Below are 57,153 nucleotides of genomic sequence, written 5' to 3'. Positions count from 1 at the left end.
TCATTAAATTTAATCCCGTTAATACTGCCTAAAGTCAGTTGTATGGGTTCTTGTAATTCAAAAGCACCAAGATCAACAACAGCATTTCCATCACCATTACCATCAATAATTCGATCTACGCCTCGTTGATCGGTGGTGAAATCAGAGAAAAATACTAATCCAGGTTGATTATTCCCGGCATCAATTGCCGGATTGACTAGATTTGGAACTAAGGCATGGGTCAGGGTTGAGCCGCCATTATTTTTCAGTTCCACATCTAATACTTGTATAATATCTGTAATGGTTTTATCTTGCTCAAATCCTGTACTACCATTAGGATTACCAATTAAGTTAAGGCCGTAACTATCAAAAGAACCAGAGACATCAGGAGAAATGCCGGTGATAGATTGCGGCGAGTTACCAGCAATAATACTATTCTCAATAATTCCTAAAGATCCATTACTAAGGATTATTCCTCCACCTGTCTCTGCTCTATTAAAAGCTATTGTACTATTTAGCACCAAAAAATTAAGTCCATTTAGAGGTCCTTGATAGTTAGAATTAGCAAAAAAAATTCCACCACCATTTGAGGTGGCTTTGTTATTTGAAATCGTACTATTTTGTGCAAAAAAACTACCGTTATCAACAAGGACTCCACCACCATCTAAGACAGCTTCGTTATTAGAAATCGTACTATTTTGTACAGTAAAACTGCCTATACTAACACTGATTCCACCACCATCGAAGACAGCTTTGTTATTAGAAATCGTACTATTTTGTACAGTAAAACTGCCTTTATTAACACTGATTCCACCTCCCACAAGAGCTATATTTTCTGCAACAATGCAGTCCAAAAGATAAACATTGCCACCATTTATTGTAATACCACCACCCAAAGAGGTTTCAAATCCCTCATATCCATTAGCAACTGTGATCCCTATTAAATTTACAGGAGCTTGATTAAGGAGTTGACTAATTTCCAATACACGGGAGGCATTATTTCCACTAATCGTTAAATTAGTTGCCCCCGTTCCTTCAAGGGTTAAAGCATCTGTAATCGTTAGTGGCCCATTCTTTAAAGTAATCGTTTGTGGAGTGTCAAAAACTGCTGGATCAAAAATAATGGTGTCAGACTCAGTACCCGTACCCGTATCTCCGAGATCTGTAATTGTATTGTTGTTCGCTGCTTCAATCGCTTCACGGAGGGTAACAATGCCATCACCAGGTTCGGTAACATCATCAACACTATTGACTCGAATTGTTGCCAATACGCTGTTATAATCTTTTTGTACCTCCTCAGAAAATACTAAAGTTAAAGCAATAGGATTTCCCCTCTGTATTTCTAAGTCCCAATCTCCTCCTAATTTATTGCTGCCAGTGGGATTAGCTGAAGCAGCAATGCCAGCTTTTGTCAGTTGATGAAGTTTTTGAATAAATTCCTCTCCACCGTCCCCCATTGCAACGTTACAGCCATATAAAAGAAGGGTTAAGGGTTGATGATCAGGAGTTATTGTAGACCAAGTTTGGAGTTGGGAAGCATAATCATCTAGGGTATCTAAACAAAGTTCTGAATTACCTAAATATAAGCATCCAGGGGAACCATGAGAAACAATATGAAGACTGGAAACTGGATGTTGAAGTAAAGCTTCTGTAATTTGTTCAACACCATCCCGCTTAGAATCTAAAATCAAAACCGTTGCGTTTGGCAGAACTGCTTTTGCTAAGGTTTGGTAATCTTCAACTTTGGGGTCAATCACCACTAGCATTTCAGGGGATAATAGTCCCTGTTGCTGTGTAGATCCTAGCACCATATCTGTTTGTTCTGAAGTAATGTTATTACTGGGAAGTAAGGTTAAGCTTTTCATTTTTTTATGAGGATAAAATGGTTGGAGTCCAACGATAAGCTATCGAATCTTTTTTAATTAAAATTCGATAATTTAGACAACATGATTGTAATGCTTTTATAATAACTAAGCAAGTATTACTAAGTATAATTATCAATTTGTAATTATGATTTATAAATCTAAATATTATTTTTCAATTAAAAAGTCTGGTAAACCAGACTAGATTATATTAATAGGGAATAGGGAACAGAAGGATTTTACAATTGAAATAGGATTTCTATAGCACTAGAAGAGACTTTCACATCCAGGCTGATCAATCAGCACTCCGGTTGGACAATCTCTGAGTTGTGATTCTACCCGATTAAATATTTTGTACACATCTTCAATCACATCTGCCTCAGCTTTATTTGCCCGTCCTTTGGCAATTACCGAAGGATTGACGGGTGGCGGATTAAAAGCTAATCTAATCCGTTTAGCTTCCAGTTGACTAATCAAATAAACCGATTCAATTCCACAACTACTATTAAGATTTAACTCTGGATCAATACAGTAATTATTCCCATTTCTTCTTCCAGCAGCATGAATTCCAATTAATTCTCCATTTTGATTAAACACTGGACTCCCACTCATCCCTGGTTTAGTCCAGTTATCATACATAATGTTATACCCACCATTTGAAAAGGGAGTATCATCAACTTTAACTAACTGACCGGGACTAAAAACACGCTTAATCCTAATAAGTCCGTCTTCTGGTTTAGGCCAACCGGATAGATAAACTGGCTCATTAACTTGAATCTGTTCAGAATTACCCATGACAGCAATTGGATAATCCTTATTAGCAGTGAATTTAACTAAGGCTAAGTCAAAGCCTGCAATGGGTAAATCCCTGGACTGATAGTTGCCAAATCGAATAATATTATCCCCAACATCCAAAACTTCATGAAATTTTTCATCCCAGGTCACGACTCCCCAAAGACCTTCGGGATTAGGTCGTTTAACAACGTGAGTATTGGTAACTGCATAATAAGTATTTCCATTGCGGGCAACAATCACACCCGAACCAGGATTAAAGACTTCTTGCCTTCCATCACTTGTGTTTAAAGCTTGCCCAATTAAAACTGTAGTTTGAGAAGACATTGCATCAATATCATCGGGCGTAATTGCTTGAGAAGGGTAACTGAATAAAATTAAGCTGAACGCTGTAATTACCCCTAAAAACAACGACAAGATTTTAGAGCCTCGACGGGAGATAATCATAATTGTTAACATCATCAACTCTAATTGTGTAAAAACTCCTGAGTTCTAAAATAATGTTTCTGAAACCGGAGGAGTTTGGGGTTTCTGATACAGCGAAATGGGAATCGCCCAACTTAAGGCTTCCATTTGCTGAAATAAATCCTCTGAAGGGACTGTTCCATCCTCAAATTTAAACACATCAATTCCTTGAAACGGATATTTGAGGCGACCATTAATGCCGATTAACCGACCGTATTGATTGAAAACAGGCCCTCCACTCATGCCATTTTCAACTTCATTGGTGTAACCGAGTTGGTATCCTTTGGGAAGCGATCGCGCCAACAACATTCCTACCTTTCCCACTGTTAAATGGTAAGCTTTATTTCCCCAATCCTTTGTACTTAAGGGTGAATTTGGGTTGGGCCAATACCAATTCGGAAATCCAGCGGCATAAACTAATTCGCCAGTTGCAAGTGGCTGTAAGTCTATGGTAGCCACTTGATAGGATTGGTTACTCGTAAACTGAATTAAAGCTAAATCTAAGTTTGAAAACTGAACAGACCGCAGCCATTCAGCATGATAGGATTGACCGTCTGAGGTAAGAACTGTGTATTGGTTGTAATAGCTATTTTCCACAACATGATAGCAAGTCAAGACGGTATAGGTTTGTCCTTGGCGATCAATAATTACGCCCGATCCTAAACCGGGTTCTGTTAGAATTCTAACGGTAACTTGTCTAGCAATTTCTGGAACTGATACCGCCACGGGCGGTAAACGGGAAGTTAGTATTTCCGAGGATTGAACCTTGGCGGTACTTGTGATTAAACTCCGAGGCTGAGTTAGAAAGGGAATTCTTCTACCCCATAACAATTCCCCGAATACAGGATTAATAGCGAATAGTTGCAACCCAATTAAGGTAGATAGTAACTCCATTGTGAAGCCAATCAATATTAATTTTAAAAGAGTAGGGGGATGCCTCCATAGGACAACCCCTCAACAAGAGCTTACCTCGTTAATTTTTAGAGAGTGATTACAACAAGAGATCAGAAAGGTGTATCATCTGGAGCAGCTTGAGGTACAGGCTGAGGTGCAGACCCAGATGGCTGAGGTGCATAAGTAGGCTCAGAAGCTCCTAATTCCTGATCTAAATCACTAATATCAACTTGTACTCCTTCACCACTATCTTCCACAATACTACTTGATCCTGATACTCCAAAATTTGTTAACTCTTGCAGAATTTGTCCAACGCGAGGTCGATTTTCGGGTTTGAGAGTAAACAACATATTGCCGGAGTTGCAATCAGATTGACCTGCCCTTAGAATACAAACCACCAATAGACCGTTGACAGTTCCAGAATTAAAAAGCATTCCATTAAAACTTCCTCCATTCGCAGCGACGGCACTGTTCAGTTTAGGGGAAACCATTTGGCATCGGGTTTGAGGAGTATATTGATCTCCAAAATAACCTGTAGTCCATGTAATAACGGGTGCTTGTCGGCCATTTTTTTCCGCAACCGTTACTGTACCTACACAACGAACAGTTGTCATCGCTGGTGGCTGTACAGGTGGCGGTTGTGGAGGGCGCGGTGGTTGAGGTGCTTGGGTTCCAGGGTTCGTTCTGACGGGGGGCATTCGACCAGCTTGGGCTTCACTGGTTAACGTCACCATACCTGCTACAGCTATTGCTAAACATGATAAGGAAATGAGCCATTGGGATTTCATGAGATTTTTTCTCCTAATTAATATGGGTAAAAGATTGAACAAAAGCATCCTAATTATCAAGTTGTTACGATTAATTAATCCCCACCTGTTTTAACTAATCCGCAACTCTTTTAGAGTTTTTTTAACAACCAGTCAGAACCGCCCGTCGTCAGTTGGTTGTGGATTAGTTACTGGTGTCGGCGTATAGTCGGGTGAAGGATTACTAGGAGGTGGGGGAGCATCCAGAGGAACAATCTCGCCACTTGCCTGATCATAGGCATAGTTCCCAGCCTGTACTTCTGAAGTCGGTACAATACAGTAAACTTTGTTTGCTTCAAAAGCAATCTTCACTAAAGCTGTCCCCGCGTTACAATCGACGCGAGTTGCTCCCCAACTATTGATCATTGCAATATAGGGATCAGCAGGTTGTTTAGCGGCTAGCTGATTTATGCTTTCATCATAAACCCACTCTCCTGAGTCCCAACCCCTTGTACATCTTTTTTCACCTCTAATGTCAATAACTGCAACAACATCAGGGGTACTGCAAGCCGTTGAGGTTAAGTTTAGTTTTTTCATCACCTCGTCGGCATAGGGCAACTTTTCTTGGGGTATCACCACAGTATTATTACGTTTAATAACAAGGGTGATATAGTAATTTCCAGGCTTATCATTATAAGAAACTACACTAACTTTCCACGTCCCCCCACTACTAGCAGAATTTTTACCAAAAACCTCCTGTTGACCTCCAGCTAAGTCCAGATCAATAGGGCCAATAGGTGATTGATTGGGTGGATACACCACTAAAATAATATCAACTGTAGAGCCTTCTTCTCTTATCGCTGTGATTTGAATATTATCAGCTGCTACAGCCTCAAAGGTGTACTGTACTCCAGGATGATAACCTTTACCAGGAACAGCAACAGGATTTGATGAAGAATCGATTCTACCAGAAAGAGTCTTTGAGGACTCTAGCACTTGCTGTGCCATAACTCTGCCGATCAAACCTGCCGTTGTCGCACCTATCATGGCAACGGCTAGAACAATTCCTTGAAACAACTTAATGTACTTCATTGTCCATTAACCTTCCCTCAGTCTCAGATGAATCTAAAGCAAAAGTTAAAATTAATTAGCTTCTATAAATCCATCGAATCATTTATTTCTATAATAAAAGATAGCTAATTGGTTGTCATGCTATGTTAAGTAATTGTTACAAAACGTAAATTTTGGAAACAAGGAATCAGAAGTTGTATTTTTAGATATAAAGTCTTCTCATAAAAAAGTAATTTTGGGAAGCCCATGAAAAAATAAAACGGCTAAAAAATCAAAAAATGTTGTAGGATTCCGAAAAGTTGAAATAATTTCTGAAATATGATCCTATTCAAAACCCATTGGTTCCAAAAGACTTTATTCATCCTCTTAGCCCTGGTTCTAAGCGCCTGTAGTACCGCTCAATCCCAAATTCCATCTCGGTTGGTGGTAGCCACGCCCAGCGGCCCAGCCACCTTTAATCCGCCCTTGAGTCAATCGGCCTATACCGTCTTTGGTTATTTGTATGACCCGTTAATTCAAGACGACCCTGTAACCGGAGAATTAATTCCTAAATCCGGTTTAGCCGAAGGGTGGGAAATTTCTGATGATAAACAAAAAATTATTATTACTTTAAAAGACGGGTTGAAGTGGTCAGATGGAAAACCCTTAACCGTCGATGATATTATTTTTACCTATAACGATATTTATTTAAACGATAAAATTCCCAGCAGTTTTAAAGATATTTTACGAGTGGGAAAAAGTCGCAGCTTTCCGACGGTCAAAAAATTAGATAATCGCCGGGTGGAGTTTGCCGTTGCTGAACCCTTTGCACCTTTTTTACAATATGTAGCCGGATTAAGTATTTTACCAGCCCACATTTTAAAAGATTCAATTACCGAAACAGATAGTGAGGGAAACCCCAAATTTTTAACTACTTGGGGAACCGATACCAACCCTCAAGATATTGTTGGTAATGGTCAATATCGGATCAAAAGTTATACTCCTTATCAACGGGTAATTTTAGAAAGAAATCCCTATTATTGGCGCAAAGATAAACAGGGAAATTCCCAACCCTATATTGAAGAAATTGTCTGGCAAATTATTGAAAGTACCGATACTCAATTATTGGATTTTCGTTCCGGTTCCCTAGATACTTTAACGGTACAAACGGAAACATTTCCCTTATTAAAACCCGAAGAAAAACGAGGGAAATATACTATTTATAATTCTGGCCCCGATATGGGAACCGTGTTTATGTCATTAAATCTAAATCGCGGAAAAAATGCCCAAGGAAAACCCTTTGTTGATCCGATAAAGTCTAAATGGTTTAATAATAAAGCCTTCCGACAGGCGGTTTATTATGCCATTAATCGTGAGGCGATGAAAAATAATTTTTATTTGGGATTAGGAGAACTCCAACATTCTCCCATTCCAGTCCAAAGCCCCTTTTATTTATCCCCAGAAGAAGGATTAAAAACCTACACATATAATCCCGAAAAGGCTAGACAAATACTAATTGATGCGGGATTTAAGTATAATGATCAAGGACAATTACTCGATAGTGACGGTAATATTGTTCGCTTTACCCTCTTAACCAGTGCCGGGAAAAAAATTCGGGAACAAATGGTAACTCAAATTAACCAAGATCTGGGTAAAATTGGGATTCAAGTTGATTTATTATTTCTCAGCTTTAATACCTTAGTCGAACGTCTTTCCAGTTCTCGGAATTGGGATGCCTATTTAGGGGGATTCAGTGGAGGAGGAATTGAACCTCACGGGGGTTATAATATTTGGTCAGTGCAGGGAAGATTACACACCTTTAATCAGGGGCCCCAACCCGGAGAAACCGGGATTACCGATTGGCAAGTTTCCGATTGGGAAAAACAAGTGGATGATTTATTTGTGAAAGCTTCCCAGGAATTTGATCCGAAAAAACGCAAAGAACTTTATGGAAAAGCTCAAAAAATTATTTCCGAAGAACTGCCCCTATTATATATGGTAAATCCCCTCGCCTTTGAAGCCATCCGAGATCGGGTTGAAGGCGTTGAATACACCCCATTAGGGGGAGGATTTTGGAATTTGTATGAACTCAAAATTGCTGAATAATCGGTTTAAATTCTGATGAATCCTGAAGCATTACAACAGTTACTTGAATCCGTTGCATCCGGTGAAATTACCCCGACTGATGCCTTAGATAAAATCAAATACTTTGATTTTGAACCCGTCGGAGATTTTGCCCGCATTGACCATCATCGCAAATTAAGAACCGGATTTCCCGAAGTGATTTGGGGATTAAATAAAACCCCGGAACAAATTATTAAGATTATCGAGGTAATGCGTCAGCAAAATCCGGTAGTGATGGCAACTCGAATTGAACCCCATGTTTATCAACAATTGCAAGCCCAAATCCCCGATTTAAGATATTACGAAATCGCTAAAATTTGTGCTATTCACCCGGATGAAATTCCCCGATCTAATTCTACAGGAATAATTACGATTTTAACCGCCGGAACCGCCGATTTACCTGTGGCGGAAGAAGCTGCAATCACCGCTACCTTATCTGGTTTTGAGGTAAAACGGTTATCAGATGTAGGAGTTGCCGGAATTCATCGCTTACTAAGTAATTGGCCCGTGATTGCCGATGCGGATGTGTTAATTGTGGTGGCTGGAATGGAAGGAGCCTTACCGACTGTAGTTGGAGGATTAGCCGATTGTCCGGTAATTGCGGTTCCCACCAGCGTCGGTTATGGAGCCAATTTTAACGGGTTAGCCCCCCTATTAACCATGTTGAATTCCTGCGCCACCGGGGTAGGAGTGGTGAATATTGATAATGGGTTTGGGGCGGCAATTTTAGCCTGTCAAATTTTAAGATTAGGAGAACGCTTAAAACGCAAAATTGAGCATTAAGCAAGGGTTCCCTATTAAGTAGTTACACAAAATAAATTACCTAGTTGAGAGAGGGAACACCGGAACAGCCCCCCCTAGCCCCCCGTGCACGGCAGGGCTGTTTCAAAGTCGGGTGGAAAAGAGTAAAGAAAGAGCGATCGCTACCTGATAAAATCAAGAGCGACCGCTAGTTTTTTACAAAAATAAAGATGCTAACAACTCTAATAGAAAAACTGAAAAAAGTCAAGGATTACCGGAAAGCCCAAGGAATAAGGCATCCGATTTGGGTAGTATTATTAATAGTCATTTTGGGGCTAATGTCGAGAAATTTAGGGTACAGAGAAATCGAAAATTTTGCTAAAATCAATCAAAAAGAACTCAGTCAAGTTTTAAAAATTCAGCTAGAAAAACCGCCATCATACTCAACAATAAGAAGAGTAATAGAAGGAGTAGATTGGTCAAATTTAATCGAGATATTTAATGAGATGTGTATTAAACCTGAAAAAGTTGGAGAACAAAAAAGTTTCGGTTTATCAAGTGAATAGCAACTTTCACAAAGGCTGGAAACATCTGAAAATTGTGATTCAGATAGAAAGAAGTGGCAACAGAGGGAAAAAACCCTACAAAGAAAAAGTATATTATATCAGTAGTGCAGTCAACGAGGCGAAAACCTTAGCTCAAATTATTAAAGGACATTGGGGGATTGAGAATCAATGCCATTGGGTAAAAGATGTAATTTTTCAAGAAGATAAAAGCCGAATCCGTAACTTTCAAGCGGCTACCAACTTCTCAACTCTAAAAACTCTGGTGATCAATCTTTTCAGAAGTTGGGGTTTTGTATCAATAACAGAAGGACAACGGTGGTTAACTGATCACTGGCACAAAATTTTTATTATCTCGGAACTGTTTCCCCTGAAATCCTCAAGATAATCGAGTAAATCAGCGGCAAAAATCCAAATAAAATAGATATAAATCCTCTATGGTAAAGATATAGAGAAGTTTTTTTTGCTTAAAAATCAGAAAGATGATACCTTGAGCAATATTCCTGATAATTCAGTTAGAATTACTCGGTTTTTTCGCCGAATGAGGCAAAAATTGGGGAGTTAAATTGAGTCCCCAATTTTGGAAAATGAAACAGCCCTGCCAACAGCCCCCCCAAACCCCCCGTGCACCCGGTGTTCCCTGCTATAAAACCTCAAAAAATTAAAATCATGGCTTCCCAAAATCAAGTTAAACAATATTTGGCCCACTGGTTGCAGTTAGGCAAAAAAGTATTCATTCGCAACGGCGCAGACTACCGCCTACCGCAACCGGTGGTTCAAGGAGAAAGGTATAGCCAACAGTTTGAGGAATGCTGGAACGAAATTCTATCCCCCGAGTCTGGAGAATGCTATTTAGATGGAACCGAGCAAACCATTGAAGACCTACTTTCCTCCCAATGGGAAATCGAATCCTGTGGGCGGTGTTCCCTGATGGTTCCGGTGAAAGTTGCCGGAATGCCCCCCAATTGTTGTCCCTGTTTTGATTTACCCACCTGGCCAAATCTGGAAGTCCCCCTACCCCGTCTTCCCGTGAGTACCCGTCTCCATTTATTGAATATGTGCAACCGACTTGCACCCAACCGAGAAACAGAAAATCTGGATTGAAGTAGAGACGTGCCATGGCGCGTCTCTCTACACTGATAGGAATGTTGTTACAATAGTTAATATAAATTCGAAACTCAGCCCCGGCTTGATTTAAATTCACCCCATGACTATTACCCAACTCGAACCGAACGGATCATTTTCCCCTGCCACCATTGATGTTTCCTCCAAGTCCATGGACGAACATCATCCCCGGCCAGAGGGAACCATCCACAAGGAATCGGATCAACCTACTCTGCGCTACGATCCCGTTGCCATTGCCGACTATTACCGTTCTCGATTGTTCCAAGTCTGGGGACGCCTATTTAGAATTATTTGGAAATTCGGTTCCTTCGCCCTAGGATTATGGTTTGATGGCAAACGGGGAAAAAAAGTTAAAACCGAGAGAAAACGGGCAATTCAACTGCGAACTATATTAACCGAATTCGGCCCAGCCTTTATTAAAGTTGGACAGGCCCTCTCCACCCGGCCCGACGTTATGCCTACTTTATATTTAGACGAACTAACCAAATTACAAGATCAACTTCCCCCGTTCTCCAATGAAGTTGCCTATCAATTTATTGAAGAAGAATTAGGCGATCACCCCGATAATATCTATGCAGAATTAAGTGCCGATCCCCTAGCTGCGGCTTCCTTGGGACAGGTTTATAAAGGCAAATTAAAAACCGGAGAAACCGTTGCAGTCAAAGTTCAACGTCCAGGTTTATCCGAAAGTATTGCCCTGGATATTTATATTTTACGAACCCTAGCCCAGTTTGCAAAGAAAAGATTCAAATTTATCCGCAGTGATTTAGTCGCCATCATGGATGAATTTGGGGAAAGAATTTATGAAGAAATGGACTACAACCACGAAGGCAGAAATGCCGAACGATTTAAACAACTTTACGGTAATATTCCCGATATTTATGTGCCTAGAATTTATTGGGGTTATACCGGGCGACGGGTTTTAACCATGGAGTGGATTAACGGAACTAAATTAACCAATTTAGAAGAAGTTACTGCCCGAGGAATTGATGCCCGTTACTTAATTGAAGTGGGGGTACAATGTTCTTTAAGGCAATTATTGGAACATGGGTTTTTCCATGCCGATCCCCATCCAGGTAATTTATTAGCCAGTCCTGAAGGAAAATTAGTCTATCTCGATTTTGGCATGATGAGCGAGGTCAAACCCTATCAAAGATATGGGTTATTAGAGGCTATTGTGCATTTAGTTAATCGGGATTTTGAAGGATTAGCGAAAGATTATGTGAAGTTAGAATTTTTAAAGCCTGAAACCGATTTAACCCCAATTATTCCGGCTTTAGCAGAAGTGTTTAGTAATGCTTTGGGGGCGAGTGTTGCCGAACTAAATTTTAAGAGTATTACGGATCAACTCTCTGAGTTAATGTATGAGTACCCTTTCCAAGTTCCGGCTTATTATGCCTTAATTATTCGATCTTTAGTCACCTTAGAGGGGATTGCCATTAATGTTGATCCCAATTTTAAAGTGTTAAGTAAAGCCTATCCTTATGTAGCAAAACGACTTTTAACCGATCCTTCTGTCGAGTTAAGAACCTCCTTAAAAGATTTATTGTTTAAAGATGGATCATTTCGATGGAATCGTTTAGAAAATTTACTCAAAAATGCCCAAAATAGCGAGGATTATGATATCAACCAAATGCTGGATCAAACCCTAGACTTTTTATTTTCAGAGCGGGGAGAATTGATTCGAGAACAGTTAGGGAATGAGTTGGTTAAAGGTATTGATACAGCCTCTCGTAATGCGTTGACCACAGCCCAATCTAAAGTAGCGGAATGGATGGGAGTCAAAGTCCCCCCAACTCCCACCACAGCCCCTCAAACCACCCCCAATCAGAATAATTTAGAACAAATTCAAAGAATTGTGGGTATTCTCCAAGATACGAAAGGCTTTGATCCCATGCTATTAGTCCAGCGAGTTCCTGGTTTAATGGTTAAACCAGAAGTACAAAACCTGAGCCAAAAAGTGGCGGGGGAATTAGCTCAACGAGCCGCCGCCAGACTGATTCGGGAGTTATTTCTATCTTCTGATCCTCTAATTTATGAGGATAATCAATTAGGATCTACTGTTGAAAAAAACGGAGATTCTAGTCAAGGAAAATCCTTGCCTAAACAGCCCCTATCTCTACCACCCAGTCGTTAATTGATTATACCTTAATCTTAGAATGAACAAATTCCTCTAATCGCTTGATTCCTTTTTCAATCGTGATTAAATCCGTTGCGTAAGATAAACGAATATGGTCATCATTTCCAAAAGCATGGCCTGGTACGGAGGCTAAATGTTTTTCTTCTAGTAAGGAATTACAGAATTCAACGGAATTTAAACCTGTTTTTTCAATATTAATGTACATATAAAATGCACCATCAGGTTTTAGACAACTAATTCCTGAAATTGCATTTAATAAATTGAACATTACTTCTCGTCGTTTCGCAAAAGCTAGACGCATTTCCTCCACACAATCGAGGGAGTTTTCTAAAGCAGCGATCGCCCCATATTGAGCAAAAGTACAAACATTAGAGGTACTATGACCTTGTATACGAGTTGTGGCTTTAATAATATCCACATCTCCGGCTAAATAACCCAGACGCCAGCCCGTCATGGCAAAGGATTTGGCAAAACCACTACTAATTAAAGTAGATTTATAGCTTTCAGGATGGGCAGCAGCAATACTTAAATGTTGAGCATCATCATAAATAATTTTAGAATAAATTTCATCCGAAACCACTAAAATACCCGCTTCTACAACAACCTCAGCTAAGGCGCGAACTTCCTCTGGGGTATACACCATTCCCGTCGGATTAGAAGGAGAATTCAAAACAAAAAGTTTAGTCTTGGGTGTAATAGTTTGGCGCAATAAATCCGGGGTGATTTTATAACCAGTTTCTGCACCCGTTGGCACAATAACCGGAATCCCTTCCACCAGTTTTACCATTTCAGGATAACTCAACCAATAGGGAGACGGAATAATTACTTCATCCCCTGGATCAATCACCGCCACCATCAAATTATAGAGGGAATGTTTACCCCCATTAGTAACAATAATATTGTCACTTTTATAGTCTAAACCTGTTTCTTTACTTAAGGTTTGGGCAATTAATGATCGTAACAGGGGTTCCCCTGCTGCTGGGCCATAGCGAGTTTTGCCTTCATCCAAGGCTTTTTTAGCCGCAGCAACAATATGTGGAGGGGTATCGAAGTCCGGTTCGCCTACGCTAAAATTTAAGACATCCATCCCCTCAGCTTTCATTGCTTTTGCCTTCGCTGAGATCGCCAGCGTTACAGACGGTGGAACTTTTTCTACTCGCGCTGCTAGCTTCATACTTTAAAAATCTGTAATTTTCTGTTTCAATCTTTAGATTCTAGGAGGGGGATTGCATCGTGGCAACCCATTTGTTATAGAATGATAACATTATATTAGAATTGCTACGGTTTTTCTACAACAAATCTTAATCTATTGAGGTTAATGGATAATTATTTAGGGTTAAATAGTTTTCAGACCGTTTACCAATTTTTATTAATAAAGTTAAGCATTTATTTTATCGACGAAACAGTCAACCCATTCAAACTGCATGATATTGTATATACAAAACGCACTTAATAATATAGCATAACCAGATCGCGCTTTTGGTTAGTGTTGATAGAGAAAAGCAATGCTAGAGTCCTAACATATATATTAGCAATTGGCAATGATTTTGGACGAAGGGTTTACAGTATAACGATCAGCATCATCGGCGGCGCGAACGCCGTCCGCTGTATGCTGTTGTTAGGTCTGCATTGGTTGGCATTAAGCCCCAGCTAGCCCTCATTGAAGAACGGGTCCGGCAACGCCGGATTTCTCAACTTGGCGGCGGCACCCGCGCCAACGACTGGAAGACCTTTCGGATCGAGCAGGCCCAGTTGCACGAGCACACTCGCCTGATCCCACACGATGTGCTCGTAGGAGACCTTGTCACCTTCGATCCCGACGATCACCACGAACACCGCTTCAACCCGTTTCCCTGTGGGCTCGACTCCTGGCAGCATCCAGTCAATCTTGCTTGTGTGCGTGAACGAGATGATGATCTCATCGATCAGCCGTTCCTCGCTGTATGTGCGCGACACCGTTTCAAACATGACGTCAGGCGGAAAGAACTGGCCGATCAAGCGTTTCGCGTAGAACGCCCTGACGCCTCGCGAACCTTGGCCGCCAACCATGGTTGGCACGTTCACTAGATGCGGATTCGGCGCCATCGTAGCCAGCGTCTGGTCAAGGTCGCCGACCAGTTCCGCGTCCATATGGGCACTGAAGATCGCATCAAGTTTTGCCTGCAGGCTGGGAGATGACATGTCGTACCCTTCCTCTGGGTTGATTACTACCTAACGTTTGAATGGAGTTAAATCTTGTGATTTATACTCCCTAAATATTAACATACTTTTGCTTAGTTATTAGTGCGATCGCATTTCCCTCGATCCTAAATTGCTATAATAATAATCAACCCAAAAATCTTAATCAAGAATCTATGTCTACTTATAGCGCGGTATTGACTCAGGTTCTAAGACTTACACCAGATGAGCAACTGCGACTCATCTCTGAATTATTAGTATATGTTCGTCACCAATTTCAGCCTAAACCTAAGCGTAGTATTTTAGAATTAGAAGGATTGGGTGAGGAAATTTGGCATGGGATTGATGCTCAAGAATATGTGAATCACGAACGAAATTCATGGAATGGATAGCTCAGTTACACCGGAAAAGTTGTGGGATTAGACACCGCGCCTTTGATTTATTTTATGGAGCGAAATCCAAACTATTTAGAAAGGGCTATAATAGTAACAATATGGTGACTTAATATGACCACAGTTCAAAAAACAGTAGATATTAGTCGTTCACAAATGAGCGTGCAAGAATTATTACACCTGGTTGATGAAGGGATAGAGATTTTACTGACAGATGGTAATAACCCGTTAGCTCGTCTAGTTCCTATTGCTCAACAAAATGTACCTCGAATAGCCGGACTACACCAGGGAGAAATATGGACAAGTAATGATTTTGATGCACCATTACCAGATTTTGGGGAAGATAGAAATGTGCGATCGCACTTTGGGGAAGAAAGGAGCGAAACAATTATTCAAAGGTTAGAATAGTAAAAAAATAGTTTAGAGATGATATGCAGCGAATATTTGACACTCTCAGGTCTGAAGACGCTGAGATTCTGCGGACAGAATTAGTTTAACTTAATTCTCGCTACGACTGCCGCATATCGTCTACTGAGTTGATTGAGCATTATACCCAATCTTCCCGATACTTTTCTGAGGATATTTGCTGCCCCATTTAGATCAGCATTAACAACAAAACCATCAGATGTCCGATAAAGACCACGCTTAATTCTATTTCCAGATGCTTTCCACCCCATCAGTTTTTCACCGTATTTGGGCAGGGAGTCTCCATCTAAGAAACTAGCTTTTGAAGTATAGGCTTCTTCGGTTTCAACAAATTTAATCCCGTGCAAATCACAAAGTTGTTTTACACGGGATTTTAATTTACCCAAAGGCATTTGAACAAACTTTTGATTATTCAAATTACCTAAATTAGCATTAATTTTAAAACCTTCATTCCAACCCATTACTAAAGTTCCAATGCCATATTTCAGACAATGGTTAATCATCAGTTTGGCTGCTTTGTTAATCCCGTCACGCATTTGGTGATTTCGCTTACGAGTTACACGGTCTAACCAATTATCCCAATATCCTTGAGATTTACCTTCTTTGCGTGTTGATACTTTTTTATTCCAAAGTTGATTCTTAGCTTTCAAATCTCTAGCATCAATCAAAAAGGAATTTCCCAAGGTATCAACACAAGCTGCTAAATTATCAGCAGTTCCCAGGTCAATTGACAAGGCTTGGTTAATATCTAATTCATGGTGTTGTTTCTCTGCTTCGTAGGACATTTCCAGATAAAAAGCACCGTTCTTAGGAAGAATAGTAAATTCTTTAACCTTGGAATAATCAAGGTTTGATGGCATGGGCAAGAAAAATTCAGATACCCCAAACCATCTTTTGACTGTTGTTCCGAGCGCGAATCTAAGTTGACCATCAATCAGTTTTGGTCTTTGTCCTCCCGAATTGGGATAGGCAACTTTAAACAACTTTGAACTTTTTAAATAACCAGGAGGTTTAGGTCGGAAATGCAATTGACCTTTGATATACAAATCCTTTAAATTCTTAAAAGATTTAAAGGATTCCGTCACAGACATTAGGGTCTGCTGCATCGGTGTTGATGGCATTGATTGTGCCAATAAAGACTTGGCTACCGATGGTTCAAAAGCTAAATCAAACTTTCCTGTTAGTAATTTCCCTGTCTTAAAAAACGTTTGACGAGCAAAATAAATTCCCGTGTTGTATATTTTGCCTGACTGCTGACAGAGATACTCTAATAATGCACGGGTTTCTAGATCTGGAGACAACAATATTTGCTGTACTCCTATTGTTTTAGCCATTGACTCAACTATCACGACTATGTTAATTTCTTTATGATAGCATAATTGAATATTTCTAGGGGAATAAATTCCCCTGTGTCGTGTTTCCTCTCAGGTCTGAAGACACTGAGTTTCCACACTCCCATCTTGATCTTATGAGGCTATATTGAAGGGAAACCTTTTAGAATGGACGCGGGATGTTCCCAAACAGAGCGATCGCCCTATTAGAGTTTACGTTACTTTACAAGAAGATCAATCAAGTCTAAGTGCTGAGTTTCGCCGCCAAAAAACAGTTGAAATATTGGAAAAAATTGCAGCAAGTAATGTCTGTGCTGATATTAGCGATCCGGTGAAATGGCAGCGAGAGTTGCGTCAAGATCGTCCACTTCCAGGTAGGGATGGATAATGTGCTTAAATAAAGATGGGTGATCGCACTTAGGAAAATTAAGGGCGATCACATTTCCTTCAATCCTAAATTGCTATAATAACAATCAGCCCAAAAATCTTAACATCAAGCATATTGACAGAATCAGTTATTACCCCAATGTGAGAACTCCCGCCAAAAAATTCACCGCTAACGGCAAGATTGTTAACCATCTGGAACCTAGTAAAACTTCGGGAATCTCATCACCTGCAAAAACTGGGATCTCGAATTCTTGTTCACCTAATAGTATTTTGCCAGCATAAACATCAAAAGTGCTTTCTCCTTGTGCTGTGATCATTTCATTTTGCCGGACGAATTGCCAATCCAGACCATCTAAATCTTGTTTATTAATTGCCAGAAATTCTGTAAATCCCGTATCTAGCATTGCCTCCACAGTTAGATTTAAGCCATCAGCAGCAATCAAATCAATTTCAAAAAACAGTTCACCCCTACTTCCAAAAGTACCCTGAATCATATTTTGCCAGTAGCTCCACTTTCATTTAAGCAAAACATACAATGTACGGCATCAGGGTGTTTATGACGTGCTTCTTGACTAGCTACTTCTTGATCTTTGTTAATGAAATAATCGCCGCTGTCAGGTTCAATGGCAATATACCAGCCATAGTGTTCTGCGATGAGAGCGGGGCGAACTTGCTCAAAAATTGCTCGACAACGCTTATGAAATACTTCGCGTTCAGCTTTGCGTCGAGCTAGTGCTTCAGGCGATAAGGTGCGTTCTGGGAATATTCTGCCGCGAGGTGGGCTTTTTTTTGGTAGTGATTGAGTCATGGAGTTAAATCTTGTGATTTATACTCCCTAAATATTAACATACTTTTGCTTAGTTATTGGTGCGATCGCACTTCGGAAAATTAAGGGCGATCGCATTTCCCTCTATCCTAAATTGCTATAATAACAGTCAGCACAAAAATCTTAATCAAGAATCTATGTCTACTTACAGCGCGGTATTGACTCAGGTTCTAAGACTTTCACCAGATGAGCAACTGCGACTTATCTCTGAATTATTAGTATATGTTCGTCACCAATTTCAGCCTAAACCTAAGCGTAGTATTTTAGAATTAGAAGGATTGGGTGAGGAAATTTGGCATGGGATTGATGCTCAAGAATATGTGAATCACGAACGAAATTCATGGAATGGATAGCTCAGTTACACCGGAAAAGTTGTGGGATTAGACACCGCGCCTTTGATTTACTTTATGGAGCGAAATCCCAAGTATATAGAGATGATGCGACTTTTCTTTAAATCGTTTGATCTCGGTGATTTTAGGCTGGTGACATCAACAGTAACGCTAGTAGAAGTGCTAGTTTATCCCCTGCGACTGAGAAACACTATCTTGGCTCAAGAATATCGTGAAATATTGCTCAATCAAGAAGGTTTAACTGTGGTTGAATTAACTCCAGATATTGCTGAAAAATCAGCACAACTAAGAGCAACTTATAATTTGCGATCGCCCGATGCTATTCAAATGGCTACAGCTATCTGTGAGGGTGCTTCATTTTTTTTGACAAATGATGCCCGGTTGCCTTCTTTACCGGAGTTAACGGTTTTAGTTTTGGAGAATTTGAGAATTTGAGGGATTATTTTTGGATAGGAAGATAGGCGCGATCGCACTTTGGGGAAGATAGAAATGTGCGATCGCCAATCTAATGAGTTAAAATAAAAAAGACATATAACTCTGTAGTCAACATGGACAGGATATCGGTCAACCCTCAAATCCACTTCGGTAAGCCTTGCATAGCAGGTACCCGCATTACTGTTCAGAGTGTTCTCGAATTACTAAATGAAGGACTTTCTTTTCCAGAAATTATCCGAGACTACTATCCCGATTTGCAAGTAGAGGATATTAGAGCGTGTCTACAGTATGCGATCGCACTGGTGGCGGCTGAAGATGTGCATTTGGCATTAGCTTAAATTATGAAGTTTCTGATAGACCAAGATGTATACGCTGTCACCACAAAATTTTTGATTGATACAGGACATGATGTAATTGTTGTCGCTCAAATGGGTCTAGCGCAAGCAAGTGATGAAGAAATACTGACAGTAGCCCAAGCAGAAAATCGCATCCTTATTACGCGAGACAGAGATTACGGAAATCTTGTTTTTGTGAGGGCGATCGCAACAGGTGTGATTTACCTTCGAGTTTTACCTAAAACGGTGAATGCAGTTCATAACGAACTAGCAGGAGTCATAGAAAATCACTCTGAAGTAGAACTAAAAGGGGCATTTGTGGTTGTAGAGGCTGATGGACATCGGTTTAGAAAACCGCTTACATAGAGAGTTAATTAATTTGGTGTTGGAAAGGAAAGGACGATCGCATTTCCCTCGATCCTAAATTGCTATAATAACAATCAACCCAAAAATCTTAACATCAAGCATAATGTCTACTTATAGCGAGGTACTGAGTCAGGCTCAAAATCTCACTCCTGATGAGCAACAACAACTTTTAGAAGTATTGTCAGCATTGATGCGCGATCGAGTAACAACCCAGACTCAGCATAGCAGTGAAAGATTACCCGGAAAAAATTTAAAGAGATGGTGCGGTTTTTTGCCGCCTCGTTTGGATGCTTTGGAATTCCAGTTGCAAATTAGAGAAGAATGGGATGATTAATAAATATCTTCTCGATACCAACATCCTGATTTACTACTTCAATGATGGGTCAGAAGTTCAGCCTATATTTGATGAAATTGAAGTTGGAGATGCAGAGGCATTCTACTGTCCGATTAGTTGGGTAGAGTTACTTTGTTATCCAGCATTGACGGAAGAAGAAGCGAATGAGATGCGAGAATTTTTGAGGCTTCTTAACTGCGTATCATTGACAGAATCAGTTTTAGATAGTGCAGCCCAAATTCGTCGAGATTATCGCTTGAAACTAGGTGATGGTGTAATTGCAGCCTGTGCTTTAGTTGAGGGATGTGTTTTGGTAACTCGTAATGCTAAGGATTTTCAGCGCGTTAATGGGTTAACTATATTGAATCCATTTGATTAGGTAAAACAAGGGGCGATCGCACTTCAGAAAATTAAGCGCGATCGCATATTTATTAACTGTTCTTGATATGATGTTCAACATAAGAGCGCAGCACGGCATTCATTAGAGATTGATAACCTTTTCCTTGGTTTTTAAACCAATCTAATACATCGCTATCAACTTTTAAAGAAATAGCTTGTTTTGTCAGTGGTGTTACAAGTTTTGCTTTTTCCCAGAAATTCGCATCTAATTCAGGAAGATCAGAGGTATCGATCGCAGATTCTGGAATATTTTCTAATTCCTCAAGTCGTTTGGGCGAGATAGTCATAGTAGGTATTTTTTTCTTGACGAGTGGCTTTTCTTGCACCAGATGATGCGGATAATTCCATTTTTTTCAGTATGCGCTACGGTGACGATAGGGAAGAAACCTTGTATATTCAGCTTTTTGCCTTTTTTCAAGTGGTGAGTTATTTCTGCCAAGCTGCACTAGAGGCTCAATCGCTTATGATAAATGTATTACCATAAGTCTGGGAGTTTAAACCATGTCTCTCGCTGAGTTAATTCCTTTGGTGAACAATCTGAGCCAGTCAGACAAATTATCTCTCTTCAAACTCCTGGCTGTGCAAATCCCAAAGGCTGAACTACAAGTTATTTTTTCTGCATCAGAGTATCCGGTTTGGTCGCCCTACGACGCAACGGAAGCTGCAAACATTCTGATGCAGATGGTTCGGGATGACCAAGAGGCATCTACTCATGCCTAGTACAATCGAGTTTCCCTTTTCTGACGATGAAGCATTACCCACGATTCCCATCACTCTAAGTCATGCAGGCTTTTCTGTCTCCGCGAATGCACTGCTAGATACTGGGTCTGCGGTCAACCTATTACCTTATGACATAGGGCTGCAATTGGGTGCAGTTTGGGAGGAACAAACTGTCCGCTTGCCATTGACTGGAAATCTTGCAAGGGTTGAGGCGCGGGGTGTATTTGTGTATGTTCAAATTGGGAATCTGGAACCAGTTCGTCTAGCATTTGCCTGGGCACAATCCTCTCAGGTGCCCTTAATTCTTGGGCAAACGAACTTCTTCCGAGAATTTGATGTTTGTTTTCAGAGATCGCGATGCAATATCGAGATTATCCGCTTCTAATAAGCGTCGATGTCGATAAATTAAGTGAAGCGCGATCGCACTTCAGATGGTTTTTGTTATTATAGCTCTGCTCGCTGGATAGCAAGGTGCGATGCCCAAAAGCGTGAAAAAAGGCAAGGTGCGATTTTGGGAAAATAAGAGTGTGATCGCATTTTTGGGGAAATAAGGGCGATCGCATTTCCCTCGCTCCTAAATTGCTATAATAACAATCAGCCCAAAAATCTCAACATCAAGCATGAAGATCAGAGTGCGATCGCATATTTATTAACTGTTCTTTATATGATGTTCAACATAAGAGCGGAGCACGGCATTCATTAGAGATTGATAACCTTTTCCTTGGTTTTTAAACCAATCTAATACATCGCTATCAACTTTTAAAGAAATAGCTTGTTTTGTCAGTGGTGTTACAAGTTTTGCTTTTTCCCAGAAATTCGCATCTAATTCAGGAATATCAGAGGTATCGATCGCAGATTCTGGAATATTTTCTAATTCTTCAAGTCGTTTGGGCGAGATAGTCATAGTAGGTATTTTTTTCTCGACGAGTGGCTTTTCTGGCACCAGATGATGCGGATAACTCCATTTTTTTCAGTATGCGCTACGGTGACGATAACGACACCTTGTATGGCACCAATACTGATTTCTCGGATTTCTCCGTAGTCAAAACGCTCATCAATGGCATTAAAAACGATTCCATCAAAGATTTATTGAACTTCTTCAAAGCTAATGCCATGTTTTTTGAGATTTTGGGCATTTTTATTTTCATACCATTCAAACTGCATGATATTGTATATACAAAACGCACTTATAATATAGCATAACCAGATCGCACTTTAGGCAAAAAAGGAAGTTGATCATAAAAATCGCACTTCGGAAAATTAAGGGCGATCGCATTTCCCTCGATCCTAAATTGCTATAATAACAGTCAGCATAAAAATCTTAATTAAGAATCTATGATTAGGCAAATTAATATGACCGCAGTGCAAAAAACAGTAGATATTAGTGGTTCACAAATGAGCGTGCAAGAATTATTACATCTTGTTGGTGAAGGGACAGAGATTTTACTGACAGATGGTAATAACCCTTTGGCTCGTCTAGTTCCTATTGCTCAACAAAATGTACCTCGAATAGCCGGACTACACCAGGGAGAAATATGGACAAGTAATGATTTTGATGCACCATTACCAGAAGAATTTTGGACAGCAGACAGTCATTCAAGGTTTAGAATAGTAAAAAAATAGTTGAGAGATGATATGCAGCGAATATATGAGGCTATATTGAACGGCAACCTTTTAGAATGGGCGCGGGAGGTTCCCAAACAGAGCGATCGCCCTATTAGAGTTTACGTTACTTTACAAGAAGATCAATCAAGTCTAAGTGCTGAGTTTCGTCGCCAAAAAACATTTGAAATATTGGAAAAAATTGCAGCAAGTAATGTTTGTGCTGATATTAGCGATCCGGTGAAATGGCAGCGAGAATTGCGTCAAGATCGTTCACTTCCAGGTAGAGATGGATAATGCTACTTGATAGTAATATTATTATCTACGCTTCCCAATCAGAAAACACACAAATTAGGCAGTTTATTGGCGAACATGACATAGTTGTGTCGGCAATAAGTTACGTTGAAGTGCTGGGTTATCATCGACTAACTGAAGATTATAGATTGTATTTTGAGGAATTTTTTGGTGTTGTGGAGGTTTTACCGATTTCTAACGCTGTACTTGATCAAGCAGTGGCGTTGCGACAGATGAGGAGAATGACGCTTGGGGATGCTATTATTGCGGCAACAGCTTTGGTTTATGGCATAACTTTAGTGACAAGAAATATAGACGATTTTCGATGGATTGCTGAGATCACATTGATTAACCCGTTTGAGGCTTAAAAAAGATGGGCGATCGCATTTCCCTCGCTCCTAAATTGCTATAATAACAATCAACCCAAAAATCTTAACATCAAGCATAATGTCTACTTATAGCGAGGTACTGAGTCAGGCTCAAAATCTCAGTCCTGACGAGCAACAACAACTTTTAGAAGTATTGTCAGCATTGATGCGCGATCGGGTAACAACCCAAACTCAGGGTAAACGATCGGAAATTGATGCAGCACTGATTGAAATGACACAAGATCCAGAGTATCAATCTCAAGTGCTACAGATGGAGACTGAGTTTTCGGTAGCGAGTTGGGAAGCGTTGCAATTGTGGGAATCCTCAGTATGAAGCGGGGAGAAGTCTATGATGCTCGACTTGAACCTGTTGAGGGTTCTGAACAAGGAGGAACCCGTCCTGTTATCATCGTTAGTCGAGCTACAATCAATACATATAGCCCCGTAATTTTAGCTATTCCCTGCACTACTTATCAAACTGGTAAACGAGTTTATCCCACTCAGGTATTAATTAAAGCTCCCGACGGTGGATTAACCAACGATTCTATCGCTATGGCAGATCAAGTACGGGTATTATCTAAATCTCGTTTATTGAGTTTACGAGGAATACTTAGTGATCAAGCAATACTTCTGATGAATCAAGCTTTATTAATTGCGTTGGATTTGCCTGGTCAAGTTTAATCGCACTTTGCAGAAAATAAGAGCGCGATCGCATTTTTGGGGAAGATAGAAATGTGCGATCGCATTTTGGAGAAGATAAGAGTGCGATCGCACTTAGGAAAATTAAGGGCGATCGCACTTTGGGAAGAAATGGGCGATCGCTTTCGATTTCACCTTCATCCAGAAATATTAAAGGGTCTTTAGCCTGACCGATTAGATATCATAGTTCACTAGCAGGTAGTCTCTATCCACGGCTTCATAATTCCGTAAAATTACTTGTTGACAATTAGTTAACTTAGTGATATGATGGTGTGGTTAAGTAAATTTCAAAAATCAATAACATGAATGAATTTAAAGAACAATTTGGTCTTGCTTTTGCATGGATAGCAGGCTGTGTGATCGCTGCTTTTATCGTTGGACTAAGTGTGGGATTGTTTAAAGGTATTTTTCATTTATGATCAAAAAAATATCTTATGTTGGAGTAGCTCTTTTGTGGATTGCTTTATTGTGGTTACTTCCACTTAGTCCAGCCAAAGCTGATCCTAGCCTAGTAGGGAAAACCACTGAATCAATAAGAAGTGAAACAAGGTTCCAAGAAATTTTAGGCCACCTCCCAAGTGAGAAAGTCTATACGGGAGTAGACAAAAAAAGTAATGATAAATATTCTAGGGTAGAAGATTCGGAGCCTCATTTTGAATCTTACAATCTTGATTTTATTCAAGATTCTTATTTCACAGGTGAGAGGTTAGGTTATAAAATAGGAAGCTCCATAAGACAACAAATAATAGAAAAAAAATAGTGCATTTTATGATAAGCTTAACTCAAGGTGATGTTAAAAACATATTGTTCTTATTTTTAGCTTCGATAGGGTCTGTTTATTTTCTCAAAAACCCCAAAGCTCCCAAGATTAATTTATCTAACTTTAACAAAGATCCCAATACTTTAGATGATTCAGTGAATCCAGAACAGGATTCTGATCAAGAAAACCATAGTTTAGAAATTTTAGAATTAGCAGAAAATGTTTTAGATGATTCAGTGGATCAAGAAGAAAACTCTGACCAAGAAAACAGTAGTTCAGAAATTTTAGAAGTTGCCAAAAAGCAACATATTAATACTACTCACCAGTCAGAGCAAGAAGAAATATCAAAAATATCACTAGAGGCAATTCTTAAAGGGGCATTACCAGTATTTTTGTCTTTGTTGGTAATATATCTCTTGTATAAATATTTTTCCGCCTATCCTCTAACTAATTTTTTATTCTCTCTCTAAACTCTCTGATTGCCGAGTTCACTAGCTCAACTTCCTACCAAATTGATCCTATATAGATGGTGCGTGCGCCTGCGCTTACGCACCCTAAAGTTATTTTAATTTATCCTCATAAAATCCGTGAAATCCGTGAAATCCTCTTAAATCCGTGATCCCCATTAATATATTATTTAGCAACTTTAATCGGCCCATCAATACTACCACTAAAAAACTGTTTGACGATCGCGCTATCGGTTGTAAATGCTTCCTCAATTGTTCCTTGCCATTGCACTAAACCTTGATATAGAAAAACAATCCGATCCGCCGTCCGTCGAATGGTACTATCTTGGTGCGTCACAATACTATAGGTACTGCAACCTTTTCCACTATGTTGTAAATCCCTAATTAAATCTTCAATAACTGTTGATGCAATCGGATCTAACCCGGCGGTAGGTTCGTCATATAAAATTACCTCTGGAGTCTCCCTCGGATTTTCTGGATTTGGCATAATTGCCCGGGCAAAACTGACCCGTTTTCGCATTCCTCCCGATAATTCGGCGGGATAGCGATCGCCTATATTTGGTAATCCTACCATCTCCAATTTTTCATTAACTAATTCCCTGATTTTTTGAGGAGGTAATTTTGTATGTTGATATAGTAAAAAACCAATATTTTCCATCACCGTTAAAGAATCAAATAAAGCCGCCTGTTGAAATACCATGGCAATTCCAATCGGATCAGTAATATCATCGACCCATCCTTGCCGTTTTTTTCCTAATATATAAACCTCCCCTTCGTCGGGGGGTAAAAGTCCGGCAATAATTCGCAAAATCGTTGATTTTCCCGTTCCTGAAGGGCCAATAATTCCTAATGCTTCCCCCCGATAAATGGTTAAATCAACCCGATCTAAAATCCGTTGGGAACCAAAGGATTTACTAACTCCTTTTAATTCAATTAAAGGTTCTAAAGATTCTGAGTGCTTTGATAAAACCAAGTTATCCTTAAAATCGACGGGTTCAACCTTAATCCTCTGAGTTTTTCCCTTATTACCGTCTTTGAGCATTTCCCTAAACCCTTCTCATCATTGTAACTTATACCCAATACAGTTGTTAAACAAACGATTTAATCGTTATCATCAGAAAAATGGGTAGAAACCCCTAACTTCTAGTTAGGCTTTATATTTTTCCCTTTTCAGGGAGGAGGGTATGGTTGCCCTCCTAACTCCTATTTCTAGGGTAAAGTTAGCTTCGCCAAGGTTTTAAGAGCTTGTTAGGCTAGTAGCACTGTCTTACCCCTCGTAAAACTGTTTAACTACTAACGACAGAGCCAGGGACTAGCTTCGCATCCAACAGGGTGTCATGACTCAAAAAACGTAGTCAGTTAAGACTTAGGCTGGTCAACTAACTGAAGTTAGAGGCACGAAGCCCCGTCACTTCAGTGCGGGGTGCTGACCACTTTGAGCTCCCTCGTTAGGAAAAATTAAACACACCGATAGCCCGATGGGATTAACCTCTAGTCCGTTATTTTACGATCAGCACGACCTCCCTAGTCTAAATTGTCTGTAAAAGCCCGTATATCAAAGTAAACACTATTTATGTCAACTGGTTCGTTCAAACACACCTTCCGCAAAATTATGAAACTCAGACTCCATCTTGGCCTATCGAACTATCGTTCTCACCGGATGATTAACCAATGGTTTAAATGGTTATCCCCTGGGTTGTTTATCAAGCGGTGGATGGCGGTTAGCGCCACGGGGGTGTTAGTGGCTAGTTTGGGTTTGGCGATCTCGACGGGAATGACTCCGATTTATTACATCCTACAACTGCTGAAAAATTTATTAGGATGGATTACCACCGTTGTGCCAAATTATATCTCAGGGCCATTGATGATTGCCTTGGGGGTTGTGTTAGTTCTTTGGAGTCAAACCCGCAGTTTAAATTCAATTAGTGAAGCCTTTTATCCGGCAGGAGATGAACAATTAGTCGATCGTTTGTTGAGTCATCGCCGTTTATTGCGGGGGCCGAAAATTGTTGGGCTTGGGGGCGGTACTGGGTTATCCACTCTATTACGGGGATTGAAAGAATATAGTGCGAATATTACCGCCATTGTTACTGTGGCAGATGATGGCGGATCTTCAGGACGGTTAAGGCGAGAAATGGGAGTTTTACCCCCTGGAGATATTAGGAATTGTATCGCCGCCTTAGCCGATGAAGAAAGATTATTAACGGAGTTATTTCAATATAGATTTACCGCCGGAGATGGATTAACCGGACACAGTTTCGGAAATTTATTCTTAACCGCCATGAGTGAAATTGAAGGGGATTTGGAACAGGCGATCGCCGCTAGTTCTAAGGTATTAGCCATTAGAGGTCAAGTCCTACCCGCCACATTAACAGATGTTAATTTATGGGCAAAATTAGCCGATGGTCGCCGAATTCATGGGGAATCTAGTATTACTGAAGCTAAGGGAAAAATTTTGACAATTGGCTGTATTCCCCCCAACCCTCCCGCCCTACCGAAAGCGGTGCAAGCGATTTTAGAGGCAGATTTAATTATTATTGGCCCTGGTAGTTTATATACGAGTGTAATTCCTAATTTATTAGTTCCAGAAATTGCCGCGGCTATTGCTTCTCGAAATGTTCCCCGGATTTATATTTGTAATATTATGACGCAACCTGGGGAAACCGATGATTACACCGTTTCTGATCATATTAAAGCTATTGATAAAGCCTGCGGTTATCAATTATTTGATGCGGTGTTAACTCAAGGAACAGTTCCCCCAGCTAATGCTTTAATTCGATATGCTCAAGAGGACTCCCATCCAGTTATTTTAGATCGAGATCTGGTTAAACAATTGGGTCGAAGAATTGTGATGAGTAATGTTATGGATGTTGATCCCGATACCGGATATTTACGCCATGATCCCTATCGGTTAGCCCAGGTATTATTAAGATGGTTTGGCAAAAATAACCCGTAGGTTAGAGAGTCCTAAAGGACTCACTACAACGTAGTAAGCCCTTCAGGGCTTAATCCTTTCTAAACTATTCAGATAAAATTATGACTCAATTCCATTTACCCAACGCCCAAGCAACCCATGAATTAGGCAAACAATTAGGGCGATCGCTCCCTCCCCATAGTATTCTATTATTAGAAGGGAATTTAGGAGCCGGAAAAACAACTTTTGTTCAAGGTTTAGCCGCAGGTTTAGATATTCCTGAATCTATTGAAAGTCCGACATTTACTTTAATTAATGAATATCTAAATGGCAGGATTCCTCTCTACCATTTAGACTTATATAGATTAGAAGCATCGGAAATTGAACACTTGAATTTAGAACAATATTGGGAAGGAATTGAAGTCGAACCCGGAATTATTGCCATTGAATGGGCCGATCGTTTGCCCTATAAACCGGAAAGTTATCTAAAAATAGAATTAACTTATACAGAAAAAGCTGATCGTCTTGCTACTTTATTTAATCTTGGTCAGAATAATTTTAATCTGGATTTAGATCAGATTGAATTGCTAAATTGAGTATGATTTGGAGGCGATCGCCAAACAAAATAACTTTACAAAACTATTGAATTATGGGATAATTTAAACAGACTGATCCCAGTTTAACCTATTTCCCAAAATCCCCCAATGATTCAATCTACAAAACCCTTAATGTTTCTAACTTCTTTCCTTTTTGTCAGTATTTTTTCGGTTGCTGTTAATGTTCAAGCTCAAACCAAAAGCAAAATAACCCTGACTATTGATGGGTTAAAAAATAAAAATGGACAAATTTGTGCGAGTTTATTTGCGAGTAATAAAGGCTTCCCCAGCAATGGAGACGATGCGATAAAAAGCGGTTGTGTGAGTATTACAGAAGTTCCTGTTGTCATGAGTTTTGATAATTTACAACCGGGTAGTTATGCGATTGCCGTTCTTCATGATGCAAATAATGATAAAATGGCTAACCGAAATGCTTTAGGAATTCCCACCGAAGGATTTGGTTTTTCTAAAAATCCCACTATTCTCACCGGGCCCCCAAAATTCAATGATGCTGCGGTTGTGGTAGCAGGGGAAAACACTAATATTAATATTAAATTAATGTATTTGTTAGGCGGTTAGGGGTAATTCATGAATTACCCCTAAATATAGGGTTAAATCCCAAAATTTGCGTAAGTCCTAGTTAATAGACCTGAATCCAGGCCTTAACATCATATTCTGTCCAAATCCCATTTTGCCAATAGGGGTCAGACTCAATTAACTGACGCACGGTTGCTTCATCCTCCGCTTCATAAATTCCAAATATTTTAGTAACATCCAGAGTCGGGCCAATAGTTAATAAAACACCCGATTCTTTTTGTTGTTTTAATCGTTCTAAATGTTCCGCCCGATAGGGTTCTCGTTTCTCCAGAACGTTCTCACAATAGCTTCCGAACATGACATATTTTGGCATAATTGTTACTGATTGATTGTTGATTTTTGACTGGGATCTAACTTCTGAGACTGACGTTAAATTGTTGTACTAAAGCATCTCGGACTTTTTGTTGAAAGGGGTCAATATCGGTATCGGTTAAAGTGCGATCGCTAACCCGATAAACCAAACGAAAAGCCAAACTGCGTTGACCTTCGGGCACATTTTTCCCCCGATATTCGTCGAAAACTTCCACCGATTCTAATAAATTCCCAGCGGCTTTGGTAATACAGCGTTGAATATCTGATACAGGTACTTCCACGGGGACGAAAAAGGCAATATCTCGATCGGAAGCGGGGAAAGTAGAAAAAGGTTTGAATTTACGAACTAAATTAGAGGGGCGATTCATCCCTTCTAATAATACCGATAACTGGAATTCAAAGGCATAAACTTGATTGGGTAAATCCTGTTTTTGACAGAGTTGCGGATGCAATTGTCCGAAAATTCCTAACCGTTTTCCCTGTAACCATAAAGAAGCTGTGCGTCCGGGGTGTAACAATTCTAGGGTAGATTCCGGTTTATATTCAACGGTTAAATTCAGGCGTTGAAATACTGCTTCTAAAATGCCTTTAGCTTCAAACCAAGTTAGGGGTTGTTCTTGACCACTGCGAACCCAACGGCCCAAACTGCGATCGCCTCCCATAATCCCAGCAACGGCATCTTGTTCTTTATATTCGTCTCCTTCTTTCCAGAAAATTCGACCGATTTCAAAGCCATTTAACGGCCCGTTTCCATTTTCTAAATTATAAACAAAGGCATCAATTAATCCGGTTAACATTTCGGTGCGTAATGCCGAATATTCCACAAACAAAGGGTTATCTAAAACAACTTGATTATCCCCCTCGGTTTTAACTAGGGAATAGTGCATTAATTCCGTTAGTCCTTCCCCGCGAAAAACCGCCCGAATTTGTCGCGTTGCCACCTGTTCTAAGGGAAGATAACCCGATACTCCTTGACTGGGCAATGTATCACGGAATTGATCATATCCGTAGAGACGGGCGACTTCTTCAATTAAGTCAATTTCCCGTTCTAAATCTCGATAACGATAGGGGGGAACAGTAACTTGCCAAATAACAGAATTATTCTGAGATTCCTTAACTAATTTACAACCTAAAGCAGTGAGAGTTTTTTCTACTTCTTCCGGCAATAAATAGGGGGATTCGGCTCGTTTCAGTTGTCCTAAAATAGCATTAATTCGATCTAACCTTAATGTAATTTCAGGAGTCTGAATTTTTATAGAACTGCGATCGCTTTCTTGACGAACAGGAACCCCAGAAGCTAACTCTTTTAATAATAAAATAGCCCGCCGACAAGCCAATTCTAATTCCGCCTGATTGACTCCTCTTTCATAACGGGTAGAAGACTCACTGCGTAGCCCTTGCGCCCGGGCAGAACGACGAATAGCGATGGGTGAAAAAATAGCTGCTTCTAACAATAGATTTTGAGTTTCTGCAAAAACTTCTGTTTCTTCACCTCCCATAACTCCCGCTAAAGCCACCGGATAATTATTGGCGGTAATTAACAGATTTTGCTCCTGTAATTTCCGAGTTTGACCATCTAAAGTTTTAATGGATTCATCGGATTTAGCAAAGCGCACACCGACGGTTAAATCTTGAGAGGAAGTTAACTGTTTCAGACGATCTAAATCAAAGGCATGAAGCGGTTGTCCCCATTCCAATAAAATATAATTGGTGACATCTACCACATTATTAATCGGACGCACCCCCGCCGCTTGTAAACGGCGTTGTAACCAATCGGGAGAAGGAGCAATTTTTACCCCTTTAATGATTGTCCCAATATAGATCGGACAAGCGGTTTTATCAGCAATTTCAATCCCTAAAGATTCAGACTGATCTGGCTGTTCAATTAATAACTCTGGAGGTTGAGGAATTCTTAAATTTGCCCCGGTTAATGCGGCAATTTCCCTGGCAATTCCCACCATACTTAAGCCATCGGCGCGGTTAGCAGTTGCGGTGACATCTAAAATAACATCATCTAACCCTAATAACGGTCTAATATCACTGCCTAACGCCGGATTTTCTAGGTTAAAACTGTGGATTCCCGAGGACTCTTTTTCTAATCCCAATTCAGCTAAAGAACAAATCATCCCCTCGGAGGGAACTCCCCGCAATTTTGTCTTTTTTAGTGTTAAATTAATTTTAGGCAGATGGGTTCCCAAAACTGCCACGGCCACCACCATTCCCGATGCCGCATTGGACGCCCCACAAACAATATTCAGGGGTTCTGAAGCACCAATATCAACTTGACAAACCCTTAATTTATCAGCATTGGGGTGTTGTTCGGCTTGAATAATTTTCCCCAGGACAACCCCATCGGCCCAGGAACGTAAATCTTCAATATCTTCTACCTCGAACCCCGCCACAGTCAGGATTTCAGCCAACTCTTGGGGGGTGTTCTGGATATCTACCAGTTCTTGTAACCAATTTAGAGAAATACGCATCGTGATTCGCTTTCAATTTTCCTAATCCATTGTTGCACCAAGTCGGGTGTTGAGCGTTTGTTATTGGTTGATTTTGAAGGTGTTGAAGCTCAATCACTGAAACTATGAGGATTTTGTGTTATAATTCTGGTGTCAACACGTTCAAATATTGCTACAAGGGCAAGATTATTGATTCTGGCTCCCATAAAACGTTTCATAGAAAACGAGTGTTTATGCTTCAAGGGTGGCATAGTTGTTAAGAAATAAGTAGAAACACAAATCCAGTATTATATTATCAGTCCTGTGGGTTTTGCAAGTTCTCCGTTCAATGGTAAAAAGCAATCTCAAACATCATGAGCTACTGTGTTAATCCAGCCTGCCCTCAACCTGAGAATTTAGATGATGCCCTCAAGTGTAAGGCTTGTGGTTCAAAATTGCTGCTGAGAAATCGCTATCAGGTGATTCAACCTTTAGGTAAAGGCGGATTTGGGGCAACGTTTCTAGCTCAAGATATGTCCCTACCCGGACGCCCGAATTGTTTGGTCAAACAACTACGACCCACGGCGACATCGGCTCGAATTTTAGAAATGGCACGGGAGTTATTTCAACGGGAAGCAAAAACCCTGGGTAAAATTGGTGATCATCCCCAGATTCCTCGCCTAATTGATTATTTTATCGGGGGAAAACAATTTTATTTGGTACAAGAATATGTGGATGGCTATACTTTAAAACAAGAGGTCAAGGAAAAGGGTATTTTTGACGAGGCACAAGCCAAAAAATTTCTGCGGGAAATTATTCCCATATTAGATTATATTCACAGTCAAGAAGTGATTCATCGAGATATTAAACCTGCTAATATTTTACGTCGGCGAATTGATCAAAATTTAGTTTTAATTGACTTTGGAGCGGTAAAAGATCAAGTTAACCAAGCCACAATGATGGGAACTGGAGAGACGGCTTTTACTAATTTTGCCATCGGGACATCGGGGTTTGCTCCCCCCGAACAAATGGCTTTACGTCCGGTTTATGCCAGTGATATTTATGCGGTGGGCATGACCTGTGTTTATTTGATGACTGGGAAGTCTCCTAATTCCTTTGAAAGTAATCAAATTACCGGGGAAATTTTGTGGCAACCCCATTTAGATGTGAGTGATTCTTTTTGCAGTATATTGCAACGAATGTTAGAATTTTCGGTGCAGTATCGCTATCAATCGGCGCAAGATGTTCTGCGAGCATTAGATTCTGAATCTAGTTATGAAGGTCTTTCAGGAAGCATGGTAATGCAGCAGAAGTCTAACTCAACTTCTAACTCGAAATTACCAACTCCTACGGATGAACCTACTGTTTTCAATGAAAATACCGGGTTGATGTTGACTTCAGAAAAAATAGGTGCACAAATTCGAGAAAGGAAACAACGGTTAGCGCAAAAAAAATCAGGAAAGATTGGAGGAGATCAGGATATTTATGATCAAACTGCTATAGTTAGTAGTTTCGGTGCTAATCAAGGCGCTCCAGTTAGCATTATCTCTGATTCTGGTGCGAATAAAAAAGTTAATTCTGCTTCTGTCCCTGTAAATTCAGCCCCAAAATGGAATGAAAACACATTAAAAACTGCTTATGTAAAGGGTAGACGGGATTTTGCGGACTGTGAATTAAGTGGTTTAAATTTAGAAAATTTTGATTGGTCTGGGGCTAATTTTTATGAATCCCGTTTAAGTAATACGAATTTTCAAGGGGCCGATTTAACAGAAGTTAATTTTGGTCGGGCAAGATTAACGAATGTTAATTTCAGAAATGCTAAATTAGTTAAAGCCTATATGAGTAATGCTAATTTAGAACGGGCAGATCTTCGGGGTGCAAATTTGAGAAATGCCTGTTTAAATCGGGCTAATTTGCGAGGGGTGAATCTTTGTGGTGCTAATCTTACGGATGCCATTGTCACCGATGAACAATTAGCCATGGCTAAAATGAATGGGCGCACAATTAGACCAAATGGAAAACGAAAAAGTTGGTGGTGGTTCTGGTTTTAAAGCCGGGTAAGCTGCACAAATATTTCCTATTCCTATTCCCTATTTCCTAGTGCGTAGCACTATAAAACACAATGCAATACTATTTTACCGCATTTATCGTTATTTTCTTCATCGCCTGTTATGGTTACAGTTATTTGATTGTTCAACTAGCTAAACAAAAAGGAGAAGAATTTTTATTGTTTGGAATGTTATTCGGGTTATTTGGATTTATGGCGTTTTGTGCCGCTTCTGTTCCCTTTTTACATTGGCTACTAGATTAATAAATTCATCAAGTTTTATGCCGTTTTTAAAACAAAAAACTATTGTTTTCATTATACCAAAAACGGCAATATTAATCAACCTGTTATTTTATTTTTACATGGATTTCTAGGAAATAGTCAGGATTTTAATACCCGAATTTCTCCACTATTTTCCCAGTTTTGTTGTTTAACCCTTGACCTCCCTGGACACGGACAAACTCAAGTTTTAGGAGAAGACATTTGTTATCAAATATCTGAAACAGCAACCGCATTAATAGAGTTATTAAACCATCTAAATATTGCCCAATGTTATTTAATGGGATATTCTATGGGGGGAAGATTAGGATTATATTTAACCTTAAATTTTCCCCAATATTTTCAAAAAGTAATATTAGAATCCACATCCCCAGGACTCAAAACTGAATCAGAGCGGTTACAACGGTTGATTTCAGATATTCAAAAATCTCAACAACTACAAACCCTGGAATTTCCAATATTTTTAGACCAATGGTATAACCAACCACTATTTCAAACCTTAAAAAATCACCCTGAATTTGATCAAATTTTTGATCATCGTTTAAAGAATAATCCCATGGAGTTATCAAAATCCCTGCGGTATTTAGGAACCGGAAATCAACCGTCTCTCTGGGAAAAATTACCCAACAATCAAATACCCCTATTGCTGTTAGTTGGAGAATTGGATCATAAATTCAAACAAATTAACCAAGAAATAAACCAATTATGTCCCCTTTCCCAGTTGCAAATTATCCCGAATTGTGGTCATAATATTTTAATTGAAAATCCTCAACAGTGGATTAATAAAATAGTTAAGTTTTTATCGGAATGAATTATCAATTTCAGTTTCAACCCTATCAACGTCCGTTTAAAACTCCCCTCAAAACCGCCCACGGAATTTGGAATATTCGAGAAGGAATTATTTTAAATTTAACCAATAAACAGGGTAATATAGGATGGGGAGAAATTGCACCTTTAAGTTGGTTTGGGTCGGAAACCTTGGAAGATGCGATCGCCTTTTGTCAAAAACTTCCGAGTATCATTTCAACAGAAACAATTTTTACTATTTCTGACAGTTTACCCGCTTGTCAATTTGGGTTTGAATCTGCATTAATTGAGTTAAATTCTAACCCATTAGTTGATTTATCTAAACTTCAATATAGCGGATTATTACCTACTGGAGAAATAGTTTTAAATACTTGGGAAACCCTATTTCAGCAAGGATATCAAACCTTAAAATGGAAAATAGGTGTTGATGAAATTACAACAGAAATTAATATTTTTAAACAGTTAGTCAAGATCGTAATAGAAACTTTAAGCAGTCCTCAAAAAATCCGTCTTAGGTTAGATGCAAATGGCGGTTTAACCTTTGAGCAAGCAGAATATTGGTTAGAAACCTGTGATTTAATTAATGCCAATCAAGACTTGATTGAAATTGAATTTTTAGAACAACCTTTATCTATTTCTCAATTGGATTTAATGTTAGAATTATGCGATCGCTATTCCACTTCTCTAGCCTTAGATGAATCCGTTGCTAATTTACAACAATTAAACTTTTGTTATCAACAAGGATGGTCAGATATTTTTGTGATCAAACCTGCTATTTTTGGATCTCCAAGAAAACTCAAGAATTTTTGCCAAAAAAATAAAATTGATACCGTTTTTTCTTCAGTTTTTGAAACCGATATCGGTCAAAATTCCGCTTTAAAAATTGCCTCTGAACTATTATTATATAATCGTGCTGTTGGATTTGGAATTAATCATTGGTTTATTTCCTAAATTATATCCCCAGAATCCCAGTAGCGAAAAACTGATATAGCAACCGCCAAGGCAGTTAGGACACCAGACGGATCTTAGAACCCAAACGGTTAAGTATTTTCCCCCGGTGTTCCCTCTCCCCCAAGCCCTGCCGTGCACGGGGGGTTTGGGGGGGCTGTTCCCTGCTATAACTGTTAGAGACGCGCCAATAGCCTACGGCATCGCTGCGCTCGGACACGCCTCCGATAAATGATTTCACATAAATACCCGATGTTGCAGACTCGGCATTTGCCGCCGAACCTGTTCCAGACGGGCGGGATTAATTTCTGCGATCGCAATTCCTGGCCTATCACCTGCATCCGCTAAAACTGCCCCCCAAGGGTCAAGAATCATCGCATGACCGTGAGTATACCGACGCCCATAATGACATCCAGTTTGAGCAGGTGCGACCACATAACAGGTATTTTCAATCGCTCTAGCCTTGAGCAGAACTTCCCAATGATCCTTACCCGTATAAGCAGTAAAAGCTGCTGGAACAAAGAGAATTTCTGCTTCTTTTTCGGATAAATGGCGATAGAGTTCTGGAAATCGGACATCGTAACACACCGATAGTCCCAGGTTGCCCAACTCTGGATGATGATAAACCGGAGGTAAAACCGTCCCCGCCATCACCGTATTAGATTCCTGATAAGTATTGCCATCGGGCAAATTAACATCGAACAAATGAACTTTTTGATAACGGGCTAATTCTTGACCATTAGCATCAATTAACACCGCCGTATTATAAACTTTGCCATCACCCGAAGGAACTGGAAATCCTCCCGCTAATAGAGTAATTTGAAACTTTTGGGTAATGGTTTTAAGAAATTTTTCTGTAGTTTGAGCAATAGTTTCAGCTTGAGCCATTTTCTCGGCTTCCTCACCCATAAAGGGAAAATTCTCAGGTAAGCTGACTAATTCAGCCCCCTGACGAACTGCTAAATCAATCAATTCTTCTGCCTCTGCCAGATTTTTTTCTAGCCAAGGGGTACTGGTCATTTGAATAGCCGCAGCAAGATAGGATTTCATTGATAAAAAATATATTTACAAGTTAAAAGTAAAGGAGCATGGGGAGCAGGGGGGGCAGGGAGAGGCAGGGGAGGTAAACTCTTTACCCATTACCTATTACCCATTACCCATTACCTGTTCCCCATTCCCTGTTCCCCGTTTATATCAAGGTTTGATTAAGAGAGGGGATGGAACAGTAAATCGGGGAAGAAACGATTAAATTCGATTAAAACCCCAGCCGTAAAAACCATCAAAGCGGCAGCTAAAACGGGTGCTGTTGAAAGATATTTCAAGAAATACTGCATGAGTTTTTTTCTCCTAAGTTTGCAAATGTGAAAAACAATTAATCTGTTAAAAGAAACCAGAATTCACAAAGATTATTAGAACATAAACAAAGTTTGTTTATGGGATAATTAGGGAATATTTAGGTGATTAATTCAACTGAAATCTTCCCTAATCTCTGTTTAAGAATTCTGTAATTAACGAGGTGAAACGGTGATTTCGTCATCTTTGACGTACAGTTCACCGGTGGTGATTTCTTTCAACGCTGCTAAGGGCCACAGGAAACCACCGAGCATAAAGGTCAGAGCCACAGGAACATTGATGATAATTTCTTTTTCTGCGGGGTTTTCGCTCTTTCTTGCATATTGTAAATAAGACCGACCGACCCAACCAATCCATCCGGCAATATACAGGAACAGAACGCCAGGAATTAAGAAATCTCCCGCATGAGATAAGCTTCCATCCACAATTAAATGGGGTAAGCCATCTTCTTTTCCGCAGAGTTCTTGGGAATAGCGCTCAAAGCGTGCTTTTGCCTGTGCCGGGTTAGCCGCAACAGATATAGAGGTTTTTGCCCGTTGCTGAAACACGGAAGATTCAGAGCAAGGAACTAAGTTATAAGCTGAAGCTGCGGGAACAACGGTCATCCACAAGCCTAGGGCTAGAATAGCAGCTAACAATCGACGCATAGAAGTGTTTCCTTTTGTTACGTTTGTCATTATTAGGTTCAGTTGTTCACTGTACCCAAAAAATCTGCAATGATAAAGCTATTCAAAGTTAGCTCCGATCATTTCATAAAATTTATCAGTCAATGGCAACAGTTTTAGCAATTGAAACAAGTTGTGACGAAACCGGGGTCGCAATTGTAAAGAATCGTAAAGTTTTAAGTAATGTTGTGGCTTCTCAAATCCCCATTCATCAACAATATGGCGGGGTTGTCCCCGAAGTTGCCTCCCGTCATCATTTAGAAATGGTGAATCCTGTCCTTGACCAAGCATTAGAAACCGCAGGTTTAGACTGGTCGGCCATTGATGGGGTGGCTGCCACCTGTGCACCCGGACTGGTAGGGGCGTTAATAACGGGTATTACCACAGCTAAAACCTTAGCCTTGGTGCATGATAAACCCTTTTTAGGGATTCATCACCTGGAAGGTCATATTTATGCCAGCTATTTAACCGAAACCAGTCTTCAGCCACCGTTTTTATGTCTGTTGGTATCGGGAGGTCATACCAGTTTAATTCATGTTAAAGATTGTGGGGTCTATCAAATCTTGGGACATACGATGGATGATGCCGCCGGGGAAGCCTTTGATAAAGTAGCCCGGCTGTTAAATTTGGGCTATCCTGGGGGGCCAATTATTGACCAGTTAGCAACTCAGGGCAACCCCAAAGCCTTTGCCCTACCCGAAGGCAAGATTTCCCTCCCCAATGGGGGTTATCATCCCTATCATTCCAGTTTTAGCGGGTTAAAAACGGCGGTATTAAGGTTGGTTCAAACCTTAGAAAAAGAAGAAAATACCTCGTTGCCCGTTGCCGATATTGCGGCGAGTTTTCAAGATACTGTTGCTAAAAGTTTAACAAAAAGGGCGATCGCTTGTGCCTTAGATTTTGGATTAGATACTATTGCTATTGGGGGAGGAGTGGCGGCAAATAGTGGGTTAAGAAAACATCTGCAAGAGGCGGCTAAAATCCACGATTTGCGGGTATTATTTCCGCCTTTAAAATATTGTACCGATAACGCCGCCATGATTGCTTGTGCGGCTTCAGACCATCTTAACCGAGGTCATATTTCACCATTAACTTTAGGGGCGCATTCCCGAATGTCGTTGGAAGATGTGATGCTGTTATATAAAGGGTAATTATGAATTACGAATTACGAATTGGTGATGATGATGGATTTTTGTAATTTTATCCTTTAGAAATAGAGATAGAGGATTTTCCAATAAAAACATCATTTCCAAAAGATGTAGATTGTGTTTCTTCCTGGGATACTAACAAATCAAACCAGAATGTTGTTCCGATGCCCAACTCACTCATTAAATGAACTTGACTTCGATGTTTTTCAATAATATTTTTCACAATAGACAACCCTAAACCCGTTCCTTCTAGGGTGTGAACGCGATTTTCTACCCGGAAGAAACGAGTAAAAATAGCCTCTTGGTCTTCTAGTGAAATTCCGGTTCCCGTATCAGAAACTTCAGTTCTAATATAACGATTTTTAGGTCGATTTCCAGCTAAATGTAAATCTACAGGGCGAGGGGGAGGAGGGGAAATAATCCAGCCTCCTTTTTCAATTTCCTCTACTTCTTGATTTTTCTTGAGATTATCTTCTTCTAATAGATAAACTCTGATAATTACCCGGCCCCCCAAAGATGTAAATTTCAGCGCATTTCCGACTAAATTGGTTAAAACTTGCAACAATAAATCATAATTTCCGACAACTAAAGGTAAATCTGGTTCTATTTCTCGACTAAGTTCAATTCCTTTATCCTTAGCATTCAATTGATAGGTTCTCAAAGTCTGTTCTACCACTTGCGCCATATCAACGGGTTCAAAATTGTAGATACGACAGGATTCTAAGCGAGACAAATCTAACACATCATTAACTAAACGAGTTAAACGGTCTGTTTCATGGTTGGCGGTGGCTAAAAATTCCTGTCGTTCTTCTTCGGTTAAATCTTCTCCATAATCATGGAGGGTTTCAATAAAGGATTTAATATTAAATAACGGCGTTCTTAATTCATGGGAAATATTACTAATAAACTGACTCTTAGCATCATTTAACTCTACCTCACGAGTAATATCCTGAATGGTCATTGCAATCCCTTTTAAACTTTCCCGATAATTGTCTTCCCCAGGAGAATTTGACATCGGATTATAGTCATATAAAGTACATTCCTGAACATGGGGACGTTCTGATAATTCACAAGTATTTTCCGCGTCGTGAATACAGCTATGACACAGGGGTTCAGCCCCAGGAGATTTATGTAATAAAACCGTGGTTAATAAAATTCGTAATGTCCGATTTGTGGGTTCTCCCAAGGAACAACGAAACTCTCCGCCATCTAAAGTTCCACTGGCAATTTTTTGTAAAGGTTCTGATAATTCTTCTGTAACCAAATTGGGTAAAAAGTTGAGAACATTATTGCCAATAACCGTTTGACCTTCCCATCCAAATAAACGTTTTGCGGTGGGATTAACTAAAATTAAATTCAGTTCAGCATCAATTAAAACGGCTCCATCGGCAATAGTTGAAACCAAGGTTTCTAACTTGGCTTTTTCTGCGGTTAGTTCTTCAATATTTTGTTCTTCAAAACTTTCTAGGCGTTCTGCCATTTCATTGAAACTGGAAATTAATTCCCCTAATTCTCCTCCAAAGGGTAAATCAACCCGTTGATTAAAATTTCCTACGGCAATATTTTTAACTCCCTGGACTAATTCTTTAATCGGTTGAGTAATAGTTAAAGCATTAAATACCGCCCCTAAAATTACCATCACCCATATTGAAACAAATACCGCTAAAGTTACATCCCTGGTTAAATTTGATGAGACAACAACGGTAGGATTAGGATTAATTCCAATCGCTAAAATCCCTAAATAATTTCCATTGTGCATCATGGGAACAAAAACATCCGTCACCTCTCCAGCCGGAGTTAAATGTTGTCTTACCATCGGCAAATCCGCAAAATTTCCTGACTGCACACTGGCTAAAAAATTATCAGGTAACTGCATCCGCCGCCGTAGGGTTAAGGAATTTTGTACTGCCGAATCGGAAAAGGGTAAACCTAGATAAATTTCCCCCTCTTGATCCGCATATAACATATAACGGACACTAGATGTACTGGTGTAGAATTGACGGGAAAACCGTGCGACTTCATCCCTTTTTTCTTCAGCAATTAGGGGGGCGACATTGGCGGCTAATAGTAATCCTAAATCTCGACCGTAACGGGTATCGTTGATGCGAGCATCTTCTTGAATCGTGTTGACGGCCCAAAATGTTAAACTACTCATCAATAGAGAAACTACCAGGGTCGCCCCCGCCATTAACCGAGTTTGCAGGGTAAACTCTGACCACCATCTACCAATAATCTCAGCTATTTTTTTGAGGAGTCTCAGCATTTGTTGAGGATTAGGGGGTTGACGGTTGGGTAATTCTGTGTTCATCGGCAATACGGTAATGGTTTGATAATTCCTCCATGTACTATATTGGCCTGTAGAGACCCAGAGTTGTGTCTAACAAAAGCGTTAAGTTTTGTTAACACATACTATACATAGTAACAGGAGATGGGAAAAGCGGGGGAGCAGCAGTACAAGCGTCCTCCCTCGGTGACAATAACAGAACTTATGCAGGCGTAGTAGCGTCGCCCTGTTTGGGAAATTGCGTTTTCAAGTTTGATAGGAGTCACTTATTTTTAAAGATTAAATTGGCAATTAATTAGATTCATTTCGGCAGTGGAGTCAGCTTTAACAGGTAAGGAAAGCGAAATTAAGGTGGTTAAGAGGGAAAGGGAAAGAAGAAGGCGAGATTTAATAATTGCCATGGTTTGAGAGTTAATAATATTGGCATAAATGATATACTGATATAGCATAATTTACCAAAAAAAATCTTAATTTTTTGGTTAACGGCAATATCCCTACAATCTCTAAAAAACTGATAACTGATAACTGATAACTGATTATGTCTCAAACTATTGTTGTTAAAATTGGTACATCGAGTTTAACCCAGTCGGCGACGGGACATTTAGCCCTATCGACTTTAGCCACATTAGTAGAAACTTTAACCCGACTACAAAAGCAGGGTTATCGAGTGGTTTTAGTGTCTTCGGGTGCGGTAGGAGTGGGATGCGATCGCTTAGGATTAACCGAACGTCCCCGCACCATTGCTTTAAAACAGGCCGTAGCCGCCGTCGGTCAAGGTCGTTTGATGCGGGTTTATGATGATTTATTTAGTACATTAAAACAACCCATTGCTCAAGTTTTACTCACCAGGGGAGACTTAGTACAACGCAATGGTTATGTGAATGTTTATAATACGTTTCAACAACTTTTAAAATTAGGAGTAATTCCGATTGTTAATGAAAATGATACCGTTTCTGTCGATGAACTAAAATTCGGGGATAATGATACGCTTTCGGCTTTAGTTGCTAGTTTAGTGGAAGCGGATTGGTTATTTTTATTAACCGATGTAGATCGATTATATTCGGCCGATCCCCGTGAGAATCCCGATGCTCAACCGATTAGTTTAGTGACTAATATGGAACAATTAGAACAATTCCAAGTTAAAACGGGAGATTCTCGCAGTGGTTGGGGAACCGGAGGGATGATTACTAAAATTGAAGCCGCCAGAATTGCCACGGGGTCAGGGGTGAGAACAGTGATAACAGAGGGGAAATTCCCCCAAAATTTAGAAAAAATTCTGCAAGGGACGGAACTCATTGGCACGCAATTTGAACCCCAGAATAGACCCGTTAATGCTCGAAAACATTGGATTGCAAATGTATTAGTTCCTACGGGAAAAATATATTTAGATGCCGGGGCAATTCGAGCAATTTCTCACGGCGGAAAATCTCTATTGGCGGCGGGAATTACTCAAGTTGAAGGTGAATTTAATCTTCAGGATTCTGTCCAAATTTGTAATTTAGATGGACAGGAAATTGCTAGGGGATTAGTGAATTATAGTCAGGGAGAATTGCAAAAAATAAAAGGTTTACATTCGGATAAAATCCCTGAAATTTTGGGTTATGACGGAGCAGATACGGTAATTCATCGTGATAATTTAGTCGTATCATCTCCATTATCTATAACTTAAAACCCTGAGTTCAAATTCTCAGGAGGATTACCCGATCCCCGTTCCGATAGTTGAAGTGATTCATAATAAACTTCAAGACAGCTATCCCCTAAAATCTAATGAACTTACAGATAGCTCACCGGATTTCCAGATTTAGGATAAAATAGTAAAACCCTTAGCAATTGAAGATTTTTTGACCCCTTAAAACCTTAAATGACCCTAGCAGAATCTTGGACAAATCAGTGGCGTTTCCAACTGGAAAACGATTACCCTAACTCCAGTCAAGACAAACGAGAAAGTATCATTAATTGGTTACTGGGAGAGCATTTTACCAGCTTAGATTCCCTCCCTACTAACCAACAGGAACGAATCAAATTAGGGTTAAACTTTCGCTATCAAATTCTACAACAGCGCTATTTAGATACGCCTCCCGAAAAAGCCTATCGAAATTTAATGCAGCGATTAGGGAGTTTAATGATCCTACGCCAAAAGGTTCGTCTTTGGGTGTCAACCAGTCGCGATCGCCAGCGTCAAGTGGTGGATGTTTTACAAGAAGTGGTACAGGAAATGTTGAATAGCGATCGCTATTTACAACAACAAATCCAATGGATTTCTCAATGTACAAACGATCGCCAATTAAGCAATGCTTTATTATTCACAACATTAGAAGAATATTGTCTGCGTCCGATTCGGAATCAACCCCTATTAGTTTATAGATTTGTTAACTATTTACGTCGTTCTCAACGGGGCGGATTAACCCAAGTTCCCGCCGGAGAATGGATTAAACAATTATCCGATGAAATTCTATCCGATGAGACAGATGACACTATTAGTTTATTAGATAATCAAGCCATTTCTCAATACGAAGACGACCAATATTTTCAAACCCAACAAAACCAAAGGTTAAAAGTACAAGCAGAATTTGAAGACTATTTAATTAAAAATGTAGATTCAACGGCGGCGGAATGGTTGCGACTGTATTTACAAGGATTATCCCAAGAAGCGATCGCTCAAAAGTTAAATTTACCGATTAAACAAATCTATCGACTCCGAGAAAAAGTTAGTTATCATGCAATTAAAAACTTTACCTTAAAACAGAATCCAGAATTAGTTACCAGTTGGTTAGGAACCTCTTTATCCGAACATCGTTTAGGATTAAATTCCGAACAATGGGAACAATTTTGGCAAAGTTTAAACGATAACCAACGTCAAATTATTGAACGATTAAAAGCCGGAGAAACTTTAGAAACTATTGCTGAAACCCTAAACTTAAAACTCACCCAAATTCAACAGGAATGGACTACAATCTATTTAATGGCTCAAGATATTAGAAATTAATTACGAATTGGGAATTGGGAATTGGGAAATATCTTCGTAAACAGCAGTCAGAGAACAAGAGAAATTAACACTGGTTAACTCTAGTTCTTGATTTCCTCGATAACTATAAAGCTCCCATCTCCCCTCTGCATTCCCTCGAAAACAATCAACACGCTGGCGGTTTTGACTAATTAATACATATTCTTGTAAGGTTTCTAATTCTTGATAGTCGATAAATTTATCCCCTCTATCAAAGGCTTCCGTCGAGGATGAAAGCACTTCAATAATTAAGCAAGGATAGCATTTAAAATATTCAAAATTGGTATCGCGGGAGTCGCAAGTTACCATGATATCTGGATAGTAGAAAATATTTAAAGTTTCAATCCGGGCTTTCATATCTGCAACATAAACACGACACCCAGTTCCACGAATATGATTTCTTAGCATAGCCAGTAAGTTAGCGGTAATGGTGACGTGAGCATCACTCGCCCCAGCCATTTCATAAATTTGTCCCTGTATATATTCATGTTTAATCGGGCTATTCTTTTCGACTTCTAAGTATTCTTCCGGTGAAAGATAGGGATGAGCTTTGCTAAATGTCATAAATTAATCATCCTGAAAATCTAATTCTAACCGTATTTCTGTATTTTGAGTTTTGCTAGAATATTATTAATCATAGACGTTGTAGGTTCATGGTACTGATTATATACTTTTGTTGTAGTCCCAATAACACAAATTGCGTTAAAATAAGATTGAACAATACAGCAACCTCCCAAAAATTCCCTATTTCCAGTTTTGAAAACCTATGATTCCCCAAAAACTGACCCTAAAAAATTTCCTGAGTTATCGAGAAGCGACCCTAGATTTTAGTGGATTACATACCGCCTGTATTTGCGGTTCCAACGGGTCAGGAAAGTCATCTTTATTAGAAGCAATGGCTTGGGCAATTTGGGGGGAAAGTCGGGCAGAATCAAAGGATGATATTATCTATATGGGAGAATTAGAAACCCAGGTTGATTTTATATTTATTAGTCAGGGAAACTTATATCGGGTGATTCGTAACCGTCGCCGTGGTCAATCGGGAGCCTTAGAATTTCAAGTTGCAACCACCGTTTTACAAGAAATTGAAGATTTAGATCAAATTAAGTTTCGCACCCTCACAGAAAAGGGAATAGCCCCCACTCAACAGAAAATTATAGACTACTTAAAACTAGATTATGATACCTTTACTAATTCCGCCTATTTGCGTCAGGGAAAAGCCGATGAATTTATGATCAAACGTCCCGCCGAACGTAAAGAAATTCTGGCTAATTTATTAAAATTAGATCAATATGATGGCTTATCGGATAAAGCCAAAGACTTAGCCAAAAGTTATAAATCCCAAGCCGAAATTTTAGAACAAACCTTAACCAGTAATCAAGTCCAAATCGACCAAAAAGGTCAACTGGAACAGGATATTATTCAACTACAAAATACCATTAATCAGCTTCAGGAAAAACAAGCCCAAGATCGAGATCAATATCAACAACTACAAGCCCAACAACATCATCGTCAATCTTGGGAAAAATTACTCACCGGACAACAACAACAGCATCAAACCTTTGCTCAAGACTATCGCAGATTACAACAGGAATTAGTTACTACTCAACAGCAAAGTCAAGAATTAGAAGCAGTATTAAAACAGGAAACAGAAATTCAAACCGGATATAATAATTTTATCACCCTACAAACTAGAGAAGAAAACCTATCGGCTCAATTCAAAATCTATCAAGATTCCCAACAACAACGCCAACAATTACAGGAACAACAACGCCAACATCTAAACACCTTACAACAGCAAATTCAGGGACTACAAGCCCGTTTGGAAGCCCTAACCCAACAGGAACAAGACTACTCTCAAATTTTAAGCCAAAAAACTGATATTGAAGCGGGATTAGAACAGTTAAAAACCGCTCGCAATCGTTTAACTCACTTTGATCAATTGCAATTAGAAGTTACCCCAATTTTACAACAGCGTCAACGCTTACAAACGGAATTAGATCGGGCTCAATCTCGTCAACAAGCCCGCTTAGAAGAATTAAAAACCTCCGTCGGAAAATTGCAACGAACCCTCAACCAGCATCGCCCCCAATTAGAACAACAATCCCAAAGCATTGCGAGTCAAATTATTGAACTGGATAAGAAAAAAGTTTATCAATTAAGGGTGAGGGAAAAAGGACAAGAACGTCATGGTTTTATTGACCGCTTGAATACGGTAAAACGGGATTATGAGGAAAAATTAGGGGAACTGGATCAGAAAATTCAACTGTTATCAAAATCGGAATCTGAAGCACCTGAAACCGAAGAATTACCGTTATTGCAATCGCAGTTTCCCCCCTGTCCATTATGCGATCGCCCCCTAGACGAACATCACTGGAATTTAGTTATTTCTAAACAGCAAAACCAACAACAGGAATTCAGAAATGAAATTTGGGTGATCCATGAACAGTTAGTAGTTGCGGATCGAGAACTTAAAATATTACAGGAAGAATATCGACAAATCCAAGAGGATTTATTACCCTATGAAGAATTGCGAGAACAACGGGGAAAAATTCAAGCTCAGTTAGAATCCTTAGATCAAGATGAACAACAATTACAACAATTAATTTTAGAAGAAAAAGCCGTTCAAACCATTTTAGAGACGGGTAATTATGCAAAGGATTTATATGCAGAATTACAGGATTTAGAGCAGAAATTAAGCCAATTAAATTATAATGAACAAAGCCATGCGTTAGCTAGGAATGAGGAAAAACGGTATCGTTGGGCGGAAATTAAATATAGTCAAATTCGAGATGCTCAAGACAAATTAACCAAAATTAATACTCAAAAACCAGAATTAGAAACCAAAATTCAATCCTTAACCCAAAGTTTAACTGAAGAAAAAAACAACTCTGAAATTCAACAAAAAATTATAATTTTAGAGCAAAAAATCAACCAAATGGGTTATAATGTTGAGGAGCATAATCGCATCCGTACAGAATTGCGTCAAGCTCAAATTTGGTTAACTCGAACCGAACAATTAAACCAAGCCAAACAACAATATCCTATCCTGCAAAAACGCCTTCAAGAGTTAGAAACCATTACCCAAGAACGGGTAAAAAACCTACAAGCAATCCAAGGACAAATTGAACTATTACAAGAACAATTAAAAGAAACTCCCGACCCGACAGAATCATTAAAACAATTAGAGCAATTAATTCAACAACAACGACTAAAATTAGATCATTATTTAGGACAATTTGGCAGTTTACAACAACAACAAACTCAATTAGATAATTTAAACGCTCAACAAATCGAAATTAAAACCCAATTAGATACCACCCGCCGTCAATATCGAGTTTACGATGAATTAGCAAAAGCCTTTGGTAAAAATGGAATTCAAGCCCTAATGATTGAGAATGTTTTACCCCAATTAGAAGCAGAAACCAATCAAATTTTATCTCGATTATCCTCAAATCAACTCCATGTTCAATTTGTTACCCAACGTACTAGCGGACGGGGTAGTAAATCCTCAAAAAATGCTCCTAAAATGATTGAAACCTTAGAAATTCTAATCGCAGATGCGCGGGGAACTCGTTCCTATGAAACCTATTCCGGGGGGGAAGCCTTTAGAATTAATTTTGCTATCCGGTTAGCCCTAGCTAAACTATTAGCACAACGGGCGGGAACTTCTCTACAAATGTTAATTATTGATGAGGGATTTGGAACTCAAGACGCTGAAGGTTGCGATCGGTTAATTGCGGCTATTAATGCGATCGCTTCTGATTTTGCTTGTATTTTGACTGTCACCCATATTCCTAGTTTAAAAGAAGCTTTTCAAGCTAGAATTGAAGTTCATAAAACTAGCCAAGGTTCTCAAATTTATCTCTCAATTTAATTACATAACTAGCAAATCCTGAAAAAAGTGCTCAAAAATTTAAGTCAAGAATATGCAATTAATTTTGTTTAGGTACTTAACAAAACGAGGTTTTTATGACTTTAGATGACGAACTTAATACAACCCTACTGAGTTTCACTGACCTACAAGCGGAATTAAATTTACGTCATGCTCAAGACGCCCTCCGCGATATTGTAGACCATCTTGACTTAACTCCCACGGAAAGAGAAGGTTTAGAACCTGATATTGGGGGTTTGCAAAGAATGATGGATAAATTAGACCGTACCTGTGTACAAATTGCGGTATTTGGAATGGTTGGAAGGGGAAAATCTTCGGTATTAAATGCTTTATTAGGTCAAGAAGTATTTATTTCTGGCCCAATTCATGGTGTTACCCAAACCACTCAAATTCAGCCCTGGGAAATGACTGATAACCAAATATCTAATATTCCTACGGTTTCCTATAGAATTTGTCAAATTGAACTGATTGATACCCCAGGAATTGACGAGGTAGATGGGGAAACCCGCGAAAAAATTGCCCGTCAGGTAGCGCAACAAGTTGATTTATTATTATTTGTTATTGCTGGAGATATTACCCAAGTTGAATATGATGCACTTTCGCAATTGCGAGAAGCGGGAAAACCGATGTTATTAGTATTTAATAAAATTGATCAATATCCCGAAGCTGATCGACAGGCAATTTATGAAAAAATTAGAGATGAAAGAGTCAAAGAATTGTTGTCTCCCGATGAAATTGTGATGGCGGCGGCTTCTCCTTTAGTCGCTAAAGCTATTCGTCGTCCCGATGGAACTTTAAGCGCCGAAATTACTCGAGGAGAACCTAAAATTGAGGAATTAAAGTTAAAAATTTTAGAGATTTTGGATCGGGAAGGGAAATCATTAGTCGCCTTAAATACGATGTTATATGCGGGAGATATTAATGAAAAATTAGTCCGGCGAAAAATGGAAATTCGAGAACAAAGTGCTAATCGAGTAATTTGGAATGGGGTGATGACTAAATCAATTGCGATCGCCTTAAACCCAATGATGATGATTGATTTATTGAGTGGGGCGGTGATCGATGTGGCGTTAATATTAACCTTATCTAAACTTTATGGAATTTCCATGACTCAACAGGGGGCGGTAGAATTATTACAAAAAATTGCCCTAAGTATGGGAGGAATTACTGCTAGTGAATTAGTCGCAAATTTTGGTTTAAGTTCTTTAAAAAGTATATTAGGATTAACGGCCACAGCTACCGGGGGATTATCATTAATTCCCTATCTATCTGTTGCTATTCCCCAAGCTGCGATCGCCGGGGTTTCTGGTTATGCGATTGGACAGGTAACAAAAGCCTATTTAGCCAATGGTGCATCCTGGGGAGAAGAAGGGCCAAAAGCTGTGGTTCAAAATATTTTAGAAACCTTAGATGAAACTTCAATTATGAACCGAATTAAACAGGAATTATGGAAAAAAATTAATCTTCAAAAAAAAATTAAGGAAATTTAATTCTGTTGGGAATTAAAATTATATATTTTAGCATTCTCCCCAGTAGAGACGTTGCCTGTAACGTTTCTACTGGGGGGTTAGGGATTGTCCCTGATCGCTTACAATAATTAAAGGATTACGCAGATTAACACAGATTAAAATCCGTGAAATCCGTGAAATCCTCTTAAATCCGTGATCCCTATTCCCTTCTAATATGTCTTTGGATACTCCAATCTCTGAACCGATCATAACTGAATCCGAATCTCCTGTAATTTCACCTGAGATTGATCCTAATTTACAAGTTCGGTTTAAAACCGAAGCCGGACGATTATTGTTATTTTTACCACCGGAAAACAACCGTGAAGATATCGAGACCAATGCCAACCTTAATAATACCTGGACAGAACTCTGGCAACAGTTAAAACATCGTCTTAACGGGGGTGAACACGCAGAACAAGATTATACGGAAGTTTATCTAATGGCAGAAAATCGGTTATTAGATGGGCGTCAACTCCAAGATATTGCCGAGGCGCTAACGGAAGTTCAACTGCAACTGAAACGGGTTAAAACCAGTCGCCGTCAAACCGCAGTAGCAGCAGCTATGGCGGGCTATAGCGTCGATCAGGATGTGGAACGGGAAACCTTGGCTCAACCCGTGTTAGAGACGACTACAGCCCCCTTAGCAGAACCGTTATATTTGAAAATGACCGTGCGCTCTGGTGTGGATATTCGTCACCCAGGAACCATTGTAATTGTCGGGGATGTGAACCCAGGGAGTTCAGTGATTGCCGATGGCGATATTATTGTTTGGGGACGGTTGCGGGGAAATGCCCACGCCGGGGCTAAAGGGAATCGAAATAGTTCAATTATGGCTTTGCAAATGGAACCTAAGTTAATTCGGATTGCGGATCAAGTGGCGCGGGGGCCAGAAACCTCCCCCGAACAGTTTTACCCAGAAGTGGCTTATGTTGATACCACAGGAATTCGGATTAGTCCGGCGAAGGAAGTTGCTAAGGCTAAAATATTGACCCTGGAGATATAGTGGGTAATGGGGAATGGGGAATTACGAATTACGAATTACGAATTACGAATGGGGAGGAAAGGATTTTAGACTTTGGGTTTGAGTATCGGTTTATTGAAAAGACGCGCCAAATGTGGATGAAATAAGTTATTCTGAACACCGGATCGATATATTGCCGAACACAAATTTTTAAAATATGAGTCGTGTTATTGTGATTACCTCTGGAAAAGGAGGGGTGGGAAAAACTACTTGTACCGCTAATGTGGGTATGAGTTTGGCAAAACGGGGCCACAGTGTTGTGGTAATTGATGCGGATTTTGGTCTGAGAAATTTAGACTTACTCTTGGGTTTAGAAAATCGGATTGTTTATACAGCAATGGAGGTTTTATCGGGGGAATGTCGCCTGGAACAAGCCTTAGTGAAAGATAAACGAGAATCCCGTTTAGTGTTATTACCTGCGGCTCAAAATCGGATGAAAGAGGCTGTTACCCCCGATCAAATGAAGCAATTAGTAGCGATGTTGGAAGGCAAATATGATTATATTATCATTGATTGTCCGGCGGGAATTGAACAGGGATTTCAAAATGCGATCGCCCCGGCAAAAGAAGCAATTATTGTCACCACTCCCGAAGTTTCAGCCGTTAGAGATGCGGATCGAGTGATTGGTTTATTAGAGGCAAATTCGGTTAAAAAAATTCGGTTATTAATTAATCGGATTAAGCCTTTAATGGTGGAAGCCAACGATATGATGTCGGTACAGGATGTGGAAGAAATTCTAGCAATTCCTTTAATTGGGGTGGTTCCCGATGATGAAAATGTGATTGTTTCCACCAATAAAGGAGAACCTTTAGTATTAGCAGAAAATCCTTCCCAAGCGGCGCAAGCGTTTACGAATGTGGTGCGTCGAATTGAAGGGGAAAAAGTAGCATTCCTTGACCTTAACCCCCGTCAAGAAGGGTTTTTTGCTAAACTACGTCGTTTGCTTTCCTCTAAAGTTCGCTAAAAATATAGCAACCGCCAAGGCAGTTAGGACACTATACGGATCTTAGAACCCAGACGGTGAAGTATTTTCCCCCCAGATCCGGCGTTCCCTGTTCCCTGCTATATATCTTGAAATTGTTGATCTGACTGCTTCTGTATTCATCCTCCAAACCCCCATGAAAATTAATGAACTCATAGAAAGACTTTTTCCTCGAAATCATCAAACCAGTCGAGAGGAAGCTAAACAACGCTTGAAGTTGGTCTTAGCCCATGACCGGGCTGATCTATCGGCGGAAATGGTGGAAGCCATGCGAAAAGAAATCATGGAAGTGGTATCTCGTTATGTAGAAATAGATACCGATGATTCAGAATTTAACTTAGAAAGTGATAACCGAGCTACCGCATTAGTGGCTAATTTATTAATTCGTCGGGTTAAACAAAGGGGATTAGTCATGGCTGAATCTCCTCCTCCAGAACTTAAAACCGAATCTCCTAAAGACGAGGAGACTGAGAAAACCTCACCCCAACCGTCCCCAACCCCAACCCCCAAACCATCTACTTCACTTAAATCCGAGTTAAAAGCTCCTCCTCCTCCACCGGAGAAAAGCACAGAAAATCCAGATTGACATCCACCCCACCGTAAAACGGGCAACAACCCAGTTTTTGTAATAGGATAGCTTGTATTAGAGTCCTAAAGGACTCACTACAAATTAGGGGGGAGTTCGGGACTGACCATCAGAGTTAATACTTCGTCCCCAATGCCTTTTAATTTATGGAATTCTTGGCTGATAATTTCCCCCCGAGGGAGATAGTTAGCCACTTCCGTAGAGACTAAAATACTATTGGGATGGGCAACCTCCTGTAACCTGGCCGCCATATTCACCGCCGGGCCAATGGCGGTATAATCGGAACGATCTTGAGATCCGAACATCCCGACAACCGCCGTCCCAATATGAATTCCGCACCGGAAACGCACGGGGACAACCCCATTTTCCCCGACAATGCCCTGTTCTCGCCAGTGTTGATTTAACTTATCAAGCGATCGCAACATTTGCCTCGCTGAATTCACCGCCTGTTTTACCTGTTTTTCGGCTGATAACTCCTCCGGGGCGCCATATAAAGCCATCACCGCATCCCCGACAAACTTATCCACCGTCCCCCCATTAGCAAAAATCACCCGGGTCATCTCTGCTAAATACTCATTTAACACCACTGCAATTCCCTGGGATTGTAACTGATTCGACATTTGGGTAAATCCGACAATATCACTAAATAAAATCGTAATTAACCGAGGTTCGGGACTCAGATCCAGGGATAACTCCCCGGTTGCGGCTTTTTTAACCATGGTTTCGGGTAAAAATCGCTTCAATACTGACTCTGTTAAATATCTATTTAACTCAAATATACGCCTCTCATTCTCTTTTAAAGACTGTAAGTTTCTAACTTCTGCCAACAATTCCCGATCATTAAAGGGTTTTGATAAATAGGCATCTGCCCCCCGTTCCACCCCTTCTAAACGGGTATCTTCATCGGCTTTAGCCGTTAATAAAATCATCGGGGTTCCCTTCAATTGCGGGTTATTCCGAATTAACCGAATTAAATCTAACCCTGAGACTAAAGGCATCATTAAATCCGTAATAATCACTTCTGGGTGATATTTTTGGGCAATTTCAAACCCTTCCACCCCGTTACAAGCTACTACCACATTATAACCCGATTGACGCAGAATTTTGGAGACATAACGGCGTAAATCCGGGTTATCATCCACCACTAAAACTAAATTAGTCAGGGAACCATTTTCAGGTAAAATCATATTCTCCTGACGGGTTTCTTCCCCATCAAAATCATCTCCATCGGTTACATCCACATCAATATCGGCAAACTCCACCGATGCCCGACTTGAATTTAATTCAGCCTGAATTTCTAATATTTGTTCCCCTGGTAAATGGGAGGTTCCCTGTTGTAACCAAACCGTAAAAGTTGTGCCTCTCCCATACACGGATTCTACGGAAATTTGGCCTTTGTGCAGTTCGACTAATTCCTTAACTAAAGCCAACCCTAAACCCGAACCTTCATAGGAACGATTAGCCGAGCCTTCCGCTTGTCTAAACCGTTCAAATAAATAGGGAATTTGTTCCGGTTTAATCCCAATTCCAGTATCCGTAACCTGCAAACGACAATGATTTCCCATCGGTTCCACCCTGAGAGTAATTGTCCCTCCGGCGGGAGTAAACTTCATGGCATTAGACAATAAATTATAGATAATTTTATCAAACCGTTCTAAATCCAAATACAACAACGGACAATGGTTTAAATTAGTTTCCAGGTAAATTTCTTTCTTTTGACAATAGAGTTGAAAAGACTCAACGGTACTATGACAAAAAGCAATCAAATCACAGGGACGAAAACTTGGCTGCATTCGTCCAGCATCAAATCGTTGTAAATCCAATAATTGATTGACTAACCTCAATAGTCGTCGGGAATTTCTTAAAGCTATTTTTGCCTGTTCCTGGGGTAAATCCTGCTGTTGATTAATCGCCGATTCTAACGGCCCAATCATTAAAGTTAAAGGAGTACGAAACTCATGGGAAATATTCTGGAAAAATTCCGTTTTCACCCGGTCGGCTTCTAACAATCGTTGCGCCTGTTGTCGAGTTTTTTGATATAAACGAGCCTGTTGTACCGCCAGAGCAGCTTGTACGGCCACTACTTGGACTAAATTAATTTCCGACTCCTGCCATTTACGAATCCGATTATTTTGTCGCAGGGAAATACTACCAATAATCTGACCTTCTGACTGCAAAGGAACTAACATTAGGGCTTTAGAAGCAGAACGTAGGGGTAATTCAGCAATCTTACATTCCGGTTGCAGATCTAAGTTATCAATAACAACGGGTTGGCGGGTGCGTAAAAGTTTTTGTAATACTGGATTTTCTCGAATCGGAACGGCCGACTGAGGTAGGGTTTCTAGGGAGAGCTTAGGGGCGGGAGTAGACGCTTCCGATGACCATTCATCACTAACCATCGAAGCCTGTCGAGTTGCATCATACAACCCCACACACTGAACATATTCATCATCCCTTGTCCAGAGGGATAAGGCACAGCCATCCACCTGTAGGGCTTCTCCCAATTGTTGGGTAATGGCGCCGAAAATTGTGCGCGGATCGAGACTCGAACGAATAGCCGATGTAATGGTATTAACTAGGGCCTCCCGTTTCGCCAGTTCCCGCACCTGTTCATAGGCCCGAGCTTGGGAAAGGGCGAGAGCCGCTTGGTCAGAAACCGTAATCACTAACTGCACTTCGTGGTCAAGCCAGATATGGGGTTCTTGGCAGTGATGCAGGGCTAAAACGGCCATTAAGTCCAGTTTGTAGAATAGGGGGACGACTAAACTTGACCGAATTTGAGTTTGATCGTAGGCCTGTTGACGTTCTGTTACCGATAAAATCCGTTCATCCCTAACTGCATCCTGAATCACTTCGACGTCTGTGGTTTCCCAGACTAATAATTGTAATAAATTCTTGGAAGGCTTTTGACTATCGGGGGTTTCTGTGGCATCTAGCCGTCCCGACTGATACATAAACCATTCATCCACCATTTGCCCGTCTTGAAACGGCCGCAGCAGGCAATAGCGGGCTTCAAACATTTGGCCAACGGTTTCCACGATCCGTTGCAGCATTTCCCGATAGTTGGGGGCGGAGCGAATGGTATTGGTAACAGCGTAGAGGAGGGATTCTTGTTGGAGGGCGCGTCGTAATTCTTCGGTACGGGATTTGAGAACCCCATGGGTTTCTAAGGCCTGTTTAACGATGGCTTTGAGTTCTTCCGCATCCCAAGGTTTGGTAACGTATTTAAAAACTTTACCGGAGTTAATTGCTTCGACTAAATCCTCGACGTCGGTATAACCGGTGAGGATAATTCTAATAATATCGGGATATTGGGCCGCGGTTAAACTCAGAAATTCCGTCCCGCTCATTTGCGGCATTCTTTGGTCGGAAATAATCACCGCCACGTCAGTCTCGGACGCTAAAATCTTTAGCGCCTCTGGCCCACCATCTGCTCGCAACACCCGGTATTCCCGATGAAAGGTGCGATACAGCAAATCTAGGTTATCGGGTTCGTCATCGACAACCAAGATCGTCGGCTTAGATTTTTTCTGGGAACTCATGCACCGGACTCCTGCTGCAAGGGATGTAGGGGGCAATGATCTGTAGAATTCACCAATTGGATGTTAACTCGGAGCCCCTATCTAATACGGGTTAAACCACAATCAGGGTATTGATGCACAATATTTATTGTACCCCTATACTTCTGGGCGCGGAATTCCCGTATTCTTTCAGAAAGTATAAAACTGTCACGATTACCCAAAAAAGGGGGATCGGAATTAATATTGCACTATTGATAAACTGTGAATCAATTGTTTTCCACTTCGAGATCTAACACATTTTTCTGGGGTTACGGAAATGGCATGGGTTCAAAAAACCTGCCCGAACAGGAAAATTCGCTACAAAAAGGGAGTTCTGTGGATTTTTCTAGTTTACAAATTCGGCCAGCAACCTCTGAGGACTTAACGGGATTAACGGATGTTTTGGCCGAGAGTTTTCATTCCCAGGAGGGACTTTTGGGCTGGATTTATCCGATTTTACGGTTAGGAATTTATGAGGATTCCCGTTATCGTTTATTGGCAAATACAGATCAATATTTGTGTTTAGTAGCTGTGGTTTCAGGGGTCAGGTCTCCTAAACCTTCGATTTTAGGAACCATAGAAATCGGTTTGCGATCGCGTTATCCTTGGCAATTATCTTTAACCTCTCGCTATTTGTATATTTCTAATTTAGCCGTTCATCCCCAATATCGCAAGCTGGGAATTGCCCAAAAATTACTCGCAAGTTGTGAACAAACTGCCCAACGTTGGGGATTTTCTAATATTTATCTTCATGTCTTAGAAAATAATCATCAAGCCCGAGGTTTATATTATAAAATGGGTTATAGATTAATTGAGATTGATTCGGGTTGGAATTGCACATTATTAGGACAGCCTCGACGTTTGTTTTTACAAAAACCGATTGGTAATGGGTAATGGGGAATGGGGAATAGGGAATAGGTAATGGGGAATAGGGAATAGGTAATAGGTAATAGGTAATAGGTAATAGGTAATGGGGAATGGGTTTTGGGTTTTGGGTTTTGGGTTTTGGGTAATAAGTACCTAAACAAAATTAATTACACATCTTCCACCCTGTTCCCT

The 57,153-nt window shown here is 40.1% G+C and carries 63 protein-coding genes and 1 pseudogene (1 of these 64 cut by a window edge); 42 read left to right on the top strand and 22 right to left on the bottom strand.

The window, feature by feature from the left end:
- The 5 genes from AC559H_RS11970 to AC559H_RS11950 form a co-directional block, all read right to left on the bottom strand.
- Positions 1–1,844, bottom strand: the 5' portion of a protein-coding gene (locus AC559H_RS11970) for a DUF4347 domain-containing protein (RefSeq protein WP_026795717.1). The gene continues 1,156 nt to the left of window position 1, outside the view; the window shows 1,844 of its 3,000 coding nt (coding positions 1–1,844); it begins with the start codon at positions 1,842–1,844; its stop codon lies beyond the left edge, outside the window.
- 264 nt (positions 1,845–2,108) lie between these two features.
- On the bottom strand, positions 2,109–3,095 hold the full coding sequence (locus AC559H_RS11965) for a S1 family peptidase (RefSeq protein ID WP_081694838.1): 987 nt from the start codon (positions 3,093–3,095) through the stop codon (positions 2,109–2,111).
- A gap of 30 nt (positions 3,096–3,125) precedes the next feature.
- The gene (locus AC559H_RS11960; RefSeq protein ID WP_081694837.1) at positions 3,126–3,992 is read right to left on the bottom strand and encodes a S1 family peptidase; all 867 of its coding nucleotides are present in this window, start codon (positions 3,990–3,992) and stop codon (positions 3,126–3,128) included.
- Between the two features lie 110 nt (positions 3,993–4,102).
- Positions 4,103–4,780: a COP23 domain-containing protein gene (locus AC559H_RS11955; protein WP_051319844.1), complete on the bottom strand. Its 678-nt coding sequence runs from the start codon at positions 4,778–4,780 to the stop codon at positions 4,103–4,105.
- A gap of 132 nt (positions 4,781–4,912) precedes the next feature.
- The gene (locus AC559H_RS11950) at positions 4,913–5,830 is read right to left on the bottom strand and encodes a hypothetical protein (RefSeq protein ID WP_026795719.1); all 918 of its coding nucleotides are present in this window, start codon (positions 5,828–5,830) and stop codon (positions 4,913–4,915) included.
- 297 nt (positions 5,831–6,127) lie between these two features.
- Here AC559H_RS11950 and AC559H_RS11945 point away from each other — a divergent pair, with 297 nt between their 5' ends.
- The 5 genes and pseudogenes from AC559H_RS11945 to AC559H_RS11925 all read left to right on the top strand — a co-directional run bounded on the left by AC559H_RS11945 (position 6,128) and on the right by AC559H_RS11925 (position 12,478).
- Positions 6,128–7,894 (top strand): ABC transporter substrate-binding protein, encoded by a 1,767-nt coding sequence (locus AC559H_RS11945; protein ID WP_051319843.1) that lies wholly within the window; start codon positions 6,128–6,130, stop codon positions 7,892–7,894.
- Between the two features lie 15 nt (positions 7,895–7,909).
- Entirely contained in the window at positions 7,910–8,695 is a 786-nt protein-coding gene (larB, locus tag AC559H_RS11940; RefSeq protein WP_026795721.1) for a nickel pincer cofactor biosynthesis protein LarB, read from the top strand.
- Between the two features lie 188 nt (positions 8,696–8,883).
- Positions 8,884–9,604, top strand: a pseudogene (locus tag AC559H_RS11935) (ISAs1 family transposase).
- A gap of 281 nt (positions 9,605–9,885) precedes the next feature.
- Positions 9,886–10,320: a hypothetical protein gene (locus tag AC559H_RS11930; RefSeq protein ID WP_026795722.1), complete on the top strand. Its 435-nt coding sequence runs from the start codon at positions 9,886–9,888 to the stop codon at positions 10,318–10,320.
- Positions 10,321–10,423: 103 nt separating this feature from the next.
- The gene (locus tag AC559H_RS11925; protein WP_026795723.1) at positions 10,424–12,478 is read left to right on the top strand and encodes an ABC1 kinase family protein; all 2,055 of its coding nucleotides are present in this window, start codon (positions 10,424–10,426) and stop codon (positions 12,476–12,478) included.
- Between the two features lie 4 nt (positions 12,479–12,482).
- On the opposite strand, the gene AC559H_RS11920 is transcribed toward AC559H_RS11925, so the two are convergent.
- Entirely contained in the window at positions 12,483–13,655 is a 1,173-nt protein-coding gene (locus AC559H_RS11920; protein WP_026788665.1) for a pyridoxal phosphate-dependent aminotransferase, read from the bottom strand.
- Positions 13,656–14,131: 476 nt separating this feature from the next.
- On the bottom strand, positions 14,132–14,662 hold the full coding sequence (locus tag AC559H_RS11915; protein ID WP_026788664.1) for a nuclear transport factor 2 family protein: 531 nt from the start codon (positions 14,660–14,662) through the stop codon (positions 14,132–14,134).
- Positions 14,663–14,835: 173 nt separating this feature from the next.
- Between AC559H_RS11915 and AC559H_RS11910 the strand changes: the two genes are divergently transcribed.
- Positions 14,836–15,051 (top strand): hypothetical protein, encoded by a 216-nt coding sequence (locus tag AC559H_RS11910; protein ID WP_026788663.1) that lies wholly within the window; start codon positions 14,836–14,838, stop codon positions 15,049–15,051.
- Between the two features lie 114 nt (positions 15,052–15,165).
- Positions 15,166–15,459 (top strand): type II toxin-antitoxin system Phd/YefM family antitoxin, encoded by a 294-nt coding sequence (locus AC559H_RS11905; protein ID WP_071782622.1) that lies wholly within the window; start codon positions 15,166–15,168, stop codon positions 15,457–15,459.
- 80 nt (positions 15,460–15,539) lie between these two features.
- Here AC559H_RS11905 and AC559H_RS11900 read toward each other — a convergent pair whose 3' ends face one another.
- Positions 15,540–16,811 carry an RNA-guided endonuclease InsQ/TnpB family protein gene (locus AC559H_RS11900; RefSeq protein WP_051340427.1) on the bottom strand — a complete coding sequence of 424 codons (1,272 nt, stop codon included), beginning with the start codon at positions 16,809–16,811 and terminating at the stop codon, positions 15,540–15,542.
- A gap of 145 nt (positions 16,812–16,956) precedes the next feature.
- Between AC559H_RS11900 and AC559H_RS11895 the strand changes: the two genes are divergently transcribed.
- On the top strand, positions 16,957–17,196 hold the full coding sequence (locus AC559H_RS11895; protein ID WP_052349355.1) for a hypothetical protein: 240 nt from the start codon (positions 16,957–16,959) through the stop codon (positions 17,194–17,196).
- A gap of 130 nt (positions 17,197–17,326) precedes the next feature.
- Here the strand turns inward: AC559H_RS11895 and AC559H_RS11890 are convergent, their stop codons facing one another.
- Positions 17,327–17,689: a hypothetical protein gene (locus tag AC559H_RS11890; protein WP_026788661.1), complete on the bottom strand. Its 363-nt coding sequence runs from the start codon at positions 17,687–17,689 to the stop codon at positions 17,327–17,329.
- Complete coding sequence (locus tag AC559H_RS11885; RefSeq protein WP_026788660.1) at positions 17,686–18,003, bottom strand: hypothetical protein; 318 nt, start codon at positions 18,001–18,003, stop codon at positions 17,686–17,688. The genes AC559H_RS11890 and AC559H_RS11885 overlap by 4 nt, the downstream gene beginning before the upstream one ends.
- 155 nt (positions 18,004–18,158) lie before the next feature.
- Between AC559H_RS11885 and AC559H_RS11880 the strand changes: the two genes are divergently transcribed.
- The 6 genes from AC559H_RS11880 (at position 18,159) to AC559H_RS11855 (ending at position 20,220) form a co-directional block, all read left to right on the top strand.
- Positions 18,159–18,374 (top strand): hypothetical protein, encoded by a 216-nt coding sequence (locus AC559H_RS11880; protein ID WP_026795725.1) that lies wholly within the window; start codon positions 18,159–18,161, stop codon positions 18,372–18,374.
- 54 nt (positions 18,375–18,428) lie between these two features.
- Positions 18,429–18,806, top strand: coding sequence for a type II toxin-antitoxin system VapC family toxin (locus AC559H_RS11875; protein ID WP_148292274.1), 378 nt, complete (start codon positions 18,429–18,431; stop codon positions 18,804–18,806).
- A 113-nt stretch (positions 18,807–18,919) separates the two neighbouring features.
- Positions 18,920–19,144 (top strand): DUF433 domain-containing protein, encoded by a 225-nt coding sequence (locus AC559H_RS11870; RefSeq protein WP_026795726.1) that lies wholly within the window; start codon positions 18,920–18,922, stop codon positions 19,142–19,144.
- Positions 19,145–19,147: 3 nt separating this feature from the next.
- The gene (locus AC559H_RS11865; protein WP_026795727.1) at positions 19,148–19,507 is read left to right on the top strand and encodes a DUF5615 family PIN-like protein; all 360 of its coding nucleotides are present in this window, start codon (positions 19,148–19,150) and stop codon (positions 19,505–19,507) included.
- A gap of 103 nt (positions 19,508–19,610) precedes the next feature.
- The gene (locus AC559H_RS11860) at positions 19,611–19,841 is read left to right on the top strand and encodes a hypothetical protein (RefSeq protein WP_026788656.1); all 231 of its coding nucleotides are present in this window, start codon (positions 19,611–19,613) and stop codon (positions 19,839–19,841) included.
- Positions 19,834–20,220 (top strand): type II toxin-antitoxin system VapC family toxin, encoded by a 387-nt coding sequence (locus AC559H_RS11855; protein ID WP_026795728.1) that lies wholly within the window; start codon positions 19,834–19,836, stop codon positions 20,218–20,220. The genes AC559H_RS11860 and AC559H_RS11855 overlap by 8 nt, the downstream gene beginning before the upstream one ends.
- Positions 20,221–20,272: 52 nt before the next feature.
- On the opposite strand, the gene AC559H_RS11850 is transcribed toward AC559H_RS11855, so the two are convergent.
- Positions 20,273–20,527, bottom strand: coding sequence for a BrnA antitoxin family protein (locus tag AC559H_RS11850; protein ID WP_026795729.1), 255 nt, complete (start codon positions 20,525–20,527; stop codon positions 20,273–20,275).
- A 214-nt stretch (positions 20,528–20,741) separates the two neighbouring features.
- Between AC559H_RS11850 and AC559H_RS11845 the strand changes: the two genes are divergently transcribed.
- Positions 20,742–20,960 carry a hypothetical protein gene (locus AC559H_RS11845; RefSeq protein ID WP_026795730.1) on the top strand — a complete coding sequence of 73 codons (219 nt, stop codon included), beginning with the start codon at positions 20,742–20,744 and terminating at the stop codon, positions 20,958–20,960.
- Complete coding sequence (locus tag AC559H_RS11840; RefSeq protein WP_026795731.1) at positions 20,953–21,345, top strand: pepsin/retropepsin-like aspartic protease family protein; 393 nt, start codon at positions 20,953–20,955, stop codon at positions 21,343–21,345. The genes AC559H_RS11845 and AC559H_RS11840 overlap by 8 nt, the downstream gene beginning before the upstream one ends.
- 264 nt (positions 21,346–21,609) lie before the next feature.
- Here the strand turns inward: AC559H_RS11840 and AC559H_RS11835 are convergent, their stop codons facing one another.
- On the bottom strand, positions 21,610–21,864 hold the full coding sequence (locus AC559H_RS11835) for a BrnA antitoxin family protein (protein ID WP_026795732.1): 255 nt from the start codon (positions 21,862–21,864) through the stop codon (positions 21,610–21,612).
- Between the two features lie 23 nt (positions 21,865–21,887).
- Between AC559H_RS11835 and AC559H_RS11830 the strand changes: the two genes are divergently transcribed.
- The 9 genes from AC559H_RS11830 (at position 21,888) to AC559H_RS11790 (ending at position 25,153) form a co-directional block, all read left to right on the top strand.
- Positions 21,888–22,163, top strand: coding sequence for a hypothetical protein (locus AC559H_RS11830; protein ID WP_026798510.1), 276 nt, complete (start codon positions 21,888–21,890; stop codon positions 22,161–22,163).
- Positions 22,164–22,313: 150 nt separating this feature from the next.
- Positions 22,314–22,583, top strand: coding sequence for a type II toxin-antitoxin system Phd/YefM family antitoxin (locus tag AC559H_RS11825; protein WP_036833245.1), 270 nt, complete (start codon positions 22,314–22,316; stop codon positions 22,581–22,583).
- A 12-nt stretch (positions 22,584–22,595) separates the two neighbouring features.
- Positions 22,596–22,859 (top strand): hypothetical protein, encoded by a 264-nt coding sequence (locus AC559H_RS11820; protein WP_026795735.1) that lies wholly within the window; start codon positions 22,596–22,598, stop codon positions 22,857–22,859.
- Complete coding sequence (locus tag AC559H_RS11815) at positions 22,859–23,224, top strand: type II toxin-antitoxin system VapC family toxin (RefSeq protein ID WP_026795736.1); 366 nt, start codon at positions 22,859–22,861, stop codon at positions 23,222–23,224. The genes AC559H_RS11820 and AC559H_RS11815 overlap by 1 nt, the downstream gene beginning before the upstream one ends.
- 79 nt (positions 23,225–23,303) lie before the next feature.
- On the top strand, positions 23,304–23,558 hold the full coding sequence (locus AC559H_RS11810) for a hypothetical protein (protein WP_026798509.1): 255 nt from the start codon (positions 23,304–23,306) through the stop codon (positions 23,556–23,558).
- Complete coding sequence (locus tag AC559H_RS11805) at positions 23,555–23,905, top strand: type II toxin-antitoxin system PemK/MazF family toxin (protein ID WP_026795738.1); 351 nt, start codon at positions 23,555–23,557, stop codon at positions 23,903–23,905. Before AC559H_RS11810 ends, AC559H_RS11805 begins: the two co-directional genes overlap by 4 nt.
- 53 nt (positions 23,906–23,958) lie before the next feature.
- Entirely contained in the window at positions 23,959–24,093 is a 135-nt protein-coding gene (locus AC559H_RS11800; protein ID WP_269147416.1) for a hypothetical protein, read from the top strand.
- Positions 24,094–24,338: 245 nt separating this feature from the next.
- Positions 24,339–24,683 (top strand): hypothetical protein, encoded by a 345-nt coding sequence (locus AC559H_RS11795; protein ID WP_026795739.1) that lies wholly within the window; start codon positions 24,339–24,341, stop codon positions 24,681–24,683.
- An 8-nt stretch (positions 24,684–24,691) separates the two neighbouring features.
- A complete protein-coding gene (locus AC559H_RS11790) occupies positions 24,692–25,153 on the top strand; it encodes a hypothetical protein (protein WP_027250310.1) in 462 nt (153 codons plus the stop codon).
- Positions 25,154–25,316: 163 nt separating this feature from the next.
- Here the strand turns inward: AC559H_RS11790 and AC559H_RS11785 are convergent, their stop codons facing one another.
- Positions 25,317–26,192: an ABC transporter ATP-binding protein gene (locus AC559H_RS11785; protein ID WP_081694808.1), complete on the bottom strand. Its 876-nt coding sequence runs from the start codon at positions 26,190–26,192 to the stop codon at positions 25,317–25,319.
- 531 nt (positions 26,193–26,723) lie between these two features.
- Between AC559H_RS11785 and AC559H_RS11780 the strand changes: the two genes are divergently transcribed.
- From AC559H_RS11780 to AC559H_RS11770, 3 genes are all read left to right on the top strand, one after another.
- A complete protein-coding gene (locus tag AC559H_RS11780; protein WP_026795742.1) occupies positions 26,724–28,106 on the top strand; it encodes a gluconeogenesis factor YvcK family protein in 1,383 nt (460 codons plus the stop codon).
- Positions 28,107–28,186: 80 nt separating this feature from the next.
- Positions 28,187–28,660 (top strand): tRNA (adenosine(37)-N6)-threonylcarbamoyltransferase complex ATPase subunit type 1 TsaE, encoded by a 474-nt coding sequence (gene tsaE, locus AC559H_RS11775; RefSeq protein WP_026795743.1) that lies wholly within the window; start codon positions 28,187–28,189, stop codon positions 28,658–28,660.
- A gap of 108 nt (positions 28,661–28,768) precedes the next feature.
- Positions 28,769–29,239, top strand: a complete 471-nt coding sequence (locus tag AC559H_RS11770; RefSeq protein WP_026795744.1) for a DUF2141 domain-containing protein — start codon at positions 28,769–28,771, stop codon at positions 29,237–29,239.
- A gap of 61 nt (positions 29,240–29,300) precedes the next feature.
- Here AC559H_RS11770 and AC559H_RS11765 read toward each other — a convergent pair whose 3' ends face one another.
- Entirely contained in the window at positions 29,301–29,570 is a 270-nt protein-coding gene (locus AC559H_RS11765) for a YciI family protein (RefSeq protein ID WP_026788645.1), read from the bottom strand.
- Between the two features lie 37 nt (positions 29,571–29,607).
- On the bottom strand, positions 29,608–32,049 hold the full coding sequence (pheT, locus tag AC559H_RS11760; RefSeq protein ID WP_026795746.1) for a phenylalanine--tRNA ligase subunit beta: 2,442 nt from the start codon (positions 32,047–32,049) through the stop codon (positions 29,608–29,610).
- A gap of 332 nt (positions 32,050–32,381) precedes the next feature.
- Here pheT and AC559H_RS11755 point away from each other — a divergent pair, with 332 nt between their 5' ends.
- From AC559H_RS11755 to AC559H_RS11740, 4 genes are all read left to right on the top strand, one after another.
- The gene (locus tag AC559H_RS11755) at positions 32,382–34,058 is read left to right on the top strand and encodes a serine/threonine-protein kinase (RefSeq protein ID WP_026795747.1); all 1,677 of its coding nucleotides are present in this window, start codon (positions 32,382–32,384) and stop codon (positions 34,056–34,058) included.
- 71 nt (positions 34,059–34,129) lie between these two features.
- The gene (locus AC559H_RS11750) at positions 34,130–34,318 is read left to right on the top strand and encodes a hypothetical protein (RefSeq protein ID WP_026788642.1); all 189 of its coding nucleotides are present in this window, start codon (positions 34,130–34,132) and stop codon (positions 34,316–34,318) included.
- Complete coding sequence (gene menH / locus AC559H_RS11745) at positions 34,314–35,144, top strand: 2-succinyl-6-hydroxy-2,4-cyclohexadiene-1-carboxylate synthase (RefSeq protein ID WP_347375205.1); 831 nt, start codon at positions 34,314–34,316, stop codon at positions 35,142–35,144. The genes AC559H_RS11750 and menH overlap by 5 nt, the downstream gene beginning before the upstream one ends.
- Positions 35,141–36,091, top strand: a complete 951-nt coding sequence (locus tag AC559H_RS11740) for an o-succinylbenzoate synthase (protein ID WP_026795749.1) — start codon at positions 35,141–35,143, stop codon at positions 36,089–36,091. Before menH ends, AC559H_RS11740 begins: the two co-directional genes overlap by 4 nt.
- A gap of 234 nt (positions 36,092–36,325) precedes the next feature.
- Here AC559H_RS11740 and AC559H_RS11735 read toward each other — a convergent pair whose 3' ends face one another.
- From AC559H_RS11735 to AC559H_RS11725, 3 genes are all read right to left on the bottom strand, one after another.
- Positions 36,326–37,138: a carbon-nitrogen hydrolase family protein gene (locus tag AC559H_RS11735; RefSeq protein WP_026795750.1), complete on the bottom strand. Its 813-nt coding sequence runs from the start codon at positions 37,136–37,138 to the stop codon at positions 36,326–36,328.
- 155 nt (positions 37,139–37,293) lie between these two features.
- A complete protein-coding gene (gene psaJ / locus AC559H_RS11730; RefSeq protein WP_026795751.1) occupies positions 37,294–37,422 on the bottom strand; it encodes a photosystem I reaction center subunit IX in 129 nt (42 codons plus the stop codon).
- A gap of 174 nt (positions 37,423–37,596) precedes the next feature.
- Positions 37,597–38,088 (bottom strand): photosystem I reaction center subunit III, encoded by a 492-nt coding sequence (locus AC559H_RS11725; RefSeq protein WP_026785996.1) that lies wholly within the window; start codon positions 38,086–38,088, stop codon positions 37,597–37,599.
- A 122-nt stretch (positions 38,089–38,210) separates the two neighbouring features.
- On the opposite strand from AC559H_RS11725, the gene tsaD reads away from it, so the two are divergent.
- Positions 38,211–39,257, top strand: coding sequence for a tRNA (adenosine(37)-N6)-threonylcarbamoyltransferase complex transferase subunit TsaD (tsaD, locus tag AC559H_RS11720; RefSeq protein ID WP_026795752.1), 1,047 nt, complete (start codon positions 38,211–38,213; stop codon positions 39,255–39,257).
- Between the two features lie 49 nt (positions 39,258–39,306).
- On the opposite strand, the gene AC559H_RS11715 is transcribed toward tsaD, so the two are convergent.
- Together AC559H_RS11715 and AC559H_RS11710 are read right to left on the bottom strand one after the other, a co-directional pair.
- Positions 39,307–41,517: an ATP-binding protein gene (locus AC559H_RS11715; protein WP_043937338.1), complete on the bottom strand. Its 2,211-nt coding sequence runs from the start codon at positions 41,515–41,517 to the stop codon at positions 39,307–39,309.
- Positions 41,518–41,810: 293 nt separating this feature from the next.
- On the bottom strand, positions 41,811–41,987 hold the full coding sequence (locus AC559H_RS11710; RefSeq protein WP_155806180.1) for a hypothetical protein: 177 nt from the start codon (positions 41,985–41,987) through the stop codon (positions 41,811–41,813).
- Between the two features lie 89 nt (positions 41,988–42,076).
- Here AC559H_RS11710 and proB point away from each other — a divergent pair, with 89 nt between their 5' ends.
- Positions 42,077–43,207, top strand: coding sequence for a glutamate 5-kinase (proB, locus tag AC559H_RS11705; RefSeq protein ID WP_026785994.1), 1,131 nt, complete (start codon positions 42,077–42,079; stop codon positions 43,205–43,207).
- Between the two features lie 192 nt (positions 43,208–43,399).
- Positions 43,400–44,524 (top strand): HetZ-related protein 2, encoded by a 1,125-nt coding sequence (locus AC559H_RS11700; RefSeq protein WP_026785993.1) that lies wholly within the window; start codon positions 43,400–43,402, stop codon positions 44,522–44,524.
- Here the strand turns inward: AC559H_RS11700 and AC559H_RS11695 are convergent, their stop codons facing one another.
- Complete coding sequence (locus AC559H_RS11695; protein WP_026785992.1) at positions 44,525–45,106, bottom strand: Uma2 family endonuclease; 582 nt, start codon at positions 45,104–45,106, stop codon at positions 44,525–44,527. It abuts the gene before it with no gap.
- Between the two features lie 202 nt (positions 45,107–45,308).
- Here AC559H_RS11695 and sbcC point away from each other — a divergent pair, with 202 nt between their 5' ends.
- The 6 genes from sbcC to minE all read left to right on the top strand — a co-directional run bounded on the left by sbcC (position 45,309) and on the right by minE (position 52,534).
- Entirely contained in the window at positions 45,309–48,419 is a 3,111-nt protein-coding gene (gene sbcC, locus AC559H_RS11690; protein WP_026795753.1) for an exonuclease subunit SbcC, read from the top strand.
- 95 nt (positions 48,420–48,514) lie between these two features.
- Complete coding sequence (locus AC559H_RS11685) at positions 48,515–49,927, top strand: GTP-binding protein (RefSeq protein WP_026785990.1); 1,413 nt, start codon at positions 48,515–48,517, stop codon at positions 49,925–49,927.
- A 193-nt stretch (positions 49,928–50,120) separates the two neighbouring features.
- On the top strand, positions 50,121–50,948 hold the full coding sequence (minC, locus tag AC559H_RS11680; protein WP_026795754.1) for a septum site-determining protein MinC: 828 nt from the start codon (positions 50,121–50,123) through the stop codon (positions 50,946–50,948).
- Positions 50,948–51,073 carry a hypothetical protein gene (locus AC559H_RS11675; RefSeq protein WP_269147415.1) on the top strand — a complete coding sequence of 42 codons (126 nt, stop codon included), beginning with the start codon at positions 50,948–50,950 and terminating at the stop codon, positions 51,071–51,073. The genes minC and AC559H_RS11675 overlap by 1 nt, the downstream gene beginning before the upstream one ends.
- Positions 51,074–51,123: 50 nt before the next feature.
- Complete coding sequence (minD, locus tag AC559H_RS11670) at positions 51,124–51,930, top strand: septum site-determining protein MinD (RefSeq protein WP_026785989.1); 807 nt, start codon at positions 51,124–51,126, stop codon at positions 51,928–51,930.
- A 154-nt stretch (positions 51,931–52,084) separates the two neighbouring features.
- Positions 52,085–52,534 (top strand): cell division topological specificity factor MinE, encoded by a 450-nt coding sequence (minE, locus tag AC559H_RS11665; RefSeq protein WP_026798506.1) that lies wholly within the window; start codon positions 52,085–52,087, stop codon positions 52,532–52,534.
- 77 nt (positions 52,535–52,611) lie between these two features.
- Here minE and AC559H_RS11660 read toward each other — a convergent pair whose 3' ends face one another.
- Positions 52,612–56,076, bottom strand: a complete 3,465-nt coding sequence (locus AC559H_RS11660; RefSeq protein WP_026785987.1) for a response regulator — start codon at positions 56,074–56,076, stop codon at positions 52,612–52,614.
- Positions 56,077–56,376: 300 nt separating this feature from the next.
- On the opposite strand from AC559H_RS11660, the gene AC559H_RS11655 reads away from it, so the two are divergent.
- A complete protein-coding gene (locus AC559H_RS11655) occupies positions 56,377–56,988 on the top strand; it encodes a GNAT family N-acetyltransferase (protein WP_026795755.1) in 612 nt (203 codons plus the stop codon).
- Positions 56,989–57,153 lie beyond the last annotated feature (165 nt).

Source organism: Planktothrix prolifica NIVA-CYA 540 (assembly GCF_963864145.1).
Lineage (GTDB): Bacteria > Cyanobacteriota > Cyanobacteriia > Cyanobacteriales > Microcoleaceae > Planktothrix > Planktothrix agardhii.
Note: the sequence above shows the minus strand (reverse complement) of the source record. Positions and strands in the feature narration are given on the sequence as shown.

Coding starts and splice junctions, on each gene's coding strand:
- AC559H_RS11965 (WP_081694838.1), bottom strand. CDS start 3,095: ATGATGTTAACAATTATGATTATCTCCCGTCGAGGCTCTAAAATCTTG.
- AC559H_RS11960 (WP_081694837.1), bottom strand. CDS start 3,992: ATGGAGTTACTATCTACCTTAATTGGGTTGCAACTATTCGCTATTAAT.
- AC559H_RS11955 (WP_051319844.1), bottom strand. CDS start 4,780: ATGAAATCCCAATGGCTCATTTCCTTATCATGTTTAGCAATAGCTGTA.
- AC559H_RS11950 (WP_026795719.1), bottom strand. CDS start 5,830: ATGAAGTACATTAAGTTGTTTCAAGGAATTGTTCTAGCCGTTGCCATG.
- AC559H_RS11945 (WP_051319843.1), top strand. CDS start 6,128: ATGATCCTATTCAAAACCCATTGGTTCCAAAAGACTTTATTCATCCTC.
- larB (WP_026795721.1), top strand. CDS start 7,910: ATGAATCCTGAAGCATTACAACAGTTACTTGAATCCGTTGCATCCGGT.
- AC559H_RS11930 (WP_026795722.1), top strand. CDS start 9,886: ATGGCTTCCCAAAATCAAGTTAAACAATATTTGGCCCACTGGTTGCAG.
- AC559H_RS11925 (WP_026795723.1), top strand. CDS start 10,424: ATGACTATTACCCAACTCGAACCGAACGGATCATTTTCCCCTGCCACC.
- AC559H_RS11920 (WP_026788665.1), bottom strand. CDS start 13,655: ATGAAGCTAGCAGCGCGAGTAGAAAAAGTTCCACCGTCTGTAACGCTG.
- AC559H_RS11915 (WP_026788664.1), bottom strand. CDS start 14,662: ATGTCATCTCCCAGCCTGCAGGCAAAACTTGATGCGATCTTCAGTGCC.
- AC559H_RS11910 (WP_026788663.1), top strand. CDS start 14,836: ATGTCTACTTATAGCGCGGTATTGACTCAGGTTCTAAGACTTACACCA.
- AC559H_RS11905 (WP_071782622.1), top strand. CDS start 15,166: ATGACCACAGTTCAAAAAACAGTAGATATTAGTCGTTCACAAATGAGC.
- AC559H_RS11900 (WP_051340427.1), bottom strand. CDS start 16,811: ATGGCTAAAACAATAGGAGTACAGCAAATATTGTTGTCTCCAGATCTA.
- AC559H_RS11890 (WP_026788661.1), bottom strand. CDS start 17,689: ATGATTCAGGGTACTTTTGGAAGTAGGGGTGAACTGTTTTTTGAAATT.
- AC559H_RS11885 (WP_026788660.1), bottom strand. CDS start 18,003: ATGACTCAATCACTACCAAAAAAAAGCCCACCTCGCGGCAGAATATTC.
- AC559H_RS11880 (WP_026795725.1), top strand. CDS start 18,159: ATGTCTACTTACAGCGCGGTATTGACTCAGGTTCTAAGACTTTCACCA.
- AC559H_RS11875 (WP_148292274.1), top strand. CDS start 18,429: ATGGAGCGAAATCCCAAGTATATAGAGATGATGCGACTTTTCTTTAAA.
- AC559H_RS11870 (WP_026795726.1), top strand. CDS start 18,920: ATGGACAGGATATCGGTCAACCCTCAAATCCACTTCGGTAAGCCTTGC.
- AC559H_RS11865 (WP_026795727.1), top strand. CDS start 19,148: ATGAAGTTTCTGATAGACCAAGATGTATACGCTGTCACCACAAAATTT.
- AC559H_RS11860 (WP_026788656.1), top strand. CDS start 19,611: ATGTCTACTTATAGCGAGGTACTGAGTCAGGCTCAAAATCTCACTCCT.
- AC559H_RS11855 (WP_026795728.1), top strand. CDS start 19,834: ATGATTAATAAATATCTTCTCGATACCAACATCCTGATTTACTACTTC.
- AC559H_RS11850 (WP_026795729.1), bottom strand. CDS start 20,527: ATGACTATCTCGCCCAAACGACTTGAGGAATTAGAAAATATTCCAGAA.
- AC559H_RS11845 (WP_026795730.1), top strand. CDS start 20,742: ATGTCTCTCGCTGAGTTAATTCCTTTGGTGAACAATCTGAGCCAGTCA.
- AC559H_RS11840 (WP_026795731.1), top strand. CDS start 20,953: ATGCCTAGTACAATCGAGTTTCCCTTTTCTGACGATGAAGCATTACCC.
- AC559H_RS11835 (WP_026795732.1), bottom strand. CDS start 21,864: ATGACTATCTCGCCCAAACGACTTGAAGAATTAGAAAATATTCCAGAA.
- AC559H_RS11825 (WP_036833245.1), top strand. CDS start 22,314: ATGACCGCAGTGCAAAAAACAGTAGATATTAGTGGTTCACAAATGAGC.
- AC559H_RS11820 (WP_026795735.1), top strand. CDS start 22,596: ATGCAGCGAATATATGAGGCTATATTGAACGGCAACCTTTTAGAATGG.
- AC559H_RS11815 (WP_026795736.1), top strand. CDS start 22,859: ATGCTACTTGATAGTAATATTATTATCTACGCTTCCCAATCAGAAAAC.
- AC559H_RS11810 (WP_026798509.1), top strand. CDS start 23,304: ATGTCTACTTATAGCGAGGTACTGAGTCAGGCTCAAAATCTCAGTCCT.
- AC559H_RS11805 (WP_026795738.1), top strand. CDS start 23,555: ATGAAGCGGGGAGAAGTCTATGATGCTCGACTTGAACCTGTTGAGGGT.
- AC559H_RS11795 (WP_026795739.1), top strand. CDS start 24,339: ATGATCAAAAAAATATCTTATGTTGGAGTAGCTCTTTTGTGGATTGCT.
- AC559H_RS11790 (WP_027250310.1), top strand. CDS start 24,692: ATGATAAGCTTAACTCAAGGTGATGTTAAAAACATATTGTTCTTATTT.
- AC559H_RS11785 (WP_081694808.1), bottom strand. CDS start 26,192: ATGCTCAAAGACGGTAATAAGGGAAAAACTCAGAGGATTAAGGTTGAA.
- AC559H_RS11780 (WP_026795742.1), top strand. CDS start 26,724: ATGTCAACTGGTTCGTTCAAACACACCTTCCGCAAAATTATGAAACTC.
- tsaE (WP_026795743.1), top strand. CDS start 28,187: ATGACTCAATTCCATTTACCCAACGCCCAAGCAACCCATGAATTAGGC.
- AC559H_RS11770 (WP_026795744.1), top strand. CDS start 28,769: ATGATTCAATCTACAAAACCCTTAATGTTTCTAACTTCTTTCCTTTTT.
- AC559H_RS11765 (WP_026788645.1), bottom strand. CDS start 29,570: ATGCCAAAATATGTCATGTTCGGAAGCTATTGTGAGAACGTTCTGGAG.
- pheT (WP_026795746.1), bottom strand. CDS start 32,049: ATGCGTATTTCTCTAAATTGGTTACAAGAACTGGTAGATATCCAGAAC.
- AC559H_RS11755 (WP_026795747.1), top strand. CDS start 32,382: ATGAGCTACTGTGTTAATCCAGCCTGCCCTCAACCTGAGAATTTAGAT.
- AC559H_RS11750 (WP_026788642.1), top strand. CDS start 34,130: ATGCAATACTATTTTACCGCATTTATCGTTATTTTCTTCATCGCCTGT.
- AC559H_RS11740 (WP_026795749.1), top strand. CDS start 35,141: ATGAATTATCAATTTCAGTTTCAACCCTATCAACGTCCGTTTAAAACT.
- AC559H_RS11735 (WP_026795750.1), bottom strand. CDS start 37,138: ATGAAATCCTATCTTGCTGCGGCTATTCAAATGACCAGTACCCCTTGG.
- psaJ (WP_026795751.1), bottom strand. CDS start 37,422: ATGCAGTATTTCTTGAAATATCTTTCAACAGCACCCGTTTTAGCTGCC.
- AC559H_RS11725 (WP_026785996.1), bottom strand. CDS start 38,088: ATGCGTCGATTGTTAGCTGCTATTCTAGCCCTAGGCTTGTGGATGACC.
- tsaD (WP_026795752.1), top strand. CDS start 38,211: ATGGCAACAGTTTTAGCAATTGAAACAAGTTGTGACGAAACCGGGGTC.
- AC559H_RS11715 (WP_043937338.1), bottom strand. CDS start 41,517: ATGCTGAGACTCCTCAAAAAAATAGCTGAGATTATTGGTAGATGGTGG.
- AC559H_RS11710 (WP_155806180.1), bottom strand. CDS start 41,987: ATGCTATATCAGTATATCATTTATGCCAATATTATTAACTCTCAAACC.
- proB (WP_026785994.1), top strand. CDS start 42,077: ATGTCTCAAACTATTGTTGTTAAAATTGGTACATCGAGTTTAACCCAG.
- AC559H_RS11700 (WP_026785993.1), top strand. CDS start 43,400: ATGACCCTAGCAGAATCTTGGACAAATCAGTGGCGTTTCCAACTGGAA.
- AC559H_RS11695 (WP_026785992.1), bottom strand. CDS start 45,106: ATGACATTTAGCAAAGCTCATCCCTATCTTTCACCGGAAGAATACTTA.
- sbcC (WP_026795753.1), top strand. CDS start 45,309: ATGATTCCCCAAAAACTGACCCTAAAAAATTTCCTGAGTTATCGAGAA.
- AC559H_RS11685 (WP_026785990.1), top strand. CDS start 48,515: ATGACTTTAGATGACGAACTTAATACAACCCTACTGAGTTTCACTGAC.
- minC (WP_026795754.1), top strand. CDS start 50,121: ATGTCTTTGGATACTCCAATCTCTGAACCGATCATAACTGAATCCGAA.
- minD (WP_026785989.1), top strand. CDS start 51,124: ATGAGTCGTGTTATTGTGATTACCTCTGGAAAAGGAGGGGTGGGAAAA.
- minE (WP_026798506.1), top strand. CDS start 52,085: ATGAAAATTAATGAACTCATAGAAAGACTTTTTCCTCGAAATCATCAA.
- AC559H_RS11660 (WP_026785987.1), bottom strand. CDS start 56,076: ATGAGTTCCCAGAAAAAATCTAAGCCGACGATCTTGGTTGTCGATGAC.
- AC559H_RS11655 (WP_026795755.1), top strand. CDS start 56,377: ATGGGTTCAAAAAACCTGCCCGAACAGGAAAATTCGCTACAAAAAGGG.